Source organism: Streptomyces sp. NPDC111656, from assembly GCF_055656965.1.
On record NZ_JBVKCA010000002.1, the window covers coordinates 758,638 to 815,111 of the forward strand.

Genomic DNA, 56,474 nt, shown 5'->3' on the forward strand with positions numbered 1-56,474 from the left:
CCTCCGTCAACGCCACCGAGTGCTCCCAGTGCGAGGACCACGTGCCGTCCGTCGTGATGACGGTCCAGTCGTCCTCCAGCACCTCGGTCCGCGGCGTGCCCAGGGACACCATCGGCTCGATGGCCAGGCAGAAGCCGGGGACCAGCTTCGGACCCTTGCCGCGCCGCTTCTCGACGTAGTTCAGCAGGTGCGGGTCCATGTGCATCTCGGTGCCGATGCCGTGACCGCCGTAGTCCTCGATGATTCCGTACTTGCCGCCGCCGGGCTTCGGCTGGCGGCGGATGTACGTCTCGATCGCACGCGAGACGTCGATGAGCCGGTTCCCCTGCTTCATCGCGGCGATGCCCGCCCACATCGACTCCTCGGTCACCCGGGAGAGCTCCAGCAGCTCCGGGGCGTGACCTGAACCCACGAACGCGGTGAACGCGGCGTCGCCATGCCAGCCGTCGATGATCGCGCCGGCGTCGATGGAGATGACGTCGCCGTCCTTGAGGACGACCTCATCGGACGGGATGCCGTGGACCACGACCTCGTTCACCGAGGTGCAGATCGTCGCGGGGAAGCCGCCGTAGCCGAGGAAGTTCGGCTTCGCGTCGTGCTCAGCGAGCACCTTGCGCGCGGCCTGGTCCAGATCCATGGTCGTGGCCCCGGGCACCGCTGCCTCACGCGTCGCCGCGTGGATGGCGGCGACGACCAGCCCCGCCTCACGCATCTTGGCGATCTGCTCGGGGGTCTTGATCTGCACCATCAGCTCTGCCTTCTTACGGGTGCCGGTCCGGTTTTGTACACCACAACAGTACGGCCCCCGGCGGTGTGGCAACACGTGGTCCCGCCGGTCACGACCGCACCCCGGTCAACGCCGGGTGAATACCGGGAACCAGCGGCTCTCGTCCTGCACCTTCGCCGTCCGGAAGCCGGAAAGCGGAGTGACCTTGCCGTCCAGGCCGACCAGGAGCAGCTGGTTGCGGAACTCCCCCGTACCGGGGTCACAGCGCTCGGGATCGCACCGCCAGGCGATGAGGTGACTGTTGTCGGCCCACGCGAGCAGCTGCTGGCCGGGGACTACCGCGGCCCGCTTGCCGGTCTTCGCATTCCGTACCTCGGAGACGATCTTGTCGCCCTCCCCGACGAAGGCGCCGGTCACCAGGTTCCCGTCGGGGGACCAGACCGCTCCCGGGTTGGACTGACGCGCCTCCTGATCCGGGGCAGGCATCGTCTTGCCGGTCACGTCGTAGTAGCTCACGCCCGCCTTGTCGTCGCCGGGTCCCCACACCAGCTTCCCGTCACGGCTCCACTGGACGTCCTGACGCCCACCGGCGGGGATCCCCTGCTCGCTCTTCTTGGTCGGCAGCTCGGCGAAGTCCGCCTTGCCGGAGGCGACATCGATCACGTAGAAGCCGGTGCGGCTCTGCTTCGGCCCCGGCACGGTCTTGTCGTTCCACCGGTAGGACGCGTCCTTGAACAGACCGTCCGGGTCGAGGCCGTATGCCGTCGCCAGCAGGCGTTTGCCGTCCGGCGAGAACTGCACACCGCCGACGCTCCTGTCGACCTTGATCCAGCGCTGCACCTTGCCCGTGGCCAGGTTCAGCAGCCCTATCCGGTCGACGGGCAGATCACGCTCGAGCACCGCCGCGGTCCGCGTCCCGGGGGCGACGTCCAGCCAGGCCCAGTCGGTCTTCTCGTACCGCTCGGTGGTCGTGTTGAGCAACCGCCACTCGTAGGTGCCGATCGCGTTCCCGTTCGGCTGCTTCACGAGTTTCATCGTGTAGTACGCCGAGACGGCGGCCCTCCCCGCCGCGATCAGCTCTCGAGGCGGCGACTGATCCGGGTGCGCCGCCACGCCCGTGACATCGGGCGCGCTCGCGGGCCGCCCCCGCGCTTCACCGCCGCGCAGGGCGAGCGACACCGCGATCCCCGCGGCGGCGACCGCCGCGACGACGGCGGCCACCACGAGGCGTCGAGCCTTGCGACGGCGCAGCGGCGGTTGTGGCCGTTCGGCGGAGTCCGCGGCCGGTCGCGCCTCTGGAGAGGACGTTTTGAGCGCCGCGCGGGCATGCGGGTCGGGAGCCATGCTCGTACCTCCACGGGAGAGACGACTGGGACAGGAATCTGGCCGGTCGGTGTGAAAGACAACGAAGGAGTTCACCGCGCACGGGGCCCCTGTGCCACGGACAACGACCCCTGCGCCACGGACGACGAAGGGGCTGCTCCCGCAACACCGGAGCAGCCCCTCAGCAGTTGATCTCAGCCCACGAGCAGGTCACGCATCATGGGGCGAGAACGAACTCGTCCGCGGTTTACTCGTTGAACCAGTCCGGCGACCAGACAGCAGCGCCACCACCGTGCCACCAGACCTCCATCTTGTAGACGGAGAGCTGGCCGATGTTCTCGCCCTTCTTGTCGCAGCCGGAGTCGCCGCCGTCGTCAAGGGTCCACAGTCGCGACGTGATGCCGGCGGAGTTCCGGACCCACAGAGCACCGGTCACGCCGTAGCCGTCGGCCTTGGTGTCACAGACCGAGAACACATCGCCGTCGTCGTGGAAGTGCATGTATCCACGGCCCGACGGAAGGTTGATCTGCTTGTCGCTGTCGGCCTGCGCCGAAGCGCTCACCCCGACGACCAGGGCAGCGGACGCGCCGACGACTGCGGCGGCTCGAGCGAGCTTTGACTTGATCATGATCCCTCTTTCCCCAATGAGGTTGCACAACACCGGTGTTGCCGGTGTGATTGCAGTGATCCGAACGCTAGTTCACCCGCAGGCGGCATGTCCACATCAAATTTACCCGCCGTTCATGACAAAGGCTGCTCCGGACCAGCCGGAACAGCCTTGTCGTCGTACTCGCAACCCTGCTCAGGGCCGCGGCAGCGCCCCCATGGCGCGCCCCGTGACCTCTTCCACCTTGCCGAGGGCCGAGATCGTGACCACCAAGCCCTGGGACTTGTAGTAGTCGATGATCGGCTCGGTCTGGCTGTGGTAGACCTCCAGGCGCTTGCGCACCGTGTCCTCGGAGTCGTCGTCACGCTGGTACAGCTCGCCGCCGCAGACGTCGCAGACGCCTTCGGTCTTCGGCTGCTTGTACGTCACGTGGAAGACGTGCGACGAGTCGTTGCGGCAGATGCGGCGGCCCGCGATGCGCTTGACCACCTCGTCCTCGGGGACCTCCAGGTCCAGCACCGCGTCCAGCTTCATGCCCTCGGTCTTGAGCATCTCGTCGAGCGCCTCGGCCTGCGAGACGTTACGAGGGAAGCCGTCCAGCAGGAAGCCGTTCGCGGCGTCCGGCTGCTCCATGCGGTCCTTGGCCATCCCGATGGTGACCTCGTCGGGCACCAGGTTGCCGGCGTCCATGTACGCCTTGGCCTGCTTGCCCAGCTCCGTGCCCTGGCTGATGTTGGCGCGGAACAGGTCGCCCGTGGAGATGTGCGGAATCCCCAGGTTCTTGGCGAGGAACGCGGCCTGCGTTCCCTTCCCGGCACCGGGCGGCCCGACGAGGACGATTCGCATCAGCGGAGGAACCCTTCGTAATTGCGCTGCTGAAGCTGGCTCTCGATCTGCTTCACCGTCTCGAGACCGACACCCACGATGATCAGGATGCTGGTACCACCGAACGGGAAGTTCTGGCTTGCCCCGAAGCCGACCAACGCCACCGTCGGTACGAGAGCGATCAGACCCAGATACAGCGAACCCGGCCAGGTGATCCTGTTGAGCACGTAACTCAGGTACTCAGCGGTCGGTCGGCCAGCCCGGATGCCCGGGATGAAGCCACCATACTTCTTCATGTTGTCGGCGACTTCTTCGGGGTTGAAGGAGATCGCCACGTAGAAGAACGCGAAGAACACGATCAGCAAAAAGTACATGGTGATGTAAATCGGGTGGTTGCCCTTGGTCAGATTCTGCTCAACCCAGGTTTTCCAGCCGGAAGTGTCCTTGGAGAACTGGGCGATCAGCGCCGGGATGTAGAGCAGCGACGACGCGAAGATGACGGGAATCACACCCGCCTGATTCACCTTCAACGGGATGTAGGTGGACGTACCGCCGTAGGACCGGCGGCCGATCATGCGCTTCGCGTACTGGACCGGAACGCGGCGCTGGGCCTGCTCGACGAAGACCACCAGGCCGACCATGACGAGGCCCACGAGGATGACCGTGCCGAACTCGATCCAGCCGCCGGCCAGCGTGCCCTGCGTCTTGATCGCCCACAGAGCGGACGGGAAGGTCGCGGCGATCGAGATGAACATGAGGATCGACATGCCGTTGCCGATGCCGCGGTCGGTGATGAGCTCGCCCAGCCACATGACGACGCCCGTACCGGCGGTCATGGTGACGACCATCACGATGGTCTGGAAGATCGACTGGTCAGGAACGATCTGGTTGGCCACCTGGCAGCCACTGAACAGGGCGCCGCTGCGGGCGGTCGCGACAAGGCCGGTGCCCTGCAGGATCGCCAGCGCCACCGTCAGGTATCGGGTGTACTGCGTGATCTTCGCGGTGCCGGCCGAACCCTCCTTCTTGAGGGCTTCGAGGCGCGGAATCACCACCGTCAGCAGCTGCAGAATGATGCTCGCCGTGATGTACGGCATGATGCCGAGCGCGAAGATCGTGATCTGCAGCAGTGCGCCACCACTGAACATGTTGACCAGCCCGAACAGACCCTGGTTGCCCTTGGCCACGTCGATGCAGGTCTGGACGTTCTTGTAGTCGACACCCGGGATCGGTACGTGGGTACCGACCCGGTAGACCACGATGATGGCGAGCGTGAAGAGCAGCTTCTTGCGCAGGTCGGGCGTCTTGAACGCCCGGGCGAACGCGGTGAGCACGGTGCCTCCTGCGACCCCCGCGCAACTGCGTCAGAGGTGACGGTCTTGAGGTTCGACGAATAGGTAGGTATCGGTCGACTGCCGCCCGATGGAACGCTGGACGAAAGTCGGCAGTGCAAGTCACCTTACCGGCGAGACTGCCCCCCTAGGAACGACCAACCGGGGATACCCCTTTTATAGGGGCACCCCCGGTCGGGATCGCTCATGTCATCGAGACGCCTGAAAAGGTCAGACGAGCTCGGTGACGGTACCGCCGGCGGCGGTGATCTTCTCCTTGGCGGAGCCGGAAACGGCGTCAACCGAAACCTGCAGCGCGACGGAGATCTCGCCCTGGCCGAGGACCTTGACGAGGCTGTTCTTGCGAACGGCACCCTTGGCGACGAGACCCTCGACGGTGACCTCGCCACCCTCCGGGTACAGCGCGGCCAGCTTGTCGAGGTTCACGACCTGGAACTCGGTCTTGAACGGGTTCTTGAAGCCCTTCAGCTTCGGGAGGCGCATGTGGAGGGGCATCTGCCCGCCCTCGAAGCGCTCCGGAACCTGGTAGCGGGCCTTCGTGCCCTTGGTACCACGACCGGCCGTCTTACCCTTCGACGCCTCACCACGACCCACACGGGTCTTGGCGGTCTTGGCGCCCGGGGCGGGACGGAGGTTGTGGATCTTGAGCGGGTTGTTCTCCGCCATGATCAGTCGACCTCCTCAACCGTCACGAGGTGGCGGACGGTGTGCACCATTCCGCGGAACTCGGGGCGGTCCTCCTTGACGACCACGTCGTTCAGGCGCTTGAGCCCGAGCGAACGCAGGGTGTCGCGGTGGTTCTGCTTGCTGCCGATGTACGACTTCGTCTGCGTGATCCTGAGCTGAGCCATGATTACGCACCCGCTCCCGCACGCGCACGAAGCAGAGCCGCGGGGGCGACGTCCTCGAGGGGCAGACCACGGCGGGCCGCGATCTCCTCGGGACGCTGCAGGCCCTTGAGGGCCGCCACGGTCGCGTGCACGATGTTGATCGCGTTGGACGAGCCGAGCGACTTCGACAGGATGTCGTGAACGCCGGCGCACTCGAGCACCGCACGCACCGGGCCACCGGCGATAACGCCGGTACCGGGGGAAGCAGGCTTGAGCAGGACGACGCCCGCGGCCTTCTCGCCCGTGATCGGGTGCGGGATGGTGCCCTGGATACGGGGGACCTTGAAGAAGTGCTTCTTGGCCTCCTCAACACCCTTGGCGATGGCGGCCGGCACCTCCTTGGCCTTGCCGTAACCAACACCGACGGTGCCGTCACCATCGCCCACCACGACCAGCGCGGTGAAGCTGAAGCGACGACCACCCTTCACAACCTTGGCGACGCGGTTGATCGCGACAACGCGCTCAACGTACGCGGTCTTCTCGGCAGCAGCGCCGCCGTCACGGCCCTTCCGGTCCCGCCGCTCGCCGCCACCGGCACCGCTTCCGCGGCGCTGGGGTCCAGCCATTGGAATTACCTCTCTCTGTTTCCGCTAGCTACGGAACCGACTCAGAACTTGAGTCCGGCTTCGCGGGCGGCGTCCGCCAGAGCGGCAATGCGCCCGGCGTACTGGTTACCACCACGGTCGAATACGACAGCCTCGACACCGGCGGCCTTGGCGCGCTCGGCGACCAGGGCGCCGACCGACTTGGCCTGCGCGGACTTGTCGCCCTCGCCACCACGGACCGTGGTGTCCAGGGTCGACGCCGACGCGAGGGTGTGACCCTTAACGTCGTCGATGACCTGGGCCACGATGTGGCGGTTGGAGCGCGTCACGACCAGGCGCGGACGCTCAGCCGTACCGGAGATGTGCTTCCGGATGCGGATGTGACGACGCTTGATGGCAGCACGCTTGTAAGCGTCGCCCTTAGCAATCTTGACACCGTATGCCATGGCTTACTTACCCGCCTTTCCGACCTTGCGGCGGATGACTTCGCCTTCGTACTTGACGCCCTTGGCCTTGTACGGGTCGGGCTTGCGCAGCTTGCGGATGTTGGCCGCAACCTCTCCGACCTTCTGCTTGTCGATGCCCTCGACCGAGAACCGCGTCGGGTTCTCGACCTTGAAGGTGATGCCTTCGGGGGCCTCGACGGTGATCGAGTGGCTGTAGCCGAGCGAGAACTCCAGGTTGGAGCCCTTGGCCAGGACGCGGTAACCGACACCGCTGATTTCGAGCTTCTTCACGTAACCCGTGGTCACGCCGGTGATCATGTTCGCCACCAGCGTGCGGGACAGGCCGTGCAGGGCCTTGTTCTGACGCTCGTCGTTCGGGCGGGTGACATTGAGAATGCCGTCCTCACCCTTGGCGACCTCGATCGGCGCCGCGACGGTGTGGGAGAGGGTGCCCTTGGGGCCCTTCACCTGGACCGTACGGCCGTCGATGGTGACGTCCACGCCGGCGGGAACCGTGATGGGGAGCTTGCCAATACGCGACATAGCTGTTTCCTCCGTTCCCTTCCGTTACCAGACGTAGGCGAGAACTTCTCCGCCTACGCCCTTCTTGCCGGCCTGCTTGTCGGTGAGGAGACCGTGCGACGTGGAGATGATCGCCACGCCGAGGCCACCGAGCACCTTGGGCAGGGAGGTGGACTTCGCGTACACACGCAGACCCGGCTTCGAAATCCGCTTGATGCCCGCGATGGAGCGCTCACGGTTCGGGCCGAACTTCAGCTCGAGGACGAGCTTCTTGCCGACCTCGGCGTCCTCGACCTTCCAGCCGGTGATGAAGCCCTCCTGCTGGAGGATCTCTGCGATGTGCGACTTGATCTTGCTGTGCGGCATCGCGACATCGTCGTGGTACGCCGAGTTCGCGTTACGCAGACGGGTAAGCATGTCTGCGATGGGATCAGTCATGGTCATGAATTGGCCTTCGGCCTCTCTCGCCGGGGTTTCCTGTATGCGCCATCCCTCTCCCCACTCAGTGGCGGGACGGGTGCGGTGCGGGGACCTACGGCGTAGTAAGTCGTACGGGCGTCAGGCGCCCAACCCTCCTAGCCTAAGCCATGGAGGGCAGGGCACCTGACCGAACCCTTTACTTACCGAGAGCCCTGGAATCCCTTGTTGGGGGGACTACCAGGAGCTCTTGGTCACGCCCGGCAGCTCGCCACGGTGAGCCATCTCACGAAGGCAGACGCGGCACAGGCCGAACTTGCGGTACACGGAGTGCGGACGGCCGCAGCGCTGGCAGCGCGTGTAGCCACGTACGCCGAACTTGGGCTTACGAGCAGCCTTGGCAATCAGAGCCTTCTTCGCCATCTCGCTTACGCCTCCTTGAAGGGGAAGCCGAGGTGACGGAGAAGGGCACGGCCCTCAGCGTCGTTGGTCGCCGTGGTCACCACGGTGATGTCCATGCCCCGGGTACGGTCGATCTTGTCCTGGTCGATCTCGTGGAACATGACCTGCTCCGTGAGACCGAAGGTGTAGTTGCCACGGCCGTCGAACTGCTTGGGGGACAGACCACGGAAGTCACGGATGCGCGGCAGCGCGAGCGACAGGGTGCGGTCCAGGAACTCCCACATGCGGTCGCCACGGAGCGTGACGTGGGCACCGATCGGCTGACCCTCACGCAGCTTGAACTGCGCGATGGACTTGCGGGCCTTGGTGACGGCCGGCTTCTGACCGGTGATCGTGGTCAGGTCACGGACGGCACCGTCCATGAGCTTCGAGTCACGGGCGGCGTCGCCGACACCCATGTTGACCACAATCTTGACGAGGCCGGGAACCTGCATGACGTTCTCGTAGGAGAACTCCTCACGCAGCTTGCCCGCGATCTCCTCGCGGTACTTCGTCTTGAGACGCGGAGTCGTGGTGGTAGCCATCAGATGTCCTCACCCGTCCGCTTGGCAACGCGAACCTTGTTGCCCTCATCGTCGAAGCGGTAACCGACACGCGTGACGACCTTGTTGCCGTCCTTCTCCACGACGAGCTGAACGTTGCTCACGTGGATCGGGGCCTCGGTCGTGACGATGCCGCCGGCCTGGGAACCGCTGGCGGTCGGGCCGGCCTTGGTGTGCTTCTTGACCCGGTTGACACCCTCGACCAGGACGCGCTCGTCGCGCGGGTAAGCGGCAATGACCTTGCCCTGCTTGCCCTTGTCCTTGCCGGTGATGACCTGAACCGTGTCACCCTTCTTGATCTTCATGCTTACAGCACCTCCGGCGCGAGCGAGATGATCTTCATGAACTTCTTCTCGCGCAGCTCACGGCCGACGGGGCCGAAGATACGGGTGCCGCGAGGGTCGCCGTCGTTCTTCAGAATGACGGCGGCGTTCTCGTCGAAGCGGATGTACGAGCCGTCCGGACGGCGGCGCTCCTTGACGGTGCGAACGATGACGGCCTTGACGACGTCACCCTTCTTCACGTTGCCGCCGGGGATCGCGTCCTTGACGGTGGCGACGATGACGTCACCGATGCCCGCGTAGCGGCGACCGGAGCCACCGAGCACACGGATGCAAAGGATTTCCTTCGCCCCCGTGTTGTCGGCGACACGCAGTCGCGACTCCTGCTGGATCACGTCTATCTCCTGATTGTCTGCCGGTTCCCGCGGGGATCCCTTTCGGGTCGCCCCGCGAGCCTGGCGGAACCGTCCTGCGGGTAAGCCCCGCAGGAATTACTTGGCCTGTTGAGGGAGAAAACCTCCGCCGGGGGCCGGGCACCTGACGGTGCGGCAGGCCCCCGGCGGGGGGCAACGGGGGGACCGAGCCCCCCGTTTGATTACTTCGCCTTCTCGAGGATCTCCACGATGCGCCAGCGCTTCGTCGCGGACAGCGGACGCGTCTCCATGAGGAGGACGCGGTCGCCGATACCCGCGGCGTTCTGCTCGTCGTGGGCCTTCAGCTTGCTCGTACGGCGGATGACCTTGCCGTACAGGGCGTGCTTGACGCGGTCCTCGACGGCGACGACGACGGTCTTGTCCATCTTGTCGCTGACGACGAGACCCTCACGGGTCTTGCGGAATCCGCGCGCCTCAGTCGTTTCAGTCACGTTGCTCTCGCTCATCAGGCGCTCTCCACCGTTTCGATGCCCAGCTCGCGCTCACGCATCAGGGTGTAGATCCGCGCGATGTCCTTGCGGACGGCCTTGAGCCGACCGTGGTTCTCGAGCTGACCGGTCGCCGCCTGGAAGCGGAGGTTGAACAGCTCTTCCTTGGCTTCGCGAAGCTTCGCGAGAAGCTCCTCGTCACCCAGTTCGCGCAGCTCGGACGCCTTGGTACCGGCCGACATCACGCTTCACCTGCCTCGCGCTTGACGATCCGGCACTTCATCGGCAGCTTGTGGGCTGCGCGAGTGAGGGCCTCACGGGCGATCTTCTCGTTGGGGTAGGACAGTTCGAACATGACCCGGCCCGGGTGCACGTTCGCGATCCACCACTCCGGCGAACCCTTACCGGAACCCATGCGGGTCTCGGCAGGCTTCTTCGTGAGCGGGCGGTCCGGGTAGATGTTGATCCAGACCTTGCCGCCACGCTTGATGTGGCGGGTCATCGCGATACGCGCGGCCTCGATCTGGCGGTTCGTCACGTACGCCGGCGTGAGGGCCTGAATGCCGTACTCGCCGAACGAAACCTGCGTACCGCCCTTGGCCTGACCACGGCGCTTGGGGTGGTGCTGCTTGCGGTGCTTGACCCTACGGGGGATCAGCATGTCGGTCAGGCCTCCGTTCCGGTGCTCTCAGCCGGAGCGGCAGCCGCCGGAGCCTCGGCCTTGGGGGCCTCGGCAGCGGGCGCGGACTGCTGCTGCGGCTTGCGGCCGCGGCCGCCACGCTCGCCACCACGGCCACCGCCGCGGGCCGGGCGGTCGCCGCCCGCACCGCCACCACGGGCCGGGCGGTTACCCGCACGGGCCGCGGCGTTCTCGGCGCGGACCTCGGCGATGTTCTTGACGTCGCCCTTGTAGATCCAGACCTTCACACCGATACGGCCGAAGGTCGTCTTGGCCTCGAAGAAGCCGTAGTCGACGTTCGCGCGGAGCGTGTGCAGGGGCACACGGCCCTCGCGGTAGAACTCCGAGCGGGACATCTCGGCGCCGCCGAGACGGCCACCACACTGGATCTTGATGCCCTTGGCGCCGGCCTTCATCGTGCCCTGCATGCTCTTACGCATGGCACGACGGAAGGAGACGCGGGAGGACAGCTGCTCGGCAACGGCCTGAGCAACCAGCTGAGCGTCGGTCTCGGGGTTCTTGACCTCGAGGATGTTCAGCTGGACCTGCTTGCCCGTGAGCTTCTCGAGGTCACCGCGGATGCGGTCGGCCTCGGCGCCACGGCGGCCGATGACGATGCCGGGACGCGCGGTGTGGATGTCCACCCGCACGCGGTCACGGGTGCGCTCGATCTCAACCTTCGAGATACCGGCGCGCTCCATGCCGGACGTCATCATCCGACGGATGGCGACGTCTTCCTTGACGTAGTCCTTGTACAGCTTGTCGGCGTACCAACGGGACTTGAAGTCCGTGGTGATGCCGAGCCGGAACCCATGCGGGTTAACCTTCTGGCCCATTACCGGGTTCCTTCCTTGCTGCTGACGACCACGGTGATGTGGCTGGTCCGCTTGCGGATCCGGTAGGCGCGGCCCTGGGCACGCGGACGGAACCGCTTCAGGGTCGGACCCTCGTCGACGTACGCCTCGGAGATGACGAGGCTGTCGGCGTCGGTGTGGTCGTAGTTGTGTGCGGCGTTGGCAATGGCGCTGTCAAGCACCTTGCCGACCGGCACGCTCGCGGCCTGCGGGGCGAAACGCAGGACCGCCTGAGCCTCCGTGGCATCCATGCCACGGATAAGGTCCACCACGCGGCGGGCCTTCATGGGCGTAACGCGGATGTACCGCGCCTGGGCCCTGGCTTCCATGGTTGTCCTTCCAGTGTCTGTCATGGTCGATTTCCACCCCGCGTTAGCGGCGCTTCGACTTCCGGTCGTCCTTGACGTGACCCCGGAAGGTGCGCGTCGGCGAGAACTCGCCGAGCTTGTGGCCGACCATCGACTCGGTGACAAACACCGGAATGTGGGTCTTGCCGTTGTGCACCGCGATCGTGTGGCCGAGCATGGCCGGGATGATCATCGAGCGACGGGACCAGGTCTTGATGACGTTCTTGGTACCGGCTTCGTTCTGTACGTCCACCTTCTTTACAAGGTGTCCGTCGACGAAGGGTCCCTTCTTGAGACTGCGCGGCATCTAAACCCGCTCCTAGCGCTTCTTGTTCGTCTTGCGGCGGCGGACGATGTACTTGTTCGAAGCCTTCTTCGGCGAACGAGTACGACCCTCCTTCTGACCCCACGGGGAGACCGGGTGGCGACCACCGGAGGTCTTACCCTCACCACCACCGTGCGGGTGGTCAACCGGGTTCATCGCCACACCGCGGACGGACGGGCGAACGCCCAGCCAGCGCTTACGGCCGGCCTTACCCCAGTTGATGTTGCTCTGCTCGGCGTTGCCGACCTCGCCGACCGTGGCGCGGCAGCGCTGGTCGACCAGGCGGATCTCACCGGAAGGCATACGAAGGTGGGCCATCGTGCCCTCCTTCGCGAGCAGCTGCACCGAGGCACCGGCGGAGCGGGCGAACTTGGCGCCGCCACCGGGACGGATCTCGATCGCGTGGATCGTGGTACCGACCGGGATGTTGCGGAGCGCCAGGTTGTTGCCCGGCTTGATGTCGGCCCCGGGACCGTTCTCGACGCGGTCACCCTGCGACAGGTTGCGGGGGGCGAGGATGTAGCGCTTCTCGCCGTCCGCGTAGTGCAGCAGCGCGATGCGCGCGGTGCGGTTGGGGTCGTACTCGATGTGCGCGACCTTCGCCGGCACGCCGTCCTTGTCGTGACGACGGAAGTCGATCACTCGGTAGGCGCGCTTGTGTCCGCCACCCTGGTGGCGAACGGTCACACGACCGGAATTGTTACGGCCGCCCTTGCTGTGCAGGGGGCGAACCAGCGACTTCTCCGGCGTGGACCGCGTGACCTCGACGAAGTCGGCGACGCTGGAGCCACGACGGCCCGGCGTCGTCGGCTTGTACTTGCGGATTCCCATTTCTCAGTCCTCGTCCGATATCGGACCAGGGCGCTCCGTTAGGAGGCCTGGCCGAAGATGTCGATACGGTCGCCCTCAGCGAGGGTCACGATGGCGCGCTTGGTGTCAGCACGCTTACCGAAACCGCTCTTGGTGCGCTTGCGCTTGCCCTGGCGGTTGATCGTGTTGACCCCGGTGACCTTGACCGAGAAGACCGCCTGGACGGCCTGCTTGATCTGGGTCTTGTTGGCGCCCGGCGCGACGACGAAGGTGTACTTGCCCTCGTCGAGCAGCGCGTAGCTCTTCTCGGAGACGACCGGCTTGAGAAGGACGTCACGGGGGTCCGTGAAGCTCTTGCTCATCGGCGTCTCGACGGTGTTCTTACCCTCGGCCTCGTGGCGCTTCGCCTTGGCGACGCGCGCGGCCTTGGCGGCCTTGGCCGCCTTGGAGGCAATGCTCGGGTGACGCGTAGCCATCAGGCTTCGCTCCCTTCGGTGTCAGCGGCCTTGGGGCCAGACACGAAGGACTCGAAAGCGGCCTGGGTGAAGACCACGTCGTCCGAGACGAGAACGTCGTACGTGTTCAGCTGGCCCGGCTCCAGGATGTGGACCTGGGGCAGGTTGCGCGCGGAGAGCAGCGCGGCCTCGTCGGAGCGCTCGATGACCAGGAGCACGTTCTTGCGCTCGCTGACCTTGCCGAGGAAGCTCTTGGCGGCCTTGGTGGAGGGGGTCTCGCCCTCGATCACGCCGGTGATGACGTGGATGCGAGCGTTGCGGGCCCGGTCGGTGAGGGCGTGGCGCAGGGCCGCGGCCTTCATCTTCTTCGGGGTCCGCTGCGAGTAGTCACGCGGCGTGGGGCCGTGAACGACGCCACCGCCGGCGAACTGCGGCGCGCGGGTCGAACCCTGGCGCGCGCGGCCGGTGCCCTTCTGGCGGTAAGGCTTCCGGCCACCACCGCGGACCTCGCCACGACGCTTGACCTTGTGCGTGCCCTGACGGGCGGCGGCCAGCTGTGCGACGACGACCTGGTGAAGCAGCGGGATGCTGATCTTCTCTACGTCGAAGATCTCGGCCGGGAGCTCAACGGTCCCGGCGTTGTCGCCGGAGGGCGACAGAATGTCAATGGTGCTCATAGTCCTCAGGCCCCCTTGGCCGCGGTACGGACCAGGACGAGGCCGCCGTTCGGACCCGGGATGGCTCCCTTGATGAGGAGCAGGCCCTTCTCCGCGTCAACGGCGTGAACGGTCAGGTTCTGGGTGGTGACCCGCTCGTTGCCCATGCGGCCCGCCATGCGGACGCCCTTGAACACACGGCCCGGGGTGGCACAGCCACCGATGGAGCCGGGAGAGCGGTGCTTGCGCTGGACACCGTGGCCGGCGCCGAGGCCCTTGAAGTTGTGACGCTTCATGACACCGGCGAAGCCCTTGCCCTTGCTCTTGCCGGTGACGTCGACCTTCACGCCCGCCTCGAAGACCTCGGCGGAGATCTCCTGGCCGAGGGTGTACTCGGAGGCATCCGCGGTGCGGATCTCGACGAGGTGACGACGGGGGGTGACGTCGGCCTTGGCGAAGTGACCCTTGAGGGGCTTGTTCACCTTGCGCGGGTCGATCTCGCCGAAGGCGATCTGGACCGACTCGTAGCCGTCGCTGTCGTTGGTACGCACCTGGGTGACGACGTTGGGGCCGGCCTTGACGACGGTGACCGGAACAACACGGTTGTTCTCGTCCCACACCTGCGTCATGCCGAGCTTCTCGCCCAGGATGCCCTTGATCTGCTTAGCCATTCTCAGATCACCGATCCCTAGAGCTTGATCTCGATGTCGACACCGGCCGGGAGGTCGAGTCGCATCAGAGAGTCAACGGTCTTGGGCGTCGGGTCGAGAATGTCGATCAGGCGCTTGTGCGTGCGCATCTCGAAGTGCTCGCGCGAGTCCTTGTACTTGTGCGGCGACTTGATGACGCAGTACACGTTCTTCTCAGTGGGCAGCGGCACCGGGCCCGCGACCGACGCACCAGTGCGGGTCACCGTCTCGACGATCTTCTTCGCCGAGCTGTCGATGACCTCGTGGTCGTAGGCCTTGAGCCGGATGCGGATCTTCTGTCCCGCCATGGCTACTCAGTAGTCCTTTGTCTCGTGAAACGCTCTGGAACCCGGGGGTTCGCGTCCCGTATCTCCGACCCACGCGGTCGGGTGTGTCGCGCTCCTGCCGCAGAAATATCCGTAACGGATTTCCCTACGAGGGACGCGGCCCGCCCGAAAGCAACCGCAGGACCGGAGGCTGGAACACCCACCGGGCGCCTGGCCCGCACCCCGCTGACACTTCCCGAAAGATTCCCGTACGTCCGCCCCAGCGCTGCCTTACGGCAGTTGAGGCGACGAGTACTGTGGGACTCGCTTCCGGTCCTCCCGACGGGAGGCGCGCAGCATCGGCACTCGACCGAGCAACCCCGTTAGTCTGCCATACGGGGCGGGGGCCTGGCCAATCGAGCCGAGGATCGTACCCCTTGAGTGACGCAGGTCAAACCCTGGGCGCGTGCGCGCCCCGGCGAGGGCCGCTCTGGCCGACCTCGGGGTGATCAACTCGGGCGCCGACTGACGATGAGTGGTCGACCACGCGCAGTACGTGACTCCCATGAAGCTCGGTAGCGGTCCTACTCGGCACCGGTACTGAAGGAAGTACCCCGTGCTCGGGGTCCCGCCGACCTCACAGTTTGCCGGTGACGACTCCGCGCCAAATCCACCCCGCACCGAGGACGGCGTCCTGCAGGGGGTTCTTGAGTTCAGAGCTGTCGAAGTTGAACGTCTCGGTCGCTTCGAGGCCGCCGTCCCTTCCCCCGCCCAGCGTCCATTGCTTCGAGACCGTCTGCACCTGTCCGCGTTGGGCCTCGGCAGAGAGGGACAGCCTGGGGGTGTCGCCGACCCAGGTGACCTCGTACTGCTGATCCAGGGAGCGGACCTCGTTCTTCTCCGGGACCAGGCGCATACGGACCTGGAACACCCGACTCACCCGGGTGCGGGCGAAGAAGCGCTGCCAGGCCGGCTCCAGCATCCGCCACTCCCCCACCAGGTCGGCGCCCTCCGCGCGGCCGTCCCGGATGACGTACGGGACGTCGGAGCGGTTGAGGCCGAGCAGCGCCGCGCGGACCTCAGCGGCGGGCCGCGGGGCGACACCGTCAGCCGGGCGCTTGGTTCCGGTCAGCTTGTCGAAGAGTCCCATGAGATCAACCTATGAGGGGTCGGATTGTCGGTGCAAAGGTCTGCCGCTGCGTCGGGGCGCGCTTGCGCGCGGGTGCGCTCCCGCGGGACGCGCTATGAAGCCGTGCCCGTGCCCGTGCCCGTGTCCGTGTCCGTGTCCGTGTCCGTGTCCGTGTCCGGACGGACCGTGCGCACGAAGTCCCGGAAGTCGTCGAGGACGGTGGGGTGTTGGGACGCGGTGGCGGTCAGGACCAGTCGGATCACCGACCGCTTGCGCGGATCGGCGACGTCCAGCGTGGACAGGTAGACCTGCGCGCCGTCCCCACATCGGCCCACGTCGCTCGCGGTCTGGTGGCCATCTGTCCTCCCGTCGACAGTCAGACCTTCAGCTGGGGCCCTCTGCTCGACGAGCGGTGGCGCAGGATCGTCGCCGTACAGCGGGAACCGGTGAAGAGCCGACATCCCACGCGCCGAGGAGGCTCAGCCTCGTAGTGGGGCCGGCGCCTGTTGAGCCGGGAGTTCCGGATCGCCCCACTCGGTCATGGGCGTACCCGACGGATATCGGGCGCACTCGGAGTAGGCGACGACACCCAGACGGTCACAGGGGAAAGCCTCAACCTGGACGACGTCGTCGGTACCCGGGGGCTGCACGCTCAGTACGGTCCAGTGGTCGCTGATCTCGTACCTGGTGACGTTCCATCCGCGCCGCGTCAATTCCTTCCGTGCCCGTCGCAGCGCCGACGCCGCCTGAGACGGGGTGACACCCTTCAGCCCCCATTCACTGCTCACCGCGACTACACCCGGCACACTGGGCGGTGAGTCGCTCACCTGCTTGGCCAGGTCCTTGAGCCCGGTGTAGTAGCACCCGGAGCCGTCGGCCTCCTGACCGCCGCTGGGCCATTTGGGGTCCAGCGTGGCCTGTGGCAGGTCGAGTGTGTCGTAGACCTGTTGCGTGAGGCCGTCGAGGCGTTGCGAGGTGACGGCTGGATCCGCGACGGGGTAGGGATCGCCGTTCCAGAGCCGTCCGACCCCACGAGCGACCCACACCCCTCCGGCAGCCGTCACCGCCATGGCCAACGCGGCGGCGGTGGCGAGAAGGATTTTCCGGTGCGTTCCGAGGGGACGGCGTAGCTGTGTCATGCGGAGATCGTGCGACGGACACGACAAGGGGGTCATGAGCACCCGTACTCAACTGCCGTCTGGTCCAGCGGCCGTGGAGTCCTTCGCCCAACCTCGTGTCTCACCGGCCGGACCGTCACACCTTGAACAGCACCCCGCGCCAGGTCCAACCCGCGTCAAGGACCACTTGCTGGAGGGGGTTCCTCATCTCCCGCGTGTCGAAACGGAACGTCTCGACCTTGCGTCGGCGGCCGTCGGTTCCCCGCTCGTACGTCCACCGCCGGTACGTCGCGGTCCCGTGCCCACGCGAGTACTGCCTACCGGAGGATTCGGGTGACGAGGGTTCCCACCGCTCGTCGAGGGCACGCACCTCGCGCTGTGCCGGGACCAGCCGCAGCCGGGTCCTCAGGGCCACGCGCACCTCCCGGATCCGGCATTCCGTCACCAGATCGGCCTTCTCCTTGGGCAGTGCGTTGCGCACGCGGAACGGTACGTCCGGCCCGTTGAGCGCGAGCAGCGCGTCCCGGAGTTCCGTGGCCGGCAGTGGTACGACACCGCTGTCGGGGTACTTGGTGCCGGTCAGCTTGTCGAAGAAGCCCATCGGATCAACCTGCCTGAGTATGCGCGCACGGACGGGATGAGTAGGCCGCCCGATGCCTCGGACTGCCGGCGTTGCTGAGATGGAACCCATGACAACGCGGAACGACGGCGTGACGCAGCTCCCTATCATCCACAAGACGTGGTGGAAGGCGCCTCTCGTAGCCTCCCTGCCCGGTCTGCCGCTCCTCGCCTGGGAGTACAGCCTGTGCCAGGCCCACGACGAGATCTGGAGCTTGCTCTATTGGGCCATGGGCCTGTTCGCGATCGCCTGGGCCCTGCCCCACCGCCGGTCCATGAGGACGCTCCGCGTGGTGACCGCCGCCATCGCGCTCGGGTGCACGCTTCTTCCCGCGCTGCCGTTGGTGCTGCTGGGGGCGGCGTCGGCCTGACGAGACCTCCCACCGCTCATCGACGGACCGCAACTTCGGATGCGCCGGGACCATGCGCATCCGGATCTTTTCAGTCAGACAGGGTCGGTGGATGTGGAGTACTGAGGCCCTGTCAGCGGCTGGTAGCTTGGCGATCAACCTGCCTCCGGGCGGGCCACGGGAGGGGGCACGCGCATGGCGTGGGACGAGTGGGAGCAGTTGAAGGCAGAGGCCGCGAAGGGGCAGTCGACCCACATGCGGCTCAATCAACTGCCTGCCGACAGCGGAGGCGGTGGAAACTCGCGCGGTGACCTCACTGTCCGACAGAAGGACCTCGCCGCGATCGGCTCAGCGGCTCACGAACTGTTCGAGGGCTTCGACCAGTACAGCGACCATGCCCGGCTCTCCTCCATGAAGGCGGCCGGTGGGCTGAAGAGCGAGGGCTTCGCCCTCGGGGCAGCCCTCGATCACGTCGCCGAGCACTGGGTCGACCAGGTGCAGACACTGCTCGACGCCTGCGCCCACATCTCCAACCACCTGCGCTACACCAAGAACCAGCACGCGGCCGACGAGTCCTACATCGCAGGCACCCTCAGCAGCATCTCCCAGCTGGACGAGGGCTTCGACGAGCGGAAGGACCGCTGACGGCGATGGATCTCGACGCACTGCGCCACGGCAACTTCTCGCAGCTCGGTGAGGCCATCACCGATTGGGAGGAGATGACCAAGAAGCTCGCGACGCTGAAAGAGGACGCCCAGAACAACCTCAAGGCCAAGGCGGACAAAGCAAGCTGGGCCGGCGTCAACGCCCAGGTGAGCCGCGAGTTCATCGACAAGACCGCGCGGGAGTTTACGGACGCCTACACGCAGGCGGACTCCATCACGAAGATTCTCAAGGACACCCACGGTGAACTGGTCGACTACCGGACCCAGCTGACCGAGGCCATCGGACGGGGCGAGAAGAAGAACCTCACCGTCATAGATACCCGCCACGGCACCTTCACCGTCACCGGCAACACCCGCCCCGATTGGTCCTCCGACCCCAGCGGCAAGCAGAGCGCCAACAGCCAGAAGGACGCCGACGACCTCCGCAACGAGATCCAGCGCATCCTCAGCAAGGCCACCGAGAGCGACAACAGTGCAGCAAGGGTCCTCAAGCTCCTTGTGGACCAAGCCAAGTACGGCTTCTCCGATGGCCGCTACACGGACCGCGACAGCGCAGCCGACGCCGTCGAGGCCGCCGACAAGCTGACGAAGATGGCCAAGCACCCGGACAAGATGTCCTCCAAGGACATCGCCGAGTTCAACCGGTACCTAGGGAAGTACCACAACGACCCTCTGTTCTCGGAGCGGTTCGCAAAGGGACTGGGTGGCAAGGGCACGCTGCAGTTCTGGACAGACATGGTGAACGCCCATGCCGGCGCCAGGGGCACGGAACTCGAAAGTTTGAAGAACCTGCAGACGAACCTGAGCATGACGCTGGCCACGGCGTCGTTCTCCGATTCGGACGACATGCGGGCCTGGAAGACGGACCTCCTCAAGGAGACGAACACAAGTTTCCTGTCCGACTCCAAGACCCCGTTCCAGAATCCCGTCGGTGCACTCGGTTCCCAGGTACTCAGCAGCCTCATGCGGCAGGGCGAGTTCGACACCGAGTTCCTTGACGACTATCGGACCAAGCTCTTCAAGCAGGACAAGGGCGCGGGCGACTCGAACACCGACTCGCTCTGGGTGAAGGGCTACGACCACATCGACCTGGTCTTCGGCAAGGAGAACGGTCGCGATCCGCTGGAGGGGCTCTTCGACGCCCTCTCCCACAACCCCGAGGCTGCGACCCACGCCTTCGAGTCCAAGTCGGACCTGAACCACATGCTCGGCACCACCATGTACACGGACCGGGGAGAGTCTCTCGGGCGCGCCCTGGAGAGTGCCGTCACCGGAGTCGCCGCCGGTGACACCACCACGATGGCCCTGCCGCACAGCACGGCCCAGGTCGAAATCATGGCCAACATCATGCATGCGGTGGCCCAGCCAGGCGGAGGCGCGGCCCTGGTGGCCAAAGGCATGGGTGAGAGCTTCGGGGACATGGCGGCTGCTTATATGCCGGAGATCAGCCAGGCGTTCGCAGGCGCTGACCCGGGAGCTGTCTTTATTACGAACAGTGATGCCCCTAAAGAGCTTGGCCTTCCGGATGTCACCCGGTTTCTTTCGGCGACGTCGGCAGATCCCGCAGGAAGAGCTGGGATCATCTACGGAGAAAGCATCTATACTGGCAATCTCCTCGAGGTACACCTTTCGAATCCTTCCTTGTTCCACGGAGACCGCGATCAACTCTTTGGCGATATCGGCAGGAATGCAGGAATCATCGAGGGCATCGTCGGACATTCTGCCGCAAATGCAGAGGTTAGCGGTGCAGTCAATGGCGAGAAGGACTACAACGACGCCTTGAAGGCGAAGGGGGATTTCGCCAAAACCTGGGTTGCAGTCGGTTTGACCTTCGCCCAGGTACCCGAAAGGCTTGGAGGACCGGCAATGGGGGCCGTGGTTGGCGGAGGCGCCGGAGCTGTCGCCTCAGCGGCCGTTGATCGCCTGCTCGAAGGTCAGCAACTTGAGGGCGCCAAGGACGAGGCGTTGTACCACTCCAGCCAAGACCTGTTCAGGATGCGGGATTCGGTCAGTCAACAGACACAGTGGTCGGTGGAAGACGCCCTGGCGCGGCATCACGTAGACCTGCCAGAGGACGGAATGAAAGACACCGTGCGGCAGGCCGTTAATGACGGCTGGGAAGACAGCGATTACTACTTGAATCGCTCAAAGGAGCACTATGAGTAAAGAGATTCCAGAAAGGGTCGCGCCGCAATATACCGCAAAAGGCTTTTTCGTTGGCCTGACGATCGTCGGACTCATAAGCGGCGCCTTCTTCCTGTATTTTATAAAGGGTCTATACCTGCTCCCGGACAAGGTGTGCGACGGTGCCGTGCAGCGGGACATTGCGATCCGGACTCTGCCACGTGCGCGAGCAGCAGAAGAGTGGGCGGGTCAAGGGGGTACGGGACGTAACTTTTCTTTCGGTTGCCGCGTTTCCACCAGCGGTGACTCGATCATGTCGGGGCAGGTGGATCTTCGAGAATCATCCAAAGCCGCATGGATGGATTCTTACGGAAGTCTTGCTGGCAACCATGTCATACGGATCTCTAAGGACGGCGTCGAAGCACTGGCACAGACGGATAGCGACACTGAATCCGGTTCCATCTATGTCCCTTGTGTACCGGCGAGCATAAAAGAAAGTGATGCGTCACACACCTATGCCTTGATAGCGAATGCCAGTGTGATCGGCAAGAGCAGGGCCACCGGTACGGAGCTGCGCCAAGCCCTGACCGACTTTGCCTATCAACTCACCAAGCACGCCTACAAACTGGCCGAGTGCAAGGATCCCCGCCGCTTTCCCGAGAAACTGCCCCGCTACGAGCACGCCCGATGAAGGACGAGAAGACCGTCGCGTACTCCGATCGCCGCGGCCGGGTCGAGCTGCGTACCGGCCGCATCGGCGCGTCCCTGGTGCGTGCGCGCCCCTCCGAAGGTCGTTCTGACCGACCTTGAGGTGATCGACCGGGATACACACACGGTGAGTACGCATCCACACACCATGTGACGCTTCCCGCATCGCCCGCTCACATCTTTGACGTAGCGCTCTCACGAGCCGTAGACGTCCTTCTGGGCCCCCCGGTCAAGCAGTCGGCATCCTCACCAATGCTGTTCTGGCCGCCCGCCTCTCCGGCGCCTTGTCGATGCCCTCACTGAGTGAACCGACGTCTTCCCCGCCTTGGCCCAGGCGCGCCTTTTCGACACCAGCGTGCCGCCGGCACCACCCGGGTCATCGGTACGTGGTTCAGCTGCATCTGGGCAGAATGCCGACCTGCCGCCGCAGAATTGAGCTGTTCCCATTCGTCCCACGCCATGCGTGGCCCCTCACCCGTGTCTCGCCGTACGCCGCCTCGCCCATGTGAATGTGCGACCGCGACGCTTTGATGATCGAGAAGTGCGGTAGCGCCGCCTCATTACATGCCCCATCCCTATCGGCCATCACGGCGCTTGAGTATCCGTACTCAGACGGCGCCAGGGCCTCGGCTGGAAGAGGCATTGCCGTCCGGAGCGCTGGGAGGCGAATACGGCGGAGGCGCGAACCCCGGTGGCGTATACGAGAGTTGCCCTGGTGTGGTCGCTGCTGCCGAGCTCAGGCTCTCGGTGACCCGGCGTTTGCGGATGACCAGGAAAGCCCCGACCGCCGCGCCGATGAGTGCAACGGCGCCGATGCCCAGCGTGATCCAGAGGGTGTTGCTGCCGTGGTCCTTCGAGGAGGCTTCGGCTGCCGCGTCCTTTGCCGGAGCAGCGGGGTCCTTGCCGGCAGCAGTTCCAGGCGACGGTGACGCCGAGGTCCCGCCAGGGAAGTCCGCGAGCGGGTAGACGTCGGCCGGGCCCGGGTCGCCCGGGGTCTGCAAGGCGATGCGGGGGCGGACGATGCCGTAGCCGATGGAGTCGTTGCGCTTCGAGCCGTCTGTGGGCCCGCCGGCGGTGTTGAGCATGACCCGTAGGACCTGGTTGTTGGTCCACTTCGGGTGTTTGGACCAGATCAAGGCGGCGCTGGCTGAAGCCAGGGCGGTGGCGTCGCTGGTGCCGTGGGAGCGACAGAGGTCGATGCCGTTCAGACACGTGTGGTAGATCTCGTCGCCGGGGGCAGCGATGTCCACCTGGGGGCCGTACTGGGATTCGCTGGTCTTGCGGAGGTTGCGGCCGACAGCACCGACGGCCACCACACCCGGAGTTGCCGCTGGGTACTCCAGGCCCGAAGTGCCGTCGTTTCCCGTACCGGCGAAGATCAACGCCCCCTTGTCCAAGGCGTACCTCACAGCAGCAGTGAGTTGGTTCGATCCTTCGAACGTCCGCATCGAAATGTTGATGACCCGTGCACCGGAATCGACGGCGTAGCGAATTCCGGCGCTAACCGTGTCCTTGAACTCCTTGCTGTACAGGTTGGAGTCCAATCCACGGTCTGGTACTCGGATGGGGAGCACCTTTGCGTCAGGCGCGAGGCCGAAAGTTCCCGTGCCCCCATTTGCCTTGCCGGTGCCGGCAATCGCAAGGGCCATCGCAGTTCCGTGGCCGTCGTAGTCCGTGTGTTCATCCCCAGGCGACAGCGGTGCCTCGTCCTTGCCAGGGAGTACCTGCCCCTTCAAGTCAGCGAGGTCGTTCTTCACTCCTGTGTCGATGACGGCGACAGTCACCCCTTTGCCCGTGCTGGTCTGCCACATCTGCTCGGCCTTCATGGCCGTGAGGTGCCACTCCCTCTCACGGATGGACTCCGCATGGGCGGGAGTGGCCGCGATGCCGACCAACAGCAGGCCCACGGCTCCGGAGACAACACTCCCGTAGCGGGCATTCCTCATCGTGGTGGCAGGCATCTGCTTCCTCTTGGTGTGTGCAGGGTCAGTCGATAGCTGGTGACTAGGTGGTCGAGCGGCCGTTCTGCTGCTTGGCGTCCTGCTCCTCGCTTCGCTCGGCGGCCCTTCTGCCCTGCTTGTTGTTCTGTCGCGAATTCGATGGCCGAGCGCCGTTCGGCGGCGCACCCGTACGTCCAGCTGCGCCCGATGTGGGCGTTCCGTCACCAGGGTCCTGGCCCCGTACCAAGCCCGAGCCGCCAGGGGTGAACAGCCGGGTTCCCGGGCGTCTCTGCGGCTGCGGACGGCCGCCGACGACTCCCCGGTCCGCGCCTGCACCCATGGACCGGCGGTCGGCCGGTGTCGCGCTGTGCCCGACGCCCGCGCGCCCTGTACTGGCGGGGGCCCTCTGAGTAGTCGAACCACGCCGACCAGCCGAGCTGTGCGTTTCACCGCCGACGACATTGCCCCGCGGCAATCCGCTGGCGGGCCGACCAGCGGGTGATGGCGTGGGGCGGCCCCCGACGATGCCAGAGCTGCCACCGGGCGCACGCCCGGGACTTGCGCCCGTGGTTTCTCGGCCCGGAGTCGCTGCGGGGCGACCGCCGACCACTGGCCGCGCCGTGCCTGTCGGGCCCGCCGGCGCGGTCGTACCACCGATACCCGGCACGCCTCTGGAGACCGGGCCTGCCGGTCCGCGCCCGGGTTGGGCCGATGGGCGGCCGCCGATCGCCGTGCGGCCCAGCCTCGGGGGATTCGCGGATGGGCTTGGTACGCCGCTTGCCATCGGCGGGATCGGCCCCGTGGGCAGTGCCCCGCCGCCGTCAGCCCTGCCTCCGTTCGACGGCCCGACTGGGCTCGTCGAAGGTGCCGATGGCGTTTGCGGAAGCACCTCCGTCCCGTCGACCTTCATACGCACACGGTCCGAGAGATCGGGCAACGACTGCTGGAGTGTGCCACGCGAGTGGGATTCGACGTTGGCTGCTCCGCCGCCCCCAGTTGCCTGGGTCATGACTCGATGTGATCCGCTGGTCGGATTATCTTCCGCCGCTCCTCCGGCCGAGGATGTGCGAGCGCCGCCATCTCCGCCGGACACGACCGCATCGCCAGAAACTTTGCCTGGTGTCGGCTGAATCGCCTCCGGCGGCGGCGGAAACTTAGGCCTCTCCAGCCCGTCCAACTGCGTAGCCGACAACTGGTACGCCTGTCCCAGCTTTGTCATCTGGGCGGCTGCCTCCTGGCGGACCTTCTCCTTGTTCGCCGCCAGTGCCGCGAGCTCGGTCGTGGACTTGCTGCTCACCGCTGCCGCGTCAGGGTCGTTGTGGGCCGCTGTCGCCGCGTCCAGGTTCGCCTGGGCGCCGGCCTTGTCGCGGGGGATCGACGCCTGAGCCGTGGCGATCGCGTCGGAGGCGTGTCCCAGCCAGGTCGCCGAGTCGTCGCTGAAGTCGCCCAGACGCAAGGTCGAGTTGGCGAGGTCGCCCGTCCAGGCTCGGAACGCGTCCGCTCCCTCGCCCTTCCGTTCCACCCACTGGGGGCGGATCTTGAGCTCTTCGGCGATCTTGCGAATCTCCTTGGCCGCCGCGGTCAGCCGGGTGGCGGCGGCCTGCACCGTGCCGGCGTTCGCCTGGTCGAGCCACGCCAGCATCTGCTCGTGGCTCATGTCCTCGAAGGACGTGCTGCCGGTCCCCTTGCCGGACATCAGAACTCCTCCATCGGATCCATCAGATGCTGCCACCCGAGTCGCCGCCCACCGCCGCCTGGTCCGGCTTCGCGTCGCTGCCGCCGTCGTGGCTTTTCTTCGGGAGGCCGGGGTCGTATTCCCCGCCGTAGTGCTTCGCGGTCTCCACGCTGATCGCCTTCATGCGGTCGCGCACGTCCAGATCGATGTTCTGGTAGCCCTTGTGCGAGGCCAGCACCGCGATGTTCATGCCCTCCATGGAGTCGGACAGCAGCTTCGACAGGCTCTCCAGCTCCGTGATCACCGTCTCGTACGAGGTGAAAAGGCCGGACGCCTCTGCCCACGCCCCGCTCCCACCGCCGAACTGGTGCCGCGCGAGCTGCTCCTGCCCCACCTCGCCCGGTCCCGCCGCCGAACCCTTGAGGTCGCGGATCAGGTCATCCACACGCTTCTGGAACTTCGTGAACGACGACAACTCGGTGACCACATCACCGATCGCGTTCTGCGCCGCGTCGAAGACACCCGCCGCCCACGACGACGGTCCAGGCGCCGCCCCACTATCGCTCGGCAACACAATCTCTCCCCCGTACAGCCAAAACAGCCGAAGCTTCACCTGCAACTCTAGCTATCGGCTGTGACAGTCCACAGGCAGCCTCTGGCAGAGAGTGACCGGAATCGGGCCATTCTGAGTAGCGGCTCGGCCAGTCGCCGAGGCTGGTGAGCAAGAGCATGGCTCCACTCAACCCCGCTGCAGGAGAAGGCACATGAGTGCCCGTACTCATATGAAAGAGCGGGAGTATCCAGGAGCCCCAGTGGGTCAGCCTTCGGAGGCGTACGGCACGAAGGCCGCCCACGCGTCCGGTGTGAGCGCGAGCCGGGGGCCGTCGATGTTCTTGGAGTCGCGGACGCGGACAGTACCGGGGACGGTGGCGATCTCGACGCAGCTGTCTCCCTCAGTACCGTCGCTGTAGCTGCTCTTGAACCACTTGAGCTCAGAGGCGTCCCCGACGGTGGCCTTGCGGATCATGTTTCTCCCAGCACTTGCTCGACGAAAGCGAGTGACTCCCCCGGCGTGAGAGCCTGGGCCCGGATGATGCCATACCGCATTTCAAGGATCCGGAGCTGCTTCGGGTCCGAGGTCGGGCGACCGCCGAACGCACCGTCGGAGCGCCCCACCGCCGTGCCGTCCGCGAACTTCAGTACCTCGATCTTGCCGTCCACACCAGGGTGAGCATCAGTCTCCGTCGGCATCACCTGAAACGTCACGTTGCGCAACTGCGCTACCTCCAGCAGGTGTTCAAGCTGTCGGCGTCGCACCATTGTCCCTCCGATGCGACGACACAGCGCCGCCTCTTCCTGAACAAAACTGAGCACGGGAGCGGGCGACCGCTCGAAGACGGACTTCCGCTCCATACGGGCGGCCGCCAAACGCTCCACCTCCTCCTCCGAGTACGGCGGTTGCCGTGCCTCGAACAAGGCCCGCGCATGCTCCGGCGTCTGCAATAAGCCGTGGATGCTGAGCCCGACGTAGACCCCGATCTCGACCGCCTGGGCCTCCAACTTGGCCAGATCCCGCACCTTCTTCGGATACCGAACCCTGGCCACGTCCTCCTTCATCGCCGAGATCAGTCCACCGGCCTGCAGCACCTCGTCCGCCTTGTCCAGGTACTCAAGCCGAGGAATCCGCTTCCCACCCTCGATCTTGTAGACCAAGTCCTCCCCGTACCCCACCGCCATCCCGAACTCGGCGGCCCGCATCCCCTTCGCCTCCCGCCGCAGCTTCAGCTGCCGCCCCACGGTCGCGACCACCGCCACACCCCAGTCGTCGTCCGGGTCCACCTCCCAGCACGGCTCGTCCGCCTCGCCCTTGAGCCGTCCCGCTTCACCGTCCACCTGCTGCATCGCGCGCCCCTCCGTCGTACCGCAGTGCCGCAACACCCCGTACCCGTACGCCCCCTGCCGACAGCCCCGACACCACTGGACAACATGCCGACAGTCACCGTACGTACCGGCGTCGTCACTTTTCACGGTAAGCGTGCACGGCCACGCTGAGTGACGTGAACCAGGAAAAGTCCACCCAACTCCACTCCCTCACCCGTCACTTCAGCGTCCTCCTGTCCCCCACCCCACGCGGCGCCCGCCTCGCCCGCCTCCTCGCCACCGAGTGGCTGCGCACCTGGGACCTGCCGCACGGCGTCACAGAGGCTGCGGAACACGTCGTCGCCGAACTCGCTACGAACGCTGCCACCCACGGCAGGCTTCCTGGCAGGGACTTCCGCCTTGCCCTCCACGCCACCGCCGACGTACTCCGCATCGAAGTGACGGACACCCGCGGTGAGGACCTCCCGTGCTGCCAGCCCCCGTCCACTGACGCTGTATCGGGGCGCGGTCTTCTCCTCGTCGAGGCGCTCGCCGACCGCTGGGGTGTCGAAGTCGGCCCCGTCCCGCGCAAGACCGTCTGGGCCGAACTCGACCTCCTCCCACCGGAGCACAGCGGGCCGTACTCCGGTGCGGCCGACGCTCTTCCCCAAGAAACACGGGGAGAAAGAACCCCCACCAAGCCCCACCCCTCCCGCCCGCCGAAACGGTGACCACCGCGCAAACTCACTCCCGCGAGTGAATATGCCCAACTCGGGTGGATTCGGGCCCGGTTGCCTGCCTTACGCTCAGCGCGGCACAACACAACCGCAGACATGCGACGGCCCCCGCCGGGACTGGCATCCCGAAGCGAGGGCCTGACCACCGAGGAAGAACGGCTTCCCGATGGACACCGAAAACCCTAGCGTGCCCACGCGCGCCCAGTCCCGTATCGCGGGCAAAAACCACCCCCACCAACACCCGCGGCAGCCACACGCCCGTCCCGGCGGCGTCATCCACGACAACACCCGCCACACCACCCGCTTCACGGTGATCGGCAACCACCTCGCCCAGCACCCAGAGCTTTCAGGACTCGCGATCGGGCTGGCCGTCTACATCCAGTCACTCCCCACCGGCGCCCGCGTCGACATCAAGACCCTCGCCGCCCGCTTCCCCGAAGGCCCGACCCGTATCGCCGCCGCCCTGCGCGAACTCGAAACCCACGGCTACCTCCGCCGCACCCGTGAACGCACCCCCGGCGGCCGCATCGTCACCCGCACGATCTCCTGCAACCAGCCCGGACACCACGGGACGGCGGCCGACACCCCCAGGACTCCCACCCGACGGCCCGCCCCGGACAAGCGCCCTCCCCGCAAGCTTCTTCCCGCCGTACCCCGACCCGCCTACTCCTCCCCCACCCTCCTCCAGACCTCCACTGACCTCCTCGCCGGCCTCCGCCGCCACGACCCCCGCCTCCTCCTCTCCACCACCGACGCCGAGCACCTCGCCCCCGGCGTCGCCGCCTGGCTGGAACGAGACCTCACCCCCACCGCCGTACAACACGCACTGACCACGGACCTCCCACCCGACGACCTGCGCCGCCCAGCCGCCCTCCTGGCCCACCGGCTCACAGCCCAGCTCCCACCCCTGCCTCCGTACCGCCCGTCCGAGCCACCCGCGGCAATGGCTGTCAGGCACCCTCTCCGAAACTGCGACGGCTGCGACCGCGCCTTCAGGTCCCCGGAGCCGGGCAAATGCGGCGACTGCCGGACACTCACGCACCACTGAGACCAAGGAACCGCATGGCCAGCTCACCCCACGAAGCGATGCATCGCATCTTCCAGCACGACGCCCAGCTCTTCAGCCGCGTCACGAAGGTCCTCGGATTCGACCTACCCGCCCCCGACAGCGTCACGATCCTGCCCACCGACCTCACCGAAACCGGCCCCGTCGAACGACGGGTGGACACCCTCCTGCGCCTCGACAGCGCGGAACACGGCGACTTCCTCCTCGCCATCGAGGCCCAGGGCAAGAAGGACACTGCCAAATCGGCGAGCTGGGCGTACTACACCGCGTTCCTGTGGACCAAGTACCAACTGCCGACGGCCCTCATGGTCGTGTGCCAGGACCACGCCACCGCCGAGTGGGCCCAGCGACCTGTGGCCAGCGGGCCACCCCAGCTGCCCACACTCACTCTCAGGCCTCTCGTGGCGGGCCCGCACAACATGCCACTGATCACCGACCCGGCCGAGGCACACGCGGACCTCGTGCTGGCCGCCCTCTCCGCCATCACGCACGCGGGCGATCCGGACATCGGTGCCATACTGAAAGCCCTGTCCACCGCTCTGCGGGATGAGCACGAAGACATCGCCGACCCCATCATCGAATTCACCGCACAGGGTCTGGGCAACCGCCCGGCCAAGGAGCTCTGGAGGAACCTGGTGGCCGTGGACCTCTCTTTCTACAAGTCGTACATCGCGGAGGAGATCCGGGACGAAGGCCGCGTCAGCGCCTATGCCAAGGCCATACTGACCGTCCTGGAACAGCGCGGCATCAATGTGCCTGCCGACACGCGCCAGCGGATCACGGATTGCGACGCCCCCGAGACCCTCCACACGTGGCTCGCCCGCGCCGCCACCGCCTCGTCCGCTGCTGCGATCTTCGAAGACGAGTAACCGCCGTCCGCGAAAGATCCCCACCTGGACCGCTCCTCGCACACGGCGCGGAGCGGCGCCCCGTCACTCCTGCCGGACGGCGGGAAGCCCTGCGCGAGTCGAGCGCCGTCCTGGACTAAAGCAATGCAGGCGGTCCAGGCGTGAGCTGGAAGCGGGCGCACGCCTTCGATGCGGAGGAGCCGCCCACCATGAACGCCCGTCTGTACCAGGCCATGCGGGACTTCGTTCAGTCCATGGACGACACCCTTCCCGGCAAGTTCGAGATCACCAGGGAAGGGATCGTCCACGACCTGACAGCACCCAACGGCCCCCATGAACTGACCAGAGCCTGCCTGCGGAGACGCCTGGAGAGGGTCATGCCGGAGAACCTCGTGGCCCACACCGGTACCCCGGACGTGGAAAGCGAGCCCGAGGGCGTCATGCGCCACCCCGACATCATGCTGATCGCCGAGGCGGACATGGAGGGAGACGGCTCCTTCGACCCTCGTACGATCATCGCCGCCATCGAGATCGTTTCCCGCTCGAACCCGGACAACGACTGGGTGAGCAAGGTGCGGGACTATCCGTTGCTGGGCATTCCGTTGTACGTGATCTTCGACCCGCGCGTGGGAGAGGGTGCCGTCCTCTGCGACATCCACCCCACCCCCAGCGGCCCCCGCTACGCCACCCGCAAGGACTTCATGTACGGCGAAGACGTCACCATCGCCGAGTGGACGATCTCGACCTCGGACCTGCCGCGGTATCCGAACCAGTAAGCCGGACCGCGGCGACGAAGGCACGACGAAGGCTTTCCGCTGCTCCGCCCGGAGCACTCCCGCGCGACACCTCACCCCCGCCCGATGATGCTGAACGCATGGCAGAAGAGACCAGCACACTCGCCGGGCGGCCCGAGCGGCCCCTTCCCCCTGTTCGGGACTGGCCCGCCGGTGAGCTGAACGCCACCGAGTTCGAGCCGGTGCTCGCGGAGCTGATGCGAGAGGGGCCGCTGACGCGGATCCGGCTTCCGTACGGGGAGGGCTGGGCGTGGCTGGCGACGCGCTACGACGACGTGAAGATGATCACGAACGATCCCCGGTTCAGCCGGCGGGAGGCCTCCGTCCGGCAGGTCACGCGACTGGCGCCGCACTTCGCGCCGCGCCCCGGAGCCCTGGCCTGGGCCGATCAGCCCGACCACAACCGGCTCCGGAACGCCGTCTCGGCCGCCTACACCGTGAGCGCCGTGAAGCGCCTGCGCCCCCGTGCCCAGGAGATGCTCGACGCCCTGGTGGACAGGACGGTGGCGGACGGCCCCCCGGCGGACCTGGTCGAGCGGGTCCTCGAACCCTTCCCGATCAACGTCGTCTGCGAGGTCATGGGCGTACCCGTCGACGAGCGGCAGAAGTTGCACGACTGGACGCGGGAGATCATCAGCACGGCGGGCGGCGCCGAGGCCTCCGAGCAGGCCAAGAAGGGGCTCTTCGGGTGGATCGGGGAGGCCGTCCGCGAGCGCCGCGACAGCGAGAGCAACGGTGACAGCGAGGACGTGCTGTCCCTGCTCGGTGGTGCCGTGCGGCGGGGCGAGCTCGGCCTGGAGGAGGCGATCAGTGTCGCCGGGCCGCTCCAGATCGGCGGCGAGGCCGTCACCAACAACAGCGGCCAGATGTTCTACCTCCTCCTCACCCGGCCCGACCTGCTGGCACGCTTCCGCGACGACCCCGCCTCCCGCCCGGCGGGCATCGAGGAACTCCTGCGCCACATCCCGCACCGCGCCGCCGTCGGTCTGCCCCGCATCGCCACGCAGGACGTCGACATCCACGGCACCCTCGTCAGCGCGGGCGACGCCGTCTACGTCTCCTACCTGGCCGCCAACCGCGACCCGGACGTCTTCCCCGACCCCGACCGGATCGACTTCGACCGGGACGCGGGCACCCATGTGTCGTTCGGCAACGGGCCGCACTTCTGCACGGGCGCCGTCTTCTCCCGTATGCAGATCGAGCTGCTGATCGACACCCTGCTCGAACGCCTGCCCGGGCTGCGCCTCGCCGTGCCCGCCGATCAGGTCCCCTTCCGGCAGCGCACGATGATCCGCGGCCCGGTGGCACTGCCGGTCACCTGGTGACACCCCGGTCCACGCGACGGCTCTCCGGCGGGCCCAGGTACGTCGGCCCGAGCCCGCCCGTGTCGATCACCAACCGTTGCAGCACCACCGTCGGGTCGACCATCCAGAACTTCAGGCGGTGCACCCCGGGAGCGGCAACCTCATGCCTCGTCGACGTCACGTTCACGTTGTCCGAGGTGTTGCGGGCCCACTGGCTGTTCATCAGGCCGTCGTCGGCTCCCGTGGCCGCGTGGATGTCGACCGTCCGCGGCGGCGCGTCGTCGAAGGAGAGCGCGTAGCGCAGGCCTCCCGTCGGGAGGGCCGGGTTGCGCGGGGACAGGTACGCCCACACGGTCACCGTGCCGGCGCTCAACAGGCTCACCTCGTACTCCAGGCGGGGGGAGGCCGTGCCGCCCGGCGTCCGGCGCGGGGCCGTCACGGGGTACGGCGTCATGCCCGCCCCGGTGCGGCCGATCCGGTCGATCCGCCGCCAGGTGCCCACCGCCCGTACGCAGTGCTCCGCGTCCATCGCCACATACCCGCCCGCCTCGACGAATCCCCGCAGCCCGCGGGCGGCCGGGTGCTCAGCGATCACCGGCACGACCACCGAGGCTCCCGCGCCGCTCACCGTGATCCGGGCCTGCGTACGGCCGTGCGGCGCCCGCGACCAGTCCGCCTTCACCACCACCCGCGCCTGGTCCCGGACTCTCCCGCGCGGACGGTCCACGGTGATCCACGGCTCCGACGCCTCGATCCGGTAGTCGAAGGCGTCCCGGCCCCGGTTGAACACCTCGATGTACGGTGCCGGGCCCGTCCGGTACGGGCTCAGCGCCACCTCCGCGCCCGGAGAACCGTCGACCGCCACCCCCAGCTCGGCGCCCGACTGCAGTTCGATGCGGCGCACCGCGGGGAACAGGACGTCGGGCAGTGCCACGTTGTTCAGCTCCGGCTGCTGCCAGCTCGCGTTCGGGCCGTAGCGGGCCACATCGCCGTAGTCGATGTGCGGCTGCGTCTGGAAGCCCGCCCATTTGCCGCCCGCGACGCCGTGGTTGAAGCGTTCGGCGAGCGCGAAGTCCCGCTCCAGGCCCGCCTCCGCCGCCGCGGCCAGGTCGTTCGTCGCCGCCCGGCCCTGGGCGGCGTAGCGCAGGTTCGTGAACTCGGCCTCCCGCAGCTCGTACAGGTTGGCCGTCGCCTCGACCTCGTAGCCGACCAGCTCGAACCACGCGTCCCGCGCCGAGTCCGGCAGCCGTCGCGCGATGTGCCCGGCCCGTGCCGCGAGCGTCCGCCACTCCTGCGTGACCTGCTCGAGTTCGCGGCCGTAGAAGGGGGTTGCCCGGTCGTCGTACACCACCGCGCCCGATGCCGGGTCGAGGGTGATCCGGCGGTTGAGGAGTTCCGGCTTGCGGCGCGACTGGAGTTGTCCGTACGTCGCCAGTACGTCCGCGATCGCCGTCGCCTGCTCCGCGCCGAAGTTCTGCCGCGCGTACCGCCTCTCCCACTCGCCGAGCGCGGCGGGCTCGTCCCAACGGCCGGGATTCCAGGCGTAGTCGAGGAAGAACTCGGTCGGCAGCTCGTTGCCCTTGAGGTCGCCGGCGTTCGTCACCCACAGCCCGTGGTTGCCGTACGCGTGCGCCTGGTGGAGCTGGTCCCAGAGGTTGGGCAGGTTGGCCGTGTCGACCCACTTGTAGTTGCGGCCCGCGCCCACGTAGTCGAAGTGGTAGTAGAGGCCGTAGCCACCGGACCGCGCGGGCTCGGCCGGGTCGGGGTGCTTGCGGATGTTGCCCCAGTTGTCGTCCGTCAGGACGGTGACGTCGTCCGGGGCCCGCAGCCCGCGGTCCCAGTACCGCTGGACCTCCTTGTAGAGCGTCCACACCTGGGGGACCGAGGCCGGGTCGCGGCCCGTCACCTCGGCGATGATCGTCCGCTGCGCGTCGATGATCTCCCGCATCAACTCGACGCCGTCACCGTCCGGCAGGCTGGTGTCGCCGTTCCCGCGCATCCCGAGGGTCACGACGCCCTCGAAGTCCTGGTCGGCCATCCGGCGGATGCCGTCGCGCCAGTACGCCTTGAGCGCGTCGGCGTTGCGGCGGAACGACCACTCCCCCGTACCGCCGTACGGGTCATGGCCGGGCGTGACGACGGTTCCGGCGCTGTCGCGCACGGCGGGTACCGCGTGCCGGTTCCACTCCTCGATGCCCCGCATCATAGGCGCCTCGTGAGACGTGCCCATGACAATCCCATACTCCTTGGCGCGGGCATGGTTGCGCGGATCGTCCTCGGCGAAGGCACGGCCCCACACCGCCGGCCACAGGTAGTTCGCCTTCAGGCGCAGCAGTACCTCGAAGACCTTCGCGTAGAAGTCGGCGTTGAAGCCGCCGTCGTACCCGGGCGCCCTACCGGGCCCGAAGCAGGCGGGGGCCCAGGTGCCGAGGGCCGGGTTCTCGTCGTTGATGAAGATCCCGCGGTACTTCACCGCGGGGGTGCCCTGTGTGTGCCGTCCCGGCAGCACATGGAGCGCGTCGCGGTGGACCGGGTGTACGTCGTCCCACCAGTACCAGGGCGAGACGCCGATGCCGTACGAGACGTCGTACGCGCCGAAGATCGTGCCACGGGGGTCGCTGCCCGCGATGACGAAGGCCCGGTCGACGCCGGGCATCGGCCGCTCCACCACGGTCTGCAGGGAGGTCTCCCACCGTCCCCGCACCCCCGTGACATCCAGCTTCCCGGTGGCGATGAGGCCGTCGATCAGCGGGCTGCGCCCGATCGTGCCGACGAGCACGACCTCCCGGGCCATCCCGTCACCGGGGCGCCCGTCCGTCACCCGTTCGAGGTCGTCACGGAGGTCACCCGCCACCCGTACGACTCCGGGGTGGTCCTCCGGGGAGACCACGACCGGCGCGCCCACCAGCGAGAACGCTCCGCCGGTGAAGGAGATGTACGCGCCGGGGTCGGTGGGCCGCGGCCGCCCACCGTCCGCCCACGCCACTCCCGACAGCCCCGGCCACGCCGCGAGCCCGGCACCGAGCCCGGCACCGAGAACGGTTCTGCGACTGACGTCTCCAGACATGCCTCACCCCTCGCCCCGACGGCGTACGAATTTGCTCAGCGGCATGACAAATAGTGGAGGGAGGGTCACGCGGGGGGAATGGGTCGTCGGCGTCGAATACTTTCGGAGGCCCCCGTCATCACGCTTACGGAGGCCGTCATCGCCTTACAGAGGGGCGAGATTGCTTACGGAGGCCGCCATTGGCCCAGGGACGCCGTCATTTCGCTTACAGAGACGTCATCGGCTGACGGAGACCGTCATCGGCAAAGATCGTCGGCGGTGCCGGCCACGGCCGGGCCGAGTCCCGCCGGAAGGTGGGCCACGACCAGGGCGACGGCCGCTTCCGCCGTGTCGGTCTCGCCGAGGATGGTCCCGACGCGTGGCACGAAGACCTGGAAGCGCCCGTCGTGCCGAGGCAGGACGCTCGGCACCCGCAGCACGTACGGGTACTGGGTACAGCTGCTCAGATGCAGGGCGAAGTGGCTGTTGTACGGATACAGCTGCCGCAGTGTCCGTTCCGCGCCGGCCACCTCGATGAGGCGCACGATGCCCGGGTAGCCCGCCCCCGGCCGGAGCACCTCCTGCCGCTCACGACGCCACCGCCACACCAGCGCCAACCGCCGCCACCGCGCCTCCACGGCATCGGCGGGGTCACGCCGATCCGCCCCCGCGTCCGAAAGATCTGGCTTCGCCGGCAGCGGCCGACGTCCCACCGCGCCCAGGTCATGAGAATCCACGTACGCAGTGTGCGCGACGGGCATGGCAAAGGGGCCCGTACGACCGAAGTCGTACGGGCCCCTTCAAGGAGCTCGCGAGGAGCTACCAGGCTGTCAAGCCAACAAGGACTTACTTGTTGATCTTGATGACCTGGCCGGCGCCCACGGTCCGGCCACCCTCACGGATGGCGAACTTCAGGCCCTCCTCCATGGCGACGGGCTGGATGAGCGAAACGGTCATCTCAGTGTTGTCGCCCGGCATGACCATCTCGGTGCCCTCGGGGAGGGTCACCACGCCGGTCACGTCCGTCGTACGGAAGTAGAACTGCGGACGGTAGTTGTTGAAGAACGGCGTGTGGCGGCCACCCTCGTCCTTGGACAGGATGTAGGCCTGGGCCTCGAACTCGGTGTGCGGCGTGACCGAACCGGGCTTGATGATGACCTGGCCGCGCTCGACGTCCTCGCGCTTGATGCCACGGAGGAGCAGACCGACGTTCTCACCGGCCTGGCCCTCGTCGAGCAGCTTGCGGAACATCTCGATGCCGGTGACCGTGGTGGTGGTCTTCTCCTGCTTGATGCCCACGATGTCGACGGTCTCGTTGACCTTGAGGACACCACGCTCGATACGACCGGTGACGACGGTGCCACGACCGGTGATCGTGAAGACGTCCTCGATCGGCATCAGGAACGGCTTGTCGACGTCACGCTCGGGCTGCGGGATGTTCTCGTCGACGGCCTTCATCAGGTCGAGGACGGTCTGGCCCCACTCCTTGTCGCCCTCGAGGGCCTTGAGCGCCGAGACCTTGACGACCGGAAGGTCGTCGCCCGGGAACTCGTACTCGGAGAGCAGCTCGCGGACCTCGAGCTCGACGAGCTCCAGGATCTCCTCGTCGTCCACCATGTCGGCCTTGTTCAGGGCGACGACGATGTAGGGAACGCCGACCTGGCGGGCCAGGAGCACGTGCTCCTTGGTCTGCGGCATCGGGCCGTCGGTGGCGGCGACCACGAGGATGGCGCCGTCCATCTGCGCCGCACCCGTGATCATGTTCTTGATGTAGTCCGCGTGACCGGGGCAGTCGACGTGGGCGTAGTGACGCGTCTCGGTCTGGTACTCGACGTGCGCGATGGAGATGGTGATACCGCGCTGGCGCTCCTCGGGAGCCTTGTCGATCTGGTCGAAGGCCGAGGCCTCGTTCAGGTCCGGGAACGCGTCATGCAGCACCTTGGTAATGGCGGCCGTGAGGGTCGTCTTACCGTGGTCGATGTGACCGATGGTGCCGATGTTGACGTGCGGCTTAGTCCGCTCGAACTTCGCCTTCGCCACTGGGTCCTCCTGTGGAGTGGTTCTGGTACGCCTTACTCATCGGCGCCAGGTGATCTTTGCTGGGATGCCGCCCGCCGGGGTTCCCCCCGGGGGACGATCTCTCGTCCCCTTGCCGGTTCGAAGCCCCGGCGGTCGGTGTCAAGCCTAAAGCGTGCAAACGGGGTGCGTTACTCGCCCTTGGCCTTCGCGATGATCTCCTCGGCGACGTTCCGGGGAACCTCGGCGTAGGAGTCGAACTGCATCGAGTAGCTTGCGCGACCCGAGGTCTTGCTGCGGAGGTCGCCGACGTAGCCGAACATCTCCGAGAGGGGCACGAGACCCTTCACGACGCGGGCGCCGCTGCGCTCCTCCATGGCCTGGATCTGGCCACGGCGGGAGTTGAGGTCGCCGATGACATCGCCCATCGACTCCTCGGGTGTGGTGACCTCGACGGCCATCATCGGTTCGAGCAGCACGGGGCTGGCCTTGCGCGCGGCCTCCTTGAAGGCCTGCGAACCGGCGATCTTGAACGCGAGCTCGGAGGAGTCGACCTCGTGGTAGCCACCGTCGAGAAGAATGACGCGGACGCCCGTCATCTCGTAGCCGGCCAGGATGCCGAACTGCATGGCCTCCTGCGCACCGGCGTCCACCGACGGGATGTACTCCCGCGGGATACGGCCACCGGTGACCTTGTTCACGAACTCGTACGCCGGACCATCGGTCTCGGTGATGGGCTCGATCGCGATCTGCACCTTGGCGAACTGACCGGTACCACCGGTCTGCTTCTTGTGGGTGTAGTCGTGACGCTCGACGGTCTTGCGGATCGTCTCACGGTAGGCGACCTGCGGCTTGCCGACGTTGGCCTCGACCTTGAACTCGCGCTTCATACGGTCGACGAGCACCTCAAGGTGCAACTCGCCCATACCGCCGAGGATGGTCTGGCCCGTCTCCTCGTCCGAGTGAACGTGGAAGGAGGGGTCCTCCTCCGCGAGACGCTGGATGGCAATACCCAGCTTCTCCTGGTCACCCTTGGACTTGGGCTCGATGGCGACCTGAATGACCGGCGCCGGGAAGTCCATGGACTCCAGGATCACCGGGTTCTTGTCATCACAGAGCGTCTCACCGGTCGTGGTCTGCTTCAGACCCATCACGGCGACGATGTCGCCCGCGCCCACCGCCTCGATCTCCTCACGCTTGTTCGCGTGCATACGGTAGATCTTGCCGATGCGCTCCTTCTTGCCCTTGACGGAGTTCAGCACCGCGGTGCCAGTCTCCAGGCGGCCCGAGTAGACCCGGACGAAGGTGAGCTTGCCCAGGTGCGGGTCGCTCATGATCTTGAACGCGAGCGCGGACAGCGGCTCGTCCACGGACGGCTTGCGCTTGACCACGACCTCGGGGTCCTTCACGTCGTGGCCCTCGATGGCCTCGACGTCAAGCGGGGTCGGGAGGTAGCGCACGACCGCGTCGAGCAGGGGCTGAACGCCCTTGTTCTTGAACGCGGTGCCACAGAACACCGGGGTGACCGTGACGTCGCTGGACTTGCCGGACGCGATGGTGACGCGACGGATCGCGGCGTACAGCTGCTCCTCGGTGGGCTCCTGGCCCTCCAGGAACAGCTCCATGATCTCGTCGTCGTGCTCCGCGACCGTCTCGACCAGCTGGCCGCGGTACAGCTCGGCGGCCTCGACGTGCGTGGCCGGGATGTCGACGACGTCGTACATCTCGCCCTTCGCCGCCTCGGCGGACCACACGAGCGCCTTCATGCGGACCAGGTCCACAACGCCCTTGAAGTCCATCTCGGCACCGATCGGCAGCTGCATGATGATCGGAACGGCGCCGAGGCGGTCCTTGATCATGTCCACGCAGCGGTGGAACTCGGCGCCGGTACGGTCCAGCTTGTTCACGAAGCAGATGCGCGGCACGCCGTAACGGTCGGCCTGACGCCACACCGTCTCGGACTGCGGCTCGACACCGGCGACACCGTCGAACACCGTGACGGCACCGTCGAGGACGCGGAGCGAACGCTCCACCTCGACCGTGAAGTCGACGTGCCCCGGGGTGTCGATGATGTTGATCGTGTAGTCGTCGTCCTCGAGCGGCCAGTGACAGGTGGTGGCAGCAGAGGTGATCGTGATGCCACGCTCCTGCTCCTGCTCCATCCAGTCCATGGTGGCGGCGCCGTCGTGGACCTCACCGATCTTGTAGCTGACGCCGGTGTAGAAGAGGATCCGCTCAGTGGTGGTCGTCTTGCCCGCGTCGATGTGGGCCATGATCCCGATATTGCGGACCTTGGCCAGGTCAAGTGAAGTGGTAGCCATAAGGCTTCGGTCTTCTCTCGGTCTCGATGGGGTCTGCGACTACCAGCGGTAGTGCGCGAAGGCCTTGTTGGACTCGGCCATCTTGTGGGTGTCCTCGCGCTTCTTCACAGCGGCACCAAGGCCGTTGGAGGCGTCGAGAAGCTCGTTGAGCAGACGCTCGGTCATGGTCTTCTCGCGACGGGCGCGGGAGTAACCGACGAGCCAGCGCAGCGCGAGCGTGTTGGCACGACCGGGCTTGACCTCGATCGGAACCTGGTACGTCGCACCACCGACACGGCGGGACTTGACCTCGAGGGTCGGCTTGATGTTCTCCAGCGCGCGCTTCAGCGTGATGATCGGGTCGTTGCCCGTCTTCTCACGCAGACCCTCCATGGCGCCGTAGACGATGCGCTCGGCGGTGGAGCGCTTGCCGTTCAGCAGCACCTTGTTGATGAGGGAGGTCACCAGAGGGGAACCGTAGACCGGGTCGATGATGACCGGGCGCTTCGGGGCGGGGCCCTTACGAGGCATTTCTACTTCTCCTTCTTGGCGCCGTAGCGGCTGCGGGCCTGCTTGCGGTTCTTGACACCCTGGGTGTCAAGCGAACCACGGATGATCTTGTAGCGAACACCCGGCAGGTCCTTCACACGGCCGCCGCGCACGAGCACGATGGAGTGCTCCTGCAGGTTGTGTCCCTCACCCGGAATGTAAGCGGTGACCTCGATCCCGCTGGTCAGACGCACACGCGCGACCTTACGCAGGGCCGAGTTCGGCTTCTTCGGGGTGGTCGTGAACACACGCGTGCAGACGCCGCGACGCTGGGGCGAACCCTCGAGTGCGGGCGTCTTGTTCTTCTCGACCTTGTCCTGCCGGCCCTTCCGGACCAGCTGCTGGATCGTAGGCACTACTTCTCCGGTTTCTGTGTGCCGAATGGTGAAGCTAACCTGGAACATCTCCGACCCACGCGGTCGGGTGTGTCGAATGCTGCAGACTCCCGCCGCGAGGCGAAAAGGGCGCAGATTACGGTGGCCGGTTACGGCTCGCCTTGCGGTTTGAAGGCACGCACGCGAGCCAGGGCACACCCCAGGCACAAGGTCTGAGCGTACCTACCTCAAGGACTTCGGTCAAAACAAATGCTGTCCAGGGCGACACGCCGGACTTCTTGCCACGTCAGCGCGGTGCTCCCGCAGGTCGGACGCGAGTCCGGGACGGGGCGGTCGTGAGGCGGTCGTGGGGCCGTTGCGGTGCCGTTGCGGGGTGATCGTTGGGCCGGCCTTAGCGCATTCCCGGGGCGCTCGTCCCCAAAAGTTTCCGATCCCCGACGGTACCGCGCAATCTCTGTCCACCGCCGTGTGCCCTTCAGTACCTTGATCGGTCGGCTGCGGCGATCGGGGGGACCATGACGGCAGCACACGCACCGGACTCATCCGGGTCATCCGAGCCATCCGGGTCATCGGACTTACCGGGTTCGTGGGATTCGTCGGGCTTACCCGGCGACGGGGGGCTCGACGACCGGGTGCCGTTCCTGGCCCGGTTGGAGAGCGAGGACCGCTCGGCGCTGCTCGATCTCGGGCACGAGCTCTCGTTCACGCCCCGGATGGTGCTTCTGCACCAGAGCGAGCCGTCCTCGCACGTCCTGTTCGTGACGCACGGCTGGACGAAGGTGACCGCGGCCGCCTCCAACGGCTACGAGGCGCTGCTCGCGCTGCGCGGCCCCGGCGACATCATCGGGGAGTCCGCGGCGCTCACCGGGCGCCCGCGGTCGGCCACCGTGACGGCCCTGGAGCCGGTCCGTACGGTCGCGGTCGAGCGCGGCCGGTTCACCGAGTTCCTCGCCCGCTTCCCCGCCGTCTCCTTCGCCCTCCTCGGCCTCACCTCCGATCGCACCCGGGCGGCCGATCGGCGCCGCCTGGAATTCGCCTCCCTCAGCGTGCGGGAGCGCTTCGCGATCCTGCTGCTGGACCTCGCGCGCACCCACGGGCGGCGCACCGATCAGGGCATCGAACTCTCCGTCCCCCTGAGCAAACAGGAACTCGCCGGGTCGGTGGGGGCCTCCCGCGAGATGGTCCAACGCCTGCTGAAGGACCTGCGGGAACGGGGGGTCGTGATGACGGGACGCCGGGCGCTGGTGATCGTGCGGCCGGATGTGCTGCGGCGAATCGCGCGGGGGTGACGTGCGTCTTGTGGATCACTTCGGCTGCGGGCCGGTGGGGGCTGGTCGCACAGTTCCCCGCGCCCCTGGGGGGCCGGGGCTGCGCCCCGGGTCCCCCGGCCGCCCGCAGTTCTCCGGCCGCCGGCCGGTGGGGGTCGGTCGCGCAGTTCCCCGCGCCCCTAAGAGCCTCGGGGGTCCGGCGTTCGAGGGCGGAGGCCTTGGGCCGGTTCCCACCCCGCCCCACCCCGCACCTCCAGCCCACCCGCCGGTCGAGCACGAGGTCGAGGGTCGCCCCCGCCCACCCCGGCCCGCGTTTTCAGCCCGTCCGGCGTTTGAGGACGAGGTCGTTCAGGCCGAAGCGGGGTCCGGGGGCGGAGCCCCTGGTGGGGTGCGGGGCGGAGCCCTGCCGGGGTCGAAGGGGCGGAGCCCCTGGGGATGGGACGGGTAGGGGCGGCGGGGGCGAGGGACCGGGCGTTCTGTGTACGCCGTCACACTCCGACTGCGTCATCCGCCCTCACGCCACCACAACCCCGCCCGCCACTCTGCTGCCACTGCCGCACCACCTGCGAAAGGCGACCATGACCGACCCCGTGAGCCGGACGATCCTGTTGCTCGACATCGAGAAGTACAGCGACCGGGACGACATCGAGCAGGCGTACCTGCGGCGCATGCTGTACGACGTCGCCGACCGCACCCTGGAGCGCGCCGGCATCGACGAACGCCTGCGCCTGCGCGCCGACCGCGGCGACTCCGTGATGGAGCTGATCGACGCCAACGCCTCCGTCACCGCACTGCTGCGCGCCCTGCTCACCGAGGTCCCCACCCAGCTGCACGCGGTCAACCGGATGGCGTCCAGCTCGGCACAGATCCGGCTGCGCGGCGTCGTCGCCACGGGCTACGTCGCCGTGGACGAGCACGACGGCTGGGTCGGCTCCGACCTCAACCACGCCTGCCGCCTCCTCGACGCCCAGCTGCTGCGCGCGGCCCTGCGGGAGCGGAGAGACGACTTCGCCCTGTGCGTCTCGGAGAGCGTGCACACGGGGATCGTGCGGCACGGTCACGCGGGCATCCCCGCGGAGGACTTCCACGCGGTGACCGTGGACAGCAAGAACGGCCCGCTGCGCGCCTGGCTGCACGGCCCGGTGCCGGGGGCCGACGACGACCACAGTGAGAAGGGGGGAACCTCGGTGCCGGGCGCCAGCTCGGGGGAGCGTCCGGCACCGAGGCGGGACCAGCCCGGGGCCCAGGCGCCCGAGGCCCGCGCGGCCCGGCCCTCCGCCCCTCCCGCGGGCGCCGTCTTCCACTTCGACGGAGGCGCCCCCACCTTCGGCGGCAGCCTCGTCGGCGGCGACCAGCACGGCGTGTCGGGCGGGCAGGTCACCGGAGACGTCCACCTCGGCGGGTCCGGGAGTGAGTCGGCGTGACGGTGCCTCCCCCCACGTCGCCGGCCCCCGACGACGTACCCCCGAAGGACGTACACCCGGCCCCCGAACCGGACACCCGGCGCCAGGACGCAGAGGCGGAAGGAGAGGGGGAACAGGAGCGGACGCAGGAGGCACGCGCGGCTCAGCGCGAGCTCTTCGCGCACACCCCGGGGTTCATCCTCGGCTCGGCCGCGTCCTTCGGCGGGAGTCTGGTCGGCGGCGCCCAGCACGGCGTGTCCGGCGGCGAGGTCGCCGGTGACGTGTTCATGGGCGGCAAGACGGAGATCCACCACCACGGCTCGGCGGCTTCGGCGACGTACGCCTCCGGAGAGATCCCACGGCGCCACCTCGAAGACCTGGACGCCGTCTTCGTCGAGAGCCCCGCCTTCGCCACCGCCCTGGACCGGCTCCGCGAAGAACGCGTCCTCGTCCTCGCCGGCGCCCACGCCACCGGCCGCCACGCCGCCGCGCTGATGCTCCTGCACCGTCTGGGCGTGCCCGCCGTGCACGCCCTCTCGCCGGAGACGAGCCCGGCGACCCTGAGCGCCCCGCTCACCGCACCCGGCGGGCACGTCCTGCGCGATCTGCCCCTGAGCCGCAACCGGCCGCTGCGCGACACCCATCTCCACGCGGCCCGCGACCAGCTCAAGAAGGTCGACGGGTATCTGGTGGTGACGGTCGAGAACTCGCCCTTCCTGCTGGGTGCCACCGCCTCCGTCTGGCAGCCGCCGGAGGCGTCGGCCGTCGTCCGCGCGTATGTGAGCAGGCACCGCGCGCAGGACACCGACGGCCTCCTCGCCCTCGCCCCGGTGCGGGACTTCCTCACCCGGGGGCACCATCAGCCCGCCGAGGCGGCCGAGTTCGCGAAGGAGGTGGCGGGTTACGACGGCGGCGAGGCGGCCGCGGCCCGGCTCGCGGAGTTCGGGCAGGCGGCCGTGGAGCAGCAATGCCGGGAGTGGCTGAGCGACCCCGAGTCCACGCTGCGCGACAAGGCCTTCCTCATCTCGCTCGCCGTCTTCGACCGAGCGCCGTACGTCCTCGCCGCCGAGCTCGCGGACAAGCTGTTCGTGCACTTCCAGCGCTTGCAGCACCCCGAGGAGCCGCCGGAGATCCCGGTGTTCGGGCTCGCCGCCGAGACCCGGCTCGCGCGGGCCCGCGCCGAGGGGGAAGTGCGGGACGAGGCGACCGAATGGGGCCCGGTACCGCAGTTCACCGCGTTCTTCCGGAAGGAGAACACCCCGCGCGCCCTGCTCACCGAGGTGTGGACGGGACATCCCTCGGCCCGGCCCGCGCTGATCGCCTGGCTGAGGGAGCTGGCCCGCGACGGGCGTCCCGTCGTGCGGACCCGGGCCGCCGCGGCCACCGCCATGCTCACGCTCGCCGACCTGCCCTCCGCGGTCGCGCTGCTGATCGACGGCTGGGCGGTGTCGAAGACGTTCGGCCCCCGCGTCACCGCCGCGAACACCCTCACGCTCGCCCAGCTCCTCGACGCGCCCATCGTCCTGCGCCTGCTCACCCAGTGGTGCACGGACTCCCACCCGGCCCGCCGCTGGACCGCGATCCGCGCCTTCGGACTGCTCGCGCCGCTGCGCCCGGACCTGGTGGCCCCGGCCCTGAGCGCCCTCGCGACCCTGGCCCGCGCCGACAACAGCAGCCCGGCCGAGGCGGCCAACCTGATCGAGTCCACGGCCCTGCTGCTCTCGGTGGGCCTCAGGCGCGGCGAGATGCTCTCCGAGCTGGTGCGGCTGCTCCACCACGACACCCCCGCGGTCCGCTCCCTGGCGCTCGGCGCCTTCGTACTGGCATGCGACAACGCCGAGGAGGGCGCGCTCGTCGAGTGGTACGCCGGCGACGGCATGTACCAGGCGGACTCGGCCCGTGACCTCGCCACCCTCTGGCGCACCGCCCTCGGCGACCGCGCCCACACCCGGGGCGCCCTGAACGCCCTGCACACCTGGGTGTACGTGGCCGAGCGCCGCCCTGACGCGGCCCAGGCCCTGGAGCTGCTGCTGCCCGCGCTGGTCGTCACCGCGGACGACCACAAACGCCTCAGCCACGAACTGCGCACCCTGCGCGGCCGGGACGGCGGCCCGCGCCCGCCCCTCGCCGACCGCCTGCTCGCCGCACTGCGTCCCCCCGTCCCGACAGCCTGACACAGAGTTACGAGGAGTTGACCCATGGCGGAATTCCGCCGCCCGCCGGAGTGGCAGCAACAGGCCGACCGGCACACCATGCTGATCGACCCGGTGCTCACCGTGCGGCCGATCTCCCGTTTCGACTACACGGCCCGGCGGCCGGTCTCCGCGATCGACCACGCACTGGTGTTCGCCACCGCGGGCGGCGGCTACGACGCGTACATGCCCCCGCACCGGCCGAGCCGCACGGACGCCGCGACCCGCCGCTACACCTCGGTCTACGAGGTCGACATGGGCAGCCACCCGGTCCAGCTGGAACTCGAACTGCCCAGCGACGACGACGCGTTCTCCTTCGGCGCCACCGCCGATCTGACCTGGCGCGTCTCGGACCCGATCGCATACGTGGCCGGCGGCGAACGCGATGTGCCCACGCGGCTCGCCCGTGAACTCCACCAGCTGGCGCGGCCGGTCAGCCGCCGGTTCTCCATCGAGGACAGCCGGGACGCCGAGGCCGAGGTCCAGTACGCGGTCGAGAGCGGCGTCTTCGCCGACGGCATCGGGCTCGCGGTCACGTGCGCGGTGCGGCTGCGCCTGGACGACGACGCGATCGCGCACAGACGGCGCAAACGGGCGCTGCGCTACGAGGCCGACATGCTCGACCCCGAGCACGAGTACCGGCTGCGCCAGGCCCAGCAGCTGCACGAGCTGGAGGTGCTGCGCCAGTACCAGTCGCAGGAGCTGATGGCCCAGAAGATCGCCTTCTACCAGCACCACCTGCAACACGGGGGTGTCGCCCAGTGGGCCTTCCACCTCGCCGCGCACCCCGAGGACACCCGGATGGTCATCAGCGCCCTCCAGAAGGACCAGCTCTCCGCCATCGAGAGCCAGCTGGAACTGATCGCCGGAGACACCCTGGAGGACTACCAGAAGGCCGAGTCGGCCCGCTCCACCCTGCGCGTCGTCAAGGAACTCAACAGCCGCCAGGAGCCCCCGCCACAGCCCCCGGTTCCCGGCCGACCGGCGCCGCCGCCCGGGGGCGTACCGCAGCAGCCGTACGACCCCTCGCAGCCGCAGCCGTACACCCCCTCGCCACCGTACGGGGCCGCCGCCCAGCCCTATGGCGGCGCTCCGGCCCCCGGCGGCCTACCGGGCGCCCCCTACACCCCGCCGGGGCCGCCCGTGTCCCACCAGCCGTACGTCCCGCCCGCGCCCGGAACCGTGCCGCCGGGGCCGTACCAGGCGCCCCCGGCCGCGTCCGCCGCCGGCAACCCGTACGACCAGGCCCCGCCGCCCCCGGCCGTCGCCCCCACGCCCGTCATTCCGCCCGCACCCTCCGCCTATCCCCCGCCCCCGGCCCCGGAGCCGTCCGGGACGGGACCGGAGTGACCACCACCGCTCCCGGCACCAGAACCGCCGAACGGCTGCTGGACGAGCTGCGGGGCGAGATCGCCCGGGCCGACAGCAAGGCATCCGTGCTCGTGGCGGCGCTCGGGATGACGGCGGGGGTGTTCAGCGGACTGCTGGCCGGGCGGAACTGGTCACCGAGTTCGCTCTCCGCACCCGGTACGGCCGTCTGGTGGAGCGGCGCCCTGGCCCTCGCCTTCGCCCTGTTCGCGCTGCTGCTCGCGGTGCTCCCCCGGTACCGCGCCAGTTCATGGGCCCCGGGCCGGCCCCTCTGTTTCTTCGGCGACATCCAACAAGCCGTACGTGAAGGTCAGTTGGCGACCGCTCTCGCCGACACCGACCGCGACCCCGCCGCCGGACTCACCGCGGCGCTCACCGAGACCAGCCGTATCGCCGCCCGCAAGCACCAGTGGATCCGCACCGGCCTGATCGCCTTCTGCGCGGGCACGGTGCTGCTTCCCGCCGGGCTGCTCATCGGCTGACGTCCCCATCCTGAAGGAGCCCCACCTTGTCCTACCCACCAGACCCGGCCGCCCCGGAGCCAGGCCCCGTCTACCCGGACCCCCCGTACCCGGGCACACCCGCGCCCCCGTACCCCGGAGCCGCCGCACCCTCACCCCCGTACCCCGGAGCCGCCGCACCCTCACCCCCGTACCCCGGAGCCGCCACACCCCCGCCCCCGTACCCCGGAGCCGCCACACCCCCGCCCCCGTACCCCGGAGCCGCCACACCCCCGCCCCCGTACCCCGGAGCCGCCACACCCCCGCCCCCGTACCCCGGGGCCTCCGTTCCGCCCGCGTACCCGGAGACCCCCGCGCCCCCGTCCTATCCGGGCGGCGCACCCCAGTACCCGGGGGTCGGGGCCGCACCTTCGTACCCCGCGGCGCCGCCCGCCTACCCGGGCGGCCCGCAGCCCACCGTCACCACACCGCCGTACATCCCGCAGCAGACGCCCCCCGCCGCCACACCCGCAACACCGCCGGAGGCCCCCGCACCCGACGACCTCGACTACCGTCACGCGGGCTCCCGCATCCACGTGGCCGCGCACCAGCGCGGTGCCGACGCCACCGCGATCGGGCAGCTGGCGGTCCAGGTGCCGGGCTTCCTGGTGAGCCTCGCCGTGGTCGCCGCGTTCGCCGTGGGAATCCTCGGCACTGCCATCGGCTGGCTGGTCATCCTCGCCTGGCTGGCCTCCGGGGCGCTCGTCTTCCACCGGCCCACCGAGCTGGCCTTCGCCCGGCACGTGATGAAGCTCAGGGCGCCGCTCGCCGAGGAGCGGGCCCGTCTGGAGCCGATCTGGCGCGAGGTCACCGCCCGAGCGGGCATCGAGGCGCACACGTACGAGCTGATGGTGGAGAACAGCACGGACCTGAACGCCGTGGCGGCCGCCGGCCACGTCGTCGGCGTCACGACGTACGCGCTGAACGAGATCCCCAGCAGCAACCTCGCCGCCGTACTCGCCCATGAACTCGGCCACCACACCGGCGGTCACGCCTGGACGGGCCTGCTCGGATACTGGTACTCGCTGCCCGGCCGGATCGCCTGGGCCTTCATGCGGGGCATCGCCAGGATCGCGATCCGGGTCGCGAGCGTCTTCTCGCTCGCCGCGACCGGGATGGTCTACCTCTTCATCGGGATGTTCGTGATCGGCGGATTCGTCGCCGCCTGGTACATCACCGTGCCGCTCGTCGTCGCCCCCTATCTGCTCGCCTACGTGGGTCGCCAGGGCGAGCTGCGTGCCGACCGGCAGGCGGCGGACCTCGGCTTCGCGCCCCAGCTGGCGCAGGTCCTGTACCACTTCCAGGCCCAGGAGGACGCCGTGCAGGCGCAGGCCGCTGCGCAGGGCAGACAGCTCAAGGAACCGGGCGGCCTGGCCAGGCTGCTGACCACCCACCCGGACAACCACACCCGGCTCCAGGCCCTGGAGCCCTACCTCCAGCTCGGCCGCTGACCACGGACGACGACCGGCACCGGACAACGCCGAAGGGCGGCCACCCCGTACGAAACGGAGTGGCCGCCCTTCAGTACTTCAGACGTACGCCTTACTGGTTGTACGGACCGTAGTCGTAGTCCTCCAGCGGGACGGCCTGGCCGGAGCCGGTGCCGAACGGCGAGTAGTCGATGTCGTCGTAGCCGACGGCCGAGTACATCGCGGCCTTGGCCTCCTCGGTCGGCTCGACCCGGATGTTGCGGTAGCGGGACAGACCCGTACCGGCCGGGATGAGCTTACCGATGATGACGTTCTCCTTGAGGCCGATCAGGGAGTCGGACTTGGCGTTGATCGCCGCGTCCGTCAGAACCCTGGTCGTCTCCTGGAAGGACGCCGCCGACAGCCACGACTCGGTCGCCAGCGAGGCCTTGGTGATACCCATCAGCTGCGGACGGCCGGAGGCCGGGTGGCCGCCTTCCTGGACCACACGACGGTTCTCGGTCTCGAACTTCGAGCGCTCGACCAGCTCGCCGGGCAGCAGCTCCGCGTCGCCCGACTCGATGATCGTCACACGGCGCAGCATCTGCCGGATGATGATCTCGATGTGCTTGTCGTGGATCGACACACCCTGCGAGTTGTAGACCTTCTGGACCTCGCCGACCAGGTGGACCTGGACGGCACGCTGACCCAGGATGCGCAGCACGTCGTGCGGGTTGGTGGCACCCACGGTGAGCTTCTGGCCCACCTCGACGTGCTCGCCCTCGGACACCAGGAGCCGGGCACGCTTCGAGATCGGGAACGCCGTCTCGTCGCTGCCGTCGTCCGGGGTGACCACGAGCTTCTTGGTCTTCTCGGTCTCCTCGATCCGCACGCGGCCGGAGGCCTCGGAGATCGGGGCGACACCCTTGGGCGTACGAGCCTCGAAGAGCTCGACGACACGGGGCAGACCCTGGGTGATGTCGTCACCGGCCACACCACCGGTGTGGAAGGTACGCATCGTCAGCTGGGTACCGGGCTCACCGATGGACTGGGCGGCGATGATGCCGACCGCCTCACCGATGTCGACCAGCTTGCCGGTGGCCAGCGAACGGCCGTAGCACATGGCGCAGGTGCCGACGGCGGACTCGCAGGTCAGGACCGAACGGGTCTTGACCTCCTCGATGCCGTGCTTGACCAGCTCGTCGATGAGGACGTCGCCGAGGTCGGTGTTGGCCGGGGCCAGCACCCTGCCGTCGACGGTGATGTCCTCGGCCAGCGCACGTGCGTACACGCTGGTCTCGACGTTCTCCGTCTTGCGCAGCACGCCGTCCTCGCCGCGCTCGGCGATGGCCAGACGCAGACCACGGTCGGTGCCGCAGTCCTCCTCGCGGATGATGACGTCCTGCGAGACGTCCACCAGACGACGGGTGAGGTAACCCGAGTCGGCGGTACGCAGGGCGGTGTCCGCCAGACCCTTACGGGCACCGTGCGTGGAGATGAAGTACTCCAGCACGGACAGACCCTCACGGAACGACGCCTTGATCGGACGCGGGATCGTCTCGTTCTTGGCGTTCGACACCAGACCGCGCATACCGGCGATCTGACGCATCTGCATCATGTTTCCTCGGGCACCCGAGTCGACCATCATGAAGATGGGGTTCGTCTTCGGGAAGTTCGCGTTCATCGCCTCGGCGACCTCGTTGGTCGCCTTGGTCCAGATCGCGATGAGCTCCTGAGTGCGCTCTTCCTTGGTGATCAGACCGCGCTCGTACTGCTTCTGGACCTTCTCGTCCTGCGCCTCGTAGCCCTTGACGATCTCCTTCTTCGCCTCGGGAACGACGATGTCGGAGATGGCCACGGTGACGCCGGAGCGGGTGCCCCAGTAGAAGCCCGCCGCCTTCAGGTTGTCGAGCGTCGCCGCCACGATGACCTTGGGGTAGCGCTCGGCCAGGTCGTTGACGATCTCGCCGAGCTGCTTCTTGCCCACCGAGTAGTCGACGAACGGGTAGTCCTCGGGCAGCAGCTCGTTGAAGAGCGCACGGCCCAGAGTCGTACGGAGGCGGAAGGTGTCACCCTGCTGCCACTCGGGCTCGCCCTCCTCCTGCGCCGGCGGGGTCCAGCCGCGCGGCGGGATGGTGCCCACCGGGAAGCGGATGTCGACGGCCGACTGGAGCGCGAGCTCCCCGGCGTCGAACGCCATCGTCGCCTCGGCGGTCGAGCCGAAGGCACGGCCCTCGCCCTTGACGTCGCGCAGCTCGCCGTCCGTGGTCAGGAAGAACAGACCGAGGACCATGTCCTGGGTCGGCATCGTGACCGGGCGGCCGTCGGCGGGCTTGAGGATGTTGTTCGAGGACAGCATCAGGATGCGGGCCTCGGCCTGCGCCTCCGCGGAGAGCGGCAGGTGGACGGCCATCTGGTCACCGTCGAAGTCCGCGTTGAACGCGGTGCAGACGAGCGGGTGGATCTGGATGGCCTTGCCCTCGACCAGCTGCGGCTCGAAGGCCTGGATGCCGAGGCGGTGCAGCGTGGGCGCACGGTTCAGCAGAACCGGGTGCTCAGCGATGACCTCTTCCAGGACGTCGTACACGACCGTGCGGCCGCGCTCGACCATCCGCTTGGCGCTCTTGATGTTCTGCGCGTGGTTCAGGTCGACCAGGCGCTTCATCACGAACGGCTTGAAGAGCTCCAGCGCCATGGCCTTGGGCAGACCACACTGGTGCAGCTTCAGCTGCGGACCGACGACGATCACGGAACGCGCGGAGTAGTCCACACGCTTGCCGAGCAGGTTCTGACGGAATCGACCCTGCTTACCCTTCAGCATGTCGCTGAGGGACTTCAGCGGACGGTTGCCGGGGCCCGTGACGGGGCGACCACGACGGCCGTTGTCGAAGAGCGCGTCGACGGCCTCCTGAAGCATGCGCTTCTCGTTGTTCACGATGATCTCGGGGGCACCGAGGTCAAGGAGTCGCTTCAGACGGTTGTTGCGGTTGATCACGCGGCGGTACAGGTCGTTCAGGTCGGAGGTCGCGAAGCGGCCACCGTCCAGCTGCACCATCGGACGCAGGTCCGGCGGGATGACCGGCACGCAGTCGAGCACCATGCCCTTGGGGCTGTTGCTGGTCTGCAGGAACGCGGAGACGACCTTGAGGCGCTTGAGCGCACGGGTCTTCTTCTGGCCCTTGCCGGTGCGGATGATCTCGCGGAGGCGCTCGGCCTCCTCGTCGAGGTCGAAGGACTCCAGGCGCTTCTGCAGCGCCGCGGCACCCATCGAACCGTCGAAGTACGTGCCGAAGCGGTCACGCAGCTCGCGGTAGAGGAGCTCGTCACCCTCGAGGTCCTGGACCTTCAGGTTCTTGAAGCGGGTCCACACCTCGTCGAGACGGTCGATCTCGCGCTGCGAACGGTCACGCAGCTGCTTCATCTCACGCTCGGCACCCTCGCGCACCTTGCGGCGCACATCGGCCTTGGCACCCTCGGCCTCGAGCTCGGCCAGGTCGGTCTCGAGCTTCTTGGCACGGGCCTCGAGGTCGGCGTCGCGACGGTTCTCGACCTGCTGACGCTCGACGGAGACGTGCGCCTCCAGCGAGGGCAGGTCGCGGGTGCGGCGCTCCTCGTCGACGAACGTGATCATGTACGCCGCGAAGTAGATGACCTTCTCGAGGTCCTTCGGGGCGAGGTCGAGCAGGTAGCCCAGACGCGACGGAACGCCCTTGAAGTACCAGATGTGGGTGACGGGAGCGGCCAGCTCGATGTGGCCCATCCGCTCACGACGCACCTTGGCGCGAGTGACCTCGACGCCGCAGCGCTCACAGATGATGCCCTTGAAGCGGACACGCTTGTACTTACCGCAGTAGCACTCCCAGTCCCGGGTCGGACCGAAGATCTTCTCGCAGAAGAGTCCGTCCTTTTCGGGCTTGAGGGTGCGGTAGTTGATGGTCTCGGGCTTCTTGACCTCGCCGTGGCTCCACTGACGGATGTCGTCAGCGGTGGCCAGACCGATCCGGAGCTCATCGAAGAAGTTGACGTCGAGCACTATGCGTCAATCCCTCTCAGGGTTGTAAGTCTTGGGGTCTGAAACGGGGGTCCTGGGGCCGGCGGGCCTTATGCACCTTTTCCAAGGGCGTTCAAAGGCCCGCCGAACTCCCGTCAGACCTCTTCGACGCTGCTCGGCTCGCGCCGGGACAGGTCGATGCCGAGCTCCTCCGCCGCGCGGAAGACGTCCTCGTCGGTGTCACGCATTTCGATGGACATACCGTCGCTGGACAGCACCTCCACGTTGAGGCAGAGAGACTGCATCTCCTTGATGAGCACCTTGAAGGACTCGGGGATGCCGGGCTCGGGGATGTTCTCGCCCTTGACGATGGCCTCGTAGACCTTCACGCGGCCGGTCACGTCGTCGGACTTGATGGTCAGCAGCTCCTGGAGGGCGTAAGCGGCGCCGTACGCCTCCAGCGCCCACACCTCCATCTCACCGAAGCGCTGGCCACCGAACTGGGCCTTACCACCCAGCGGCTGCTGGGTGATCATCGAGTACGGACCGGTCGAGCGGGCGTGCAGCTTGTCGTCGACCAGGTGGTGGAGCTTGAGGATGTACATGTAGCCGACCGAGATCGGCTCCGGGAACGGCTCGCCGGAGCGGCCGTCGAACAGCGGCGCCTTGCCGGTCGGGAGCACCATGCGCTCACCGTCGCGGTTCGGGATCGTGTGCTGCAGCAGACCCGCGAGCTCGTCCTCACGCGCACCGTCGAAGACGGGGGTGGCGACGTTGGTGCCCGGGGCGACCACGTCGGCCTCGATGGCCTGCAGTCGCTGCGCCCAGTCGTCGGCGAGACCGGAGACGTCCCAGCCGCGGCTGGCGAGCCAGCCGAGGTGGATCTCCAGGACCTGTCCCGGGTTCATTCGGGACGGGACACCGAGCGGGTTGAGGATGATGTCGACCGGGGTGCCGTCCTCCAGGAACGGCATGTCCTCGATCGGCAGGATCTTCGAGATGACACCCTTGTTGCCGTGACGGCCGGCGAGCTTGTCACCGTCCGTGATCTTGCGCTTCTGCGCCACGTAGACACGAACCAGCTGGTTCACGCCCGGCGGCAGCTCGTCGCCCTCTTCACGGTCGAAGACGCGGACGCCGATGACCTTGCCGATCTCGCCGTGCGGCACCTTCAGCGAGGTGTCGCGCACCTCGCGCGCCTTCTCACCGAAGATCGCGCGGAGCAGGCGCTCCTCCGGGGTCAGCTCGGTCTCACCCTTGGGCGTGACCTTGCCGACCAGGATGTCGCCGGCGACGACCTCGGCACCGATGCGGATGATGCCGCGCTCGTCGAGGTCGGCGAGGACCTCCTCGGAGACGTTCGGGATGTCCCGGGTGATCTCCTCGGGGCCGAGCTTGGTGTCACGGGCGTCGACCTCGTGCTCCTCGATGTGGATCGAGGAGAGGACGTCGTCCTGCACGAGGCGCTGCGACAGGATGATCGCGTCCTCGTAGTTGTGACCCTCCCACGGCATGAACGCCACGAGCAGGTTCTTGCCGAGGGCCATCTCGCCGAACTCGGTCGCCGGGCCGTCGGCCAGAACCTGACCGGCGACGACCCGGGCGCCCTCGTCCACGACAACCTTCTGGTTGACGGAGGTGCCCTGGTTCGAGCGGGAGAACTTGTGCAGGCGGTACGTGGTGTACGTGCCGTCGTCGTTGGCGGTGGTGACGTAGTCCGCGGAGACCTCCTGGACCACACCGTCCTTCTCCGACTTCAGTACGTCACCGGCGTCGACCGCACAGCGGTACTCCATGCCGGTGCCGACCAGCGGCGCCTCGGACTTGATCAGCGGCACGGCCTGACGCATCATGTTCGCGCCCATGAGGGCACGGTTGGCGTCGTCGTGCTCGAGGAACGGGATCATGGCGGTCGCGACCGACACCATCTGGCGCGGCGAGACGTCCATGTAGTCGACGTCCTCACCGGGGACGTAGTCGACCTCTCCGCCACGACGGCGGACCAAGACGCGGGACTCCTCGAAGCGGAGCTCGTCCGTCAGCGGCGCGTTGGCCTGCGCGATGACGAACCGGTCCTCTTCGTCGGCCGTGAGGTAGTCGACCTCGTCGGTGACGACACCGCCGGTGACCTTGCGGTACGGCGTCTCGACGAAACCGAACGCGTTGACCCGGCCGTAGGAGGCGAGCGAGCCGATCAGACCGATGTTCGGGCCTTCAGGGGTCTCGATCGGGCACATGCGGCCGTAGTGCGAGGGGTGCACGTCACGGACCTCGAAGCCGGCCCGCTCACGGGAGAGACCACCCGGGCCAAGAGCCGACAGACGGCGCTTGTGGGTGAGACCCGACAGCGGGTTGTTCTGGTCCATGAACTGCGACAGCTGGCTGGTGCCGAAGAACTCCTTGATGGAGGCGACGACCGGCCGGATGTTGATCAGGGTCTGCGGCGTGATCGCCTCGACGTCCTGGGTCGTCATGCGCTCGCGGACGACGCGCTCCATGCGAGCCAGACCCGTGCGGACCTGGTTCTGGATGAGCTCGCCGACGTTGCGCAGACGACGGTTGCCGAAGTGGTCGATGTCGTCCGTCTCGACGACGATCTGCGTGCCGTTGTCGCCGACGGTCTCGGTCTCACCGGCGTGCAGCTTCACCAGGTACTTGATCGACGAGATGATGTCCTCGACGGTCAGGATGCCGGCGTCCAGCGGGGCCTCGCCGCCCAGCTTCTTGTTGACCTTGTAACGGCCGACCTTCGCGAGGTCGTAGCGCTTCGGGTTGAAGTAGAGGTTCTCCAGAAGCGTCTGCGCGGCCTCGCGGGTCGGGGGCTCGCCCGGACGCAGCTTGCGGTAGATGTCGAGCAGCGCGTCGTCCTGGCCCTGGGTGTGGTCCTTCTCCAGGGTGGCGCGCATGGACTCGTACTCGCCGAACTCCTCGAGGATCTGCTCGGTCGTCCAACCGAGAGCCTTCAGGAGAACGGTGACGGACTGCTTGCGCTTGCGGTCGATGCGGACACCGACCATGTCGCGCTTGTCGATCTCCATCTCCAGCCAGGCACCCCGGGACGGGATGACCTTCGCGGAGAAGATGTCCTTGTCGGACGTCTTGTCGATGGAGGAGTCGAAGTAGACGCCCGGCGAGCGGACGAGCTGCGACACCACGACACGCTCGGTGCCGTTGATGACGAAGGTGCCCTTGTTGGTCATGAGCGGGAAGTCGCCCATGAAGACCGTCTGGGACTTGATCTCGCCGGTCTCGTTGTTGGTGAACTCGGCGGTGACGAAGAGCGGGGCCGCGTACGTGAAGTCGCGGTCCTTGCACTCGTCGATGGAATTCTTCGGAGGCTCGAAGCGGTGGTCCCGGAACGTCAGGGACATCGACCCGGAGAAGTCCTCGATCGGAGAGATCTCCTCGAAGATCTCCTCCAGACCGGACTTGGTGGGGACGTCCTGTCCGTTGTCCAGAGCCGCCTCGACACGAGCCTTCCACGCGTCGTTGCCGAGCAGCCAGTCGAAGCTCTCGGTTTGCAGCGCAAGAAGGTTCGGAACCTCGAGGGGCTCCTTGATCTTTGCAAAGGAGATGCGCAGCGGGGCGGTGCTGGCGCCGTTGTTCGTATTCGCGGTCGAGGCAGTGCGCGAGGCGGCCAAGAGGGGGTCCTTCCGAGGGCTCGGACTCACTACGCGCGTACCGGCCCCCCACTGTGGGCACAGAGACAGTCCGTTCCCGATTCAGCCAAAGGGCCAGGTCAGGGATGATCTAGTCATCAATGCTCACGCGAGGGCATGCCCCTGGTGACGGGCAGGAGGCAGCTAACAGGCAGCGCAAAGGGTCAGTGTAGCCACTAGGCCCACTGATGTCCAGTCCCGGTTTTTTGAGACCATCGTTGTTCTCAACACCTGCGGCAAGCCACGCCCTCAATGCACATCGATACTGCCCTCTTCGCCACCGATCCATGCCTCGGATCCGGATCGTTGTGACGACGCGTCCTGAGAATTGCGCGCTGCGTGCGGTTCGTCAAGGCCCCCCATGCCCTCAGCAAGTGCCGCGATCGTCACGTGCAACCTGTCTTGCAGCCCGTCTTGCAGCCCGTCACGGGCTCGGCCGGAGGCAACAACGAAGATCACCATACTCGTCGCCACCGACAGTGCAAGGCAGCCGCCACCGGACCCCAGGAACGCCGAAGAGCGACCACCCAGTTGGGTGATCGCTCTTCAGTGCGTCAGCGTTACAGGCGCACTAGTGGACCTGTATCAGCTCGCGAGGGGCCCTCAGCGGGCCCGTGGGA

General features: G+C 67.5%; 58 protein-coding genes. 15 read left to right on the top strand and 43 right to left on the bottom strand.

What is annotated here, in order from left to right; genetic code table 11:
- The 30 genes from map to ACZ7M3_RS09110 all read right to left on the bottom strand — a co-directional run.
- The coding region (gene map, locus ACZ7M3_RS08965; protein WP_472061860.1) for a type I methionyl aminopeptidase at positions 1-748 on the bottom strand (748 nt) is incomplete at its 3' end.
- 105 nt (positions 749-853) lie between these two features.
- Positions 854-2,071 (bottom strand): WD40 repeat domain-containing protein, encoded by a 1,218-nt coding sequence (locus ACZ7M3_RS08970; RefSeq protein ID WP_472061862.1) that lies wholly within the window; start codon positions 2,069-2,071, stop codon positions 854-856.
- Positions 2,072-2,297: 226 nt separating this feature from the next.
- Positions 2,298-2,678: a hypothetical protein gene (locus tag ACZ7M3_RS08975; protein ID WP_472061864.1), complete on the bottom strand. Its 381-nt coding sequence runs from the start codon at positions 2,676-2,678 to the stop codon at positions 2,298-2,300.
- Positions 2,679-2,852: 174 nt separating this feature from the next.
- The gene (locus ACZ7M3_RS08980; protein WP_351302571.1) at positions 2,853-3,503 is read right to left on the bottom strand and encodes an adenylate kinase; all 651 of its coding nucleotides are present in this window, start codon (positions 3,501-3,503) and stop codon (positions 2,853-2,855) included.
- A complete protein-coding gene (secY, locus tag ACZ7M3_RS08985; RefSeq protein ID WP_095853102.1) occupies positions 3,503-4,816 on the bottom strand; it encodes a preprotein translocase subunit SecY in 1,314 nt (437 codons plus the stop codon). The genes ACZ7M3_RS08980 and secY overlap by 1 nt, the downstream gene beginning before the upstream one ends.
- A 228-nt stretch (positions 4,817-5,044) precedes the next feature.
- Complete coding sequence (rplO, locus tag ACZ7M3_RS08990) at positions 5,045-5,500, bottom strand: 50S ribosomal protein L15 (protein WP_060901489.1); 456 nt, start codon at positions 5,498-5,500, stop codon at positions 5,045-5,047.
- A 2-nt stretch (positions 5,501-5,502) separates the two neighbouring features.
- Positions 5,503-5,685: a 50S ribosomal protein L30 gene (gene rpmD / locus ACZ7M3_RS08995; protein WP_060901490.1), complete on the bottom strand. Its 183-nt coding sequence runs from the start codon at positions 5,683-5,685 to the stop codon at positions 5,503-5,505.
- A 2-nt stretch (positions 5,686-5,687) separates the two neighbouring features.
- Entirely contained in the window at positions 5,688-6,290 is a 603-nt protein-coding gene (rpsE, locus tag ACZ7M3_RS09000; RefSeq protein ID WP_055513610.1) for a 30S ribosomal protein S5, read from the bottom strand.
- 41 nt (positions 6,291-6,331) lie between these two features.
- On the bottom strand, positions 6,332-6,715 hold the full coding sequence (gene rplR, locus ACZ7M3_RS09005; RefSeq protein WP_067367094.1) for a 50S ribosomal protein L18: 384 nt from the start codon (positions 6,713-6,715) through the stop codon (positions 6,332-6,334).
- A 3-nt stretch (positions 6,716-6,718) separates the two neighbouring features.
- Positions 6,719-7,258: a 50S ribosomal protein L6 gene (rplF, locus tag ACZ7M3_RS09010; protein ID WP_067367096.1), complete on the bottom strand. Its 540-nt coding sequence runs from the start codon at positions 7,256-7,258 to the stop codon at positions 6,719-6,721.
- Between the two features lie 24 nt (positions 7,259-7,282).
- Positions 7,283-7,681 carry a 30S ribosomal protein S8 gene (rpsH, locus tag ACZ7M3_RS09015; protein WP_055614920.1) on the bottom strand — a complete coding sequence of 133 codons (399 nt, stop codon included), beginning with the start codon at positions 7,679-7,681 and terminating at the stop codon, positions 7,283-7,285.
- Between the two features lie 210 nt (positions 7,682-7,891).
- Positions 7,892-8,077, bottom strand: coding sequence for a type Z 30S ribosomal protein S14 (locus ACZ7M3_RS09020; RefSeq protein WP_003948630.1), 186 nt, complete (start codon positions 8,075-8,077; stop codon positions 7,892-7,894).
- A 5-nt stretch (positions 8,078-8,082) separates the two neighbouring features.
- Positions 8,083-8,640: a 50S ribosomal protein L5 gene (gene rplE / locus ACZ7M3_RS09025; protein ID WP_075028517.1), complete on the bottom strand. Its 558-nt coding sequence runs from the start codon at positions 8,638-8,640 to the stop codon at positions 8,083-8,085.
- Positions 8,640-8,963: a 50S ribosomal protein L24 gene (gene rplX, locus ACZ7M3_RS09030; protein ID WP_067367101.1), complete on the bottom strand. Its 324-nt coding sequence runs from the start codon at positions 8,961-8,963 to the stop codon at positions 8,640-8,642. The genes rplE and rplX overlap by 1 nt, the downstream gene beginning before the upstream one ends.
- Positions 8,964-8,965: 2 nt before the next feature.
- Entirely contained in the window at positions 8,966-9,334 is a 369-nt protein-coding gene (gene rplN / locus ACZ7M3_RS09035; RefSeq protein ID WP_003998823.1) for a 50S ribosomal protein L14, read from the bottom strand.
- Positions 9,335-9,534: 200 nt separating this feature from the next.
- The gene (gene rpsQ, locus ACZ7M3_RS09040) at positions 9,535-9,819 is read right to left on the bottom strand and encodes a 30S ribosomal protein S17 (RefSeq protein WP_067367104.1); all 285 of its coding nucleotides are present in this window, start codon (positions 9,817-9,819) and stop codon (positions 9,535-9,537) included.
- On the bottom strand, positions 9,819-10,043 hold the full coding sequence (rpmC, locus tag ACZ7M3_RS09045) for a 50S ribosomal protein L29 (RefSeq protein WP_003998824.1): 225 nt from the start codon (positions 10,041-10,043) through the stop codon (positions 9,819-9,821). The genes rpsQ and rpmC overlap by 1 nt, the downstream gene beginning before the upstream one ends.
- Positions 10,043-10,462 (bottom strand): 50S ribosomal protein L16, encoded by a 420-nt coding sequence (gene rplP, locus ACZ7M3_RS09050; RefSeq protein WP_010986348.1) that lies wholly within the window; start codon positions 10,460-10,462, stop codon positions 10,043-10,045. Before rplP ends, rpmC begins: the two co-directional genes overlap by 1 nt.
- Before the next feature lie 5 nt (positions 10,463-10,467).
- Positions 10,468-11,316 carry a 30S ribosomal protein S3 gene (gene rpsC, locus ACZ7M3_RS09055; protein WP_097285859.1) on the bottom strand — a complete coding sequence of 283 codons (849 nt, stop codon included), beginning with the start codon at positions 11,314-11,316 and terminating at the stop codon, positions 10,468-10,470.
- The gene (gene rplV, locus ACZ7M3_RS09060; RefSeq protein ID WP_030619142.1) at positions 11,316-11,663 is read right to left on the bottom strand and encodes a 50S ribosomal protein L22; all 348 of its coding nucleotides are present in this window, start codon (positions 11,661-11,663) and stop codon (positions 11,316-11,318) included. Before rplV ends, rpsC begins: the two co-directional genes overlap by 1 nt.
- Positions 11,664-11,706: 43 nt before the next feature.
- On the bottom strand, positions 11,707-11,988 hold the full coding sequence (gene rpsS, locus ACZ7M3_RS09065) for a 30S ribosomal protein S19 (protein ID WP_024755409.1): 282 nt from the start codon (positions 11,986-11,988) through the stop codon (positions 11,707-11,709).
- Positions 11,989-12,000: 12 nt separating this feature from the next.
- A complete protein-coding gene (gene rplB / locus ACZ7M3_RS09070; RefSeq protein ID WP_153289116.1) occupies positions 12,001-12,837 on the bottom strand; it encodes a 50S ribosomal protein L2 in 837 nt (278 codons plus the stop codon).
- 38 nt (positions 12,838-12,875) lie between these two features.
- Positions 12,876-13,292 (bottom strand): 50S ribosomal protein L23, encoded by a 417-nt coding sequence (gene rplW, locus ACZ7M3_RS09075; RefSeq protein ID WP_385087297.1) that lies wholly within the window; start codon positions 13,290-13,292, stop codon positions 12,876-12,878.
- The gene (gene rplD, locus ACZ7M3_RS09080; RefSeq protein WP_355302895.1) at positions 13,292-13,948 is read right to left on the bottom strand and encodes a 50S ribosomal protein L4; all 657 of its coding nucleotides are present in this window, start codon (positions 13,946-13,948) and stop codon (positions 13,292-13,294) included. The genes rplW and rplD overlap by 1 nt, the downstream gene beginning before the upstream one ends.
- Positions 13,949-13,953: 5 nt before the next feature.
- Positions 13,954-14,598, bottom strand: a complete 645-nt coding sequence (gene rplC, locus ACZ7M3_RS09085; protein WP_319090400.1) for a 50S ribosomal protein L3 — start codon at positions 14,596-14,598, stop codon at positions 13,954-13,956.
- Positions 14,599-14,615: 17 nt separating this feature from the next.
- Positions 14,616-14,924, bottom strand: coding sequence for a 30S ribosomal protein S10 (rpsJ, locus tag ACZ7M3_RS09090; RefSeq protein WP_003948644.1), 309 nt, complete (start codon positions 14,922-14,924; stop codon positions 14,616-14,618).
- 595 nt (positions 14,925-15,519) lie between these two features.
- Positions 15,520-16,032 carry a hypothetical protein gene (locus ACZ7M3_RS09095; protein WP_472061870.1) on the bottom strand — a complete coding sequence of 171 codons (513 nt, stop codon included), beginning with the start codon at positions 16,030-16,032 and terminating at the stop codon, positions 15,520-15,522.
- A gap of 92 nt (positions 16,033-16,124) precedes the next feature.
- A complete protein-coding gene (locus ACZ7M3_RS09100) occupies positions 16,125-16,346 on the bottom strand; it encodes a hypothetical protein (RefSeq protein WP_472061871.1) in 222 nt (73 codons plus the stop codon).
- A 144-nt stretch (positions 16,347-16,490) separates the two neighbouring features.
- Positions 16,491-17,150 carry a hypothetical protein gene (locus ACZ7M3_RS09105; protein ID WP_472061872.1) on the bottom strand — a complete coding sequence of 220 codons (660 nt, stop codon included), beginning with the start codon at positions 17,148-17,150 and terminating at the stop codon, positions 16,491-16,493.
- A gap of 115 nt (positions 17,151-17,265) precedes the next feature.
- Complete coding sequence (locus tag ACZ7M3_RS09110; protein WP_472061873.1) at positions 17,266-17,730, bottom strand: hypothetical protein; 465 nt, start codon at positions 17,728-17,730, stop codon at positions 17,266-17,268.
- A 109-nt stretch (positions 17,731-17,839) separates the two neighbouring features.
- Here ACZ7M3_RS09110 and ACZ7M3_RS09115 point away from each other — a divergent pair, with 109 nt between their 5' ends.
- The 4 genes from ACZ7M3_RS09115 to ACZ7M3_RS09130 all read left to right on the top strand — a co-directional run bounded on the left by ACZ7M3_RS09115 (position 17,840) and on the right by ACZ7M3_RS09130 (position 21,577).
- On the top strand, positions 17,840-18,118 hold the full coding sequence (locus tag ACZ7M3_RS09115; RefSeq protein WP_472061874.1) for a hypothetical protein: 279 nt from the start codon (positions 17,840-17,842) through the stop codon (positions 18,116-18,118).
- Positions 18,119-18,292: 174 nt separating this feature from the next.
- Complete coding sequence (locus ACZ7M3_RS09120) at positions 18,293-18,742, top strand: hypothetical protein (protein WP_472061876.1); 450 nt, start codon at positions 18,293-18,295, stop codon at positions 18,740-18,742.
- 5 nt (positions 18,743-18,747) lie between these two features.
- Positions 18,748-20,928, top strand: coding sequence for a hypothetical protein (locus tag ACZ7M3_RS09125; protein WP_472061878.1), 2,181 nt, complete (start codon positions 18,748-18,750; stop codon positions 20,926-20,928).
- Entirely contained in the window at positions 20,921-21,577 is a 657-nt protein-coding gene (locus ACZ7M3_RS09130) for a hypothetical protein (RefSeq protein WP_472061880.1), read from the top strand. The genes ACZ7M3_RS09125 and ACZ7M3_RS09130 overlap by 8 nt, the downstream gene beginning before the upstream one ends.
- A 625-nt stretch (positions 21,578-22,202) precedes the next feature.
- Here the strand turns inward: ACZ7M3_RS09130 and mycP are convergent.
- From mycP to ACZ7M3_RS09155, 5 genes are all read right to left on the bottom strand, one after another.
- A complete protein-coding gene (gene mycP / locus ACZ7M3_RS09135) occupies positions 22,203-23,555 on the bottom strand; it encodes a type VII secretion-associated serine protease mycosin (protein ID WP_472061882.1) in 1,353 nt (450 codons plus the stop codon).
- Positions 23,556-23,598: 43 nt separating this feature from the next.
- Entirely contained in the window at positions 23,599-25,230 is a 1,632-nt protein-coding gene (locus tag ACZ7M3_RS09140; protein WP_472061884.1) for a translation initiation factor IF-2, read from the bottom strand.
- Positions 25,231-25,252: 22 nt separating this feature from the next.
- Positions 25,253-25,783, bottom strand: a complete 531-nt coding sequence (locus ACZ7M3_RS09145) for a hypothetical protein (protein ID WP_472061886.1) — start codon at positions 25,781-25,783, stop codon at positions 25,253-25,255.
- 243 nt (positions 25,784-26,026) lie between these two features.
- Positions 26,027-26,236 carry a DUF397 domain-containing protein gene (locus ACZ7M3_RS09150; RefSeq protein ID WP_472061887.1) on the bottom strand — a complete coding sequence of 70 codons (210 nt, stop codon included), beginning with the start codon at positions 26,234-26,236 and terminating at the stop codon, positions 26,027-26,029.
- Positions 26,233-27,111: a helix-turn-helix domain-containing protein gene (locus ACZ7M3_RS09155; RefSeq protein ID WP_472061889.1), complete on the bottom strand. Its 879-nt coding sequence runs from the start codon at positions 27,109-27,111 to the stop codon at positions 26,233-26,235. Before ACZ7M3_RS09155 ends, ACZ7M3_RS09150 begins: the two co-directional genes overlap by 4 nt.
- Positions 27,112-27,266: 155 nt before the next feature.
- Between ACZ7M3_RS09155 and ACZ7M3_RS09160 the strand changes: the two genes are divergently transcribed.
- The 5 genes from ACZ7M3_RS09160 (at position 27,267) to ACZ7M3_RS09180 (ending at position 31,839) form a co-directional block, all read left to right on the top strand.
- Positions 27,267-27,800 (top strand): ATP-binding protein, encoded by a 534-nt coding sequence (locus ACZ7M3_RS09160; protein ID WP_472061891.1) that lies wholly within the window; start codon positions 27,267-27,269, stop codon positions 27,798-27,800.
- A 172-nt stretch (positions 27,801-27,972) separates the two neighbouring features.
- Positions 27,973-28,854, top strand: coding sequence for a helix-turn-helix domain-containing protein (locus ACZ7M3_RS09165; protein WP_472061893.1), 882 nt, complete (start codon positions 27,973-27,975; stop codon positions 28,852-28,854).
- Between the two features lie 14 nt (positions 28,855-28,868).
- On the top strand, positions 28,869-29,741 hold the full coding sequence (locus tag ACZ7M3_RS09170; protein WP_472061895.1) for a hypothetical protein: 873 nt from the start codon (positions 28,869-28,871) through the stop codon (positions 29,739-29,741).
- 188 nt (positions 29,742-29,929) lie between these two features.
- Positions 29,930-30,496: a Uma2 family endonuclease gene (locus tag ACZ7M3_RS09175; RefSeq protein ID WP_472061897.1), complete on the top strand. Its 567-nt coding sequence runs from the start codon at positions 29,930-29,932 to the stop codon at positions 30,494-30,496.
- A 98-nt stretch (positions 30,497-30,594) separates the two neighbouring features.
- The gene (locus ACZ7M3_RS09180) at positions 30,595-31,839 is read left to right on the top strand and encodes a cytochrome P450 (RefSeq protein WP_472061899.1); all 1,245 of its coding nucleotides are present in this window, start codon (positions 30,595-30,597) and stop codon (positions 31,837-31,839) included.
- Here the strand turns inward: ACZ7M3_RS09180 and ACZ7M3_RS09185 are convergent.
- The 6 genes from ACZ7M3_RS09185 to rpsL all read right to left on the bottom strand — a co-directional run bounded on the left by ACZ7M3_RS09185 (position 31,829) and on the right by rpsL (position 40,085).
- On the bottom strand, positions 31,829-34,885 hold the full coding sequence (locus tag ACZ7M3_RS09185; RefSeq protein WP_472061902.1) for a glycosyl hydrolase 115 family protein: 3,057 nt from the start codon (positions 34,883-34,885) through the stop codon (positions 31,829-31,831). The genes ACZ7M3_RS09180 and ACZ7M3_RS09185 overlap by 11 nt on opposite strands.
- 236 nt (positions 34,886-35,121) lie before the next feature.
- Positions 35,122-35,601, bottom strand: coding sequence for a DUF6193 family natural product biosynthesis protein (locus ACZ7M3_RS09190; protein ID WP_472061904.1), 480 nt, complete (start codon positions 35,599-35,601; stop codon positions 35,122-35,124).
- A 109-nt stretch (positions 35,602-35,710) separates the two neighbouring features.
- A complete protein-coding gene (gene tuf / locus ACZ7M3_RS09195) occupies positions 35,711-36,904 on the bottom strand; it encodes an elongation factor Tu (RefSeq protein WP_067367134.1) in 1,194 nt (397 codons plus the stop codon).
- A gap of 167 nt (positions 36,905-37,071) precedes the next feature.
- Positions 37,072-39,201 (bottom strand): elongation factor G, encoded by a 2,130-nt coding sequence (gene fusA, locus ACZ7M3_RS09200; protein WP_472061906.1) that lies wholly within the window; start codon positions 39,199-39,201, stop codon positions 37,072-37,074.
- Between the two features lie 39 nt (positions 39,202-39,240).
- Positions 39,241-39,711, bottom strand: a complete 471-nt coding sequence (gene rpsG / locus ACZ7M3_RS09205) for a 30S ribosomal protein S7 (protein ID WP_003992340.1) — start codon at positions 39,709-39,711, stop codon at positions 39,241-39,243.
- A gap of 2 nt (positions 39,712-39,713) precedes the next feature.
- Positions 39,714-40,085: a 30S ribosomal protein S12 gene (gene rpsL, locus ACZ7M3_RS09210; RefSeq protein WP_003948652.1), complete on the bottom strand. Its 372-nt coding sequence runs from the start codon at positions 40,083-40,085 to the stop codon at positions 39,714-39,716.
- A gap of 611 nt (positions 40,086-40,696) precedes the next feature.
- On the opposite strand from rpsL, the gene ACZ7M3_RS09215 reads away from it, so the two are divergent.
- The 6 genes from ACZ7M3_RS09215 (at position 40,697) to ACZ7M3_RS09240 (ending at position 48,246) form a co-directional block, all read left to right on the top strand.
- Positions 40,697-41,353, top strand: a complete 657-nt coding sequence (locus ACZ7M3_RS09215) for a Crp/Fnr family transcriptional regulator (RefSeq protein ID WP_355302942.1) — start codon at positions 40,697-40,699, stop codon at positions 41,351-41,353.
- A 557-nt stretch (positions 41,354-41,910) separates the two neighbouring features.
- Complete coding sequence (locus ACZ7M3_RS09220; protein ID WP_472061908.1) at positions 41,911-42,756, top strand: hypothetical protein; 846 nt, start codon at positions 41,911-41,913, stop codon at positions 42,754-42,756.
- Complete coding sequence (locus ACZ7M3_RS09225; protein ID WP_472061910.1) at positions 42,753-44,909, top strand: hypothetical protein; 2,157 nt, start codon at positions 42,753-42,755, stop codon at positions 44,907-44,909. The genes ACZ7M3_RS09220 and ACZ7M3_RS09225 overlap by 4 nt, the downstream gene beginning before the upstream one ends.
- Positions 44,910-44,933: 24 nt before the next feature.
- Complete coding sequence (locus ACZ7M3_RS09230) at positions 44,934-46,277, top strand: PE-PGRS family protein (RefSeq protein ID WP_472061912.1); 1,344 nt, start codon at positions 44,934-44,936, stop codon at positions 46,275-46,277.
- Positions 46,274-46,777, top strand: coding sequence for a Pycsar system effector family protein (locus ACZ7M3_RS09235; protein WP_452970119.1), 504 nt, complete (start codon positions 46,274-46,276; stop codon positions 46,775-46,777). Before ACZ7M3_RS09230 ends, ACZ7M3_RS09235 begins: the two co-directional genes overlap by 4 nt.
- A 26-nt stretch (positions 46,778-46,803) precedes the next feature.
- Positions 46,804-48,246 (top strand): M48 family metalloprotease, encoded by a 1,443-nt coding sequence (locus ACZ7M3_RS09240; protein ID WP_472061914.1) that lies wholly within the window; start codon positions 46,804-46,806, stop codon positions 48,244-48,246.
- Positions 48,247-48,337: 91 nt separating this feature from the next.
- On the opposite strand, the gene ACZ7M3_RS09245 is transcribed toward ACZ7M3_RS09240, so the two are convergent.
- Together ACZ7M3_RS09245 and rpoB are read right to left on the bottom strand one after the other, a co-directional pair.
- Entirely contained in the window at positions 48,338-52,237 is a 3,900-nt protein-coding gene (locus ACZ7M3_RS09245) for a DNA-directed RNA polymerase subunit beta' (RefSeq protein WP_067367151.1), read from the bottom strand.
- A 113-nt stretch (positions 52,238-52,350) separates the two neighbouring features.
- Positions 52,351-55,836 (bottom strand): DNA-directed RNA polymerase subunit beta, encoded by a 3,486-nt coding sequence (rpoB, locus tag ACZ7M3_RS09250; protein ID WP_472061916.1) that lies wholly within the window; start codon positions 55,834-55,836, stop codon positions 52,351-52,353.
- Positions 55,837-56,474 lie beyond the last annotated feature (638 nt).

Bases quoted from the DNA above. Each gene is read 5' to 3' on its own strand.
- ACZ7M3_RS08970 (WP_472061862.1), bottom strand. From the start codon at position 2,071: ATGGCTCCCGACCCGCATGCCCGCGCGGCGCTCAAAACGTCCTCTCCA.
- ACZ7M3_RS08975 (WP_472061864.1), bottom strand. From the start codon at position 2,678: ATGATCAAGTCAAAGCTCGCTCGAGCCGCCGCAGTCGTCGGCGCGTCC.
- ACZ7M3_RS08980 (WP_351302571.1), bottom strand. From the start codon at position 3,503: ATGCGAATCGTCCTCGTCGGGCCGCCCGGTGCCGGGAAGGGAACGCAG.
- rplO (WP_060901489.1), bottom strand. From the start codon at position 5,500: ATGGCGGAGAACAACCCGCTCAAGATCCACAACCTCCGTCCCGCCCCG.
- rpmD (WP_060901490.1), bottom strand. From the start codon at position 5,685: ATGGCTCAGCTCAGGATCACGCAGACGAAGTCGTACATCGGCAGCAAG.
- rpsE (WP_055513610.1), bottom strand. From the start codon at position 6,290: ATGGCTGGACCCCAGCGCCGCGGAAGCGGTGCCGGTGGCGGCGAGCGG.
- rplR (WP_067367094.1), bottom strand. From the start codon at position 6,715: ATGGCATACGGTGTCAAGATTGCTAAGGGCGACGCTTACAAGCGTGCT.
- rplF (WP_067367096.1), bottom strand. From the start codon at position 7,258: ATGTCGCGTATTGGCAAGCTCCCCATCACGGTTCCCGCCGGCGTGGAC.
- rpsH (WP_055614920.1), bottom strand. From the start codon at position 7,681: ATGACCATGACTGATCCCATCGCAGACATGCTTACCCGTCTGCGTAAC.
- ACZ7M3_RS09020 (WP_003948630.1), bottom strand. From the start codon at position 8,077: ATGGCGAAGAAGGCTCTGATTGCCAAGGCTGCTCGTAAGCCCAAGTTC.
- rplE (WP_075028517.1), bottom strand. From the start codon at position 8,640: ATGGCTACCACCACGACTCCGCGTCTCAAGACGAAGTACCGCGAGGAG.
- rplX (WP_067367101.1), bottom strand. From the start codon at position 8,963: ATGAAGATCAAGAAGGGTGACACGGTTCAGGTCATCACCGGCAAGGAC.
- rpsQ (WP_067367104.1), bottom strand. From the start codon at position 9,819: ATGAGCGAGAGCAACGTGACTGAAACGACTGAGGCGCGCGGATTCCGC.
- rpmC (WP_003998824.1), bottom strand. From the start codon at position 10,043: ATGTCGGCCGGTACCAAGGCGTCCGAGCTGCGCGAACTGGGTGACGAG.
- rplP (WP_010986348.1), bottom strand. From the start codon at position 10,462: ATGCTGATCCCCCGTAGGGTCAAGCACCGCAAGCAGCACCACCCCAAG.
- rpsC (WP_097285859.1), bottom strand. From the start codon at position 11,316: ATGGGCCAGAAGGTTAACCCGCATGGGTTCCGGCTCGGCATCACCACG.
- rplV (WP_030619142.1), bottom strand. From the start codon at position 11,663: ATGGAAGCCAGGGCCCAGGCGCGGTACATCCGCGTTACGCCCATGAAG.
- rpsS (WP_024755409.1), bottom strand. From the start codon at position 11,988: ATGCCGCGCAGTCTCAAGAAGGGACCCTTCGTCGACGGACACCTTGTA.
- rplB (WP_153289116.1), bottom strand. From the start codon at position 12,837: ATGGGAATCCGCAAGTACAAGCCGACGACGCCGGGCCGTCGTGGCTCC.
- rplW (WP_385087297.1), bottom strand. From the start codon at position 13,292: ATGGCTACGCGTCACCCGAGCATTGCCTCCAAGGCGGCCAAGGCCGCC.
- rplD (WP_355302895.1), bottom strand. From the start codon at position 13,948: ATGAGCACCATTGACATTCTGTCGCCCTCCGGCGACAACGCCGGGACC.
- rplC (WP_319090400.1), bottom strand. From the start codon at position 14,598: ATGGCTAAGCAGATCAAGGGCATCCTGGGCGAGAAGCTCGGCATGACG.
- rpsJ (WP_003948644.1), bottom strand. From the start codon at position 14,924: ATGGCGGGACAGAAGATCCGCATCCGGCTCAAGGCCTACGACCACGAG.
- ACZ7M3_RS09095 (WP_472061870.1), bottom strand. From the start codon at position 16,032: ATGGGACTCTTCGACAAGCTGACCGGAACCAAGCGCCCGGCTGACGGT.
- ACZ7M3_RS09105 (WP_472061872.1), bottom strand. From the start codon at position 17,150: ATGACACAGCTACGCCGTCCCCTCGGAACGCACCGGAAAATCCTTCTC.
- ACZ7M3_RS09110 (WP_472061873.1), bottom strand. From the start codon at position 17,730: ATGGGCTTCTTCGACAAGCTGACCGGCACCAAGTACCCCGACAGCGGT.
- ACZ7M3_RS09120 (WP_472061876.1), top strand. From the start codon at position 18,293: ATGGCGTGGGACGAGTGGGAGCAGTTGAAGGCAGAGGCCGCGAAGGGG.
- ACZ7M3_RS09125 (WP_472061878.1), top strand. From the start codon at position 18,748: ATGGATCTCGACGCACTGCGCCACGGCAACTTCTCGCAGCTCGGTGAG.
- ACZ7M3_RS09130 (WP_472061880.1), top strand. From the start codon at position 20,921: ATGAGTAAAGAGATTCCAGAAAGGGTCGCGCCGCAATATACCGCAAAA.
- mycP (WP_472061882.1), bottom strand. From the start codon at position 23,555: ATGCCTGCCACCACGATGAGGAATGCCCGCTACGGGAGTGTTGTCTCC.
- ACZ7M3_RS09140 (WP_472061884.1), bottom strand. From the start codon at position 25,230: ATGTCCGGCAAGGGGACCGGCAGCACGTCCTTCGAGGACATGAGCCAC.
- ACZ7M3_RS09150 (WP_472061887.1), bottom strand. From the start codon at position 26,236: ATGATCCGCAAGGCCACCGTCGGGGACGCCTCTGAGCTCAAGTGGTTC.
- ACZ7M3_RS09155 (WP_472061889.1), bottom strand. From the start codon at position 27,111: ATGCAGCAGGTGGACGGTGAAGCGGGACGGCTCAAGGGCGAGGCGGAC.
- ACZ7M3_RS09165 (WP_472061893.1), top strand. From the start codon at position 27,973: ATGGACACCGAAAACCCTAGCGTGCCCACGCGCGCCCAGTCCCGTATC.
- ACZ7M3_RS09170 (WP_472061895.1), top strand. From the start codon at position 28,869: ATGGCCAGCTCACCCCACGAAGCGATGCATCGCATCTTCCAGCACGAC.
- ACZ7M3_RS09175 (WP_472061897.1), top strand. From the start codon at position 29,930: ATGAACGCCCGTCTGTACCAGGCCATGCGGGACTTCGTTCAGTCCATG.
- ACZ7M3_RS09180 (WP_472061899.1), top strand. From the start codon at position 30,595: ATGGCAGAAGAGACCAGCACACTCGCCGGGCGGCCCGAGCGGCCCCTT.
- ACZ7M3_RS09185 (WP_472061902.1), bottom strand. From the start codon at position 34,885: ATGTCTGGAGACGTCAGTCGCAGAACCGTTCTCGGTGCCGGGCTCGGT.
- fusA (WP_472061906.1), bottom strand. From the start codon at position 39,201: ATGGCTACCACTTCACTTGACCTGGCCAAGGTCCGCAATATCGGGATC.
- rpsG (WP_003992340.1), bottom strand. From the start codon at position 39,711: ATGCCTCGTAAGGGCCCCGCCCCGAAGCGCCCGGTCATCATCGACCCG.
- ACZ7M3_RS09220 (WP_472061908.1), top strand. From the start codon at position 41,911: ATGACCGACCCCGTGAGCCGGACGATCCTGTTGCTCGACATCGAGAAG.
- ACZ7M3_RS09230 (WP_472061912.1), top strand. From the start codon at position 44,934: ATGGCGGAATTCCGCCGCCCGCCGGAGTGGCAGCAACAGGCCGACCGG.